Source organism: Pseudomonas anguilliseptica, from assembly GCF_900105355.1.
Classification (GTDB): domain Bacteria; phylum Pseudomonadota; class Gammaproteobacteria; order Pseudomonadales; family Pseudomonadaceae; genus Aquipseudomonas; species Aquipseudomonas anguilliseptica.
Map to the genome: position 1 here is coordinate 1,481,134 of NZ_FNSC01000001.1, position 57,066 is coordinate 1,538,199.

Consider the following 57,066-nt stretch of genomic DNA (forward strand, 5'->3'; position numbering starts at 1 on the left):
GAGCGTCTGCGGTACTGCCAACTACGGTCTGAGCATCAAGCTGAACTGCCGCGCGGTCGGCGGCCAGGGCGTGGTTGAAGCTGCAGGCAGCGGCAATAGCCACTGCCAGGCGGGTCTTTCTGGACAACATAGGACTCTCCCCAATGCGAGTATCGAATGCCCTGCAGGGTCGTCCTTGGGTGCAGGAAGCGTTTAGCAGCACACGCAAATCGGCAAACCGAACGGCCAATCCAAATGCTAATGCTAATAATTATCGATGGTAGTTTCGCAGCAGTTTCCATCGCTGTCAACGCAAATGATCTTTATTACCATTTGAAGCGTCAGCGAGCGATTGCGACAGAATCCAGGAGCCTGCTTACCGAACCAGTACCCGCGTTAAGGGCGCTGTAACGCTCCGCAATCCGCCGCCACCCAGCGCGCATGGCTTTGCATACTGCTGCTCTGGCCGTCGAAGGTGCCGTTGACCGTTGAAGTGAACTCTTTGTCGCTGACAAAGCGCGTCTCGCCTTCGCCCTGGCCGTTGGGGCAGTTGAAGCGGAACTTCCATAACTCGGCGCTACGCTCAGTCACTTCATTGTTGCAGCCGGAATCAGGGTCTTGCATGGGGATTTGCTGGGCCTTGATCTGCGCTTCGCTCATGCAGATGCGCACGCCCTTGTCGCCCAACTGCACACCTTGCTGGGCCATCATCTGCTCCATCATCTGGCGCTGCTCGGGCGGCAGGTTTTTCATCTGCTCGAACATCTGCTCCATCCCCGGCACCGCCTGGCTGCCGACCTGCATAGTGTGCGAGCTGATTTCCCAGAGGCCGGGCTGGATATCCACCGCGCTGGCCAGAGCAGGCAGCATGCAAAGACTGAGTAGCATGGGATTACGGAGGGCGCGGCGCATAAGCGGCTCCTGAAATAAGTGGGCGACCCTGCAAGCGTAGACCCTGTTACGAAGCGTCCGCCTCGACCTCTTCACGATAGATACGCAGGCCGCGCGCCTGGTAGTTGGCCAGTGCGCTGGGGTGATCCAGGCTGCAGGTATGCACCCAGACCTTAGTGGTGCCGGGCCAGGCCCAGGCGGACTGCAGCGCGTGAGCGAGCAGCGGGCCGCCAAAGCCCTGACCGAAGAACGCCTCGGCCAGACCGAAATAGAGAATCTCCACCGCGCCGGCGGCATCGCGCAGCAGCTCGTAATAGCCAGCGATGGCGCCCTGGTGATAGGCCACCCAGGTGCGGTGATTGGGCTGCTCGATCAGCTCGCGCCACTGCGCGTCCGTCCAGCTCAGCTTGTCGGTCCACTGCCAGGGCTCGCCGACCAGCTGGTAAAGAAAGCGGTTGAGCTGAAACTGTTTGAACTGGCATTCCACCACGCTCAGGTCGGCCGGCAACGGCTTGGCGCGGATCTGCTCAGGGTGCTGCATGTCCAGGTAATAGGTGATGGTGCTCATAACATCCTGCTTGTCAGTCAATTTGCTGAAGCTAACCGTTACTGCAAACGAACAAAACCCCCACCGGCATCGCCAAATGGGGGTTCTCCTCTTTTTACGCCAGGGCTTGTGGCCCGGGAGCAGACGCCGCCTTAGCGGTCGTCCTGGCCTGCCGCCGAAGCGGCCGGGGAGCTTTGCTCACAGCTCCAGAGTTCCAACGCCGGCTGGGTCGCTTGTAACGGGCCGAGCCATTCACTCATCGAGTGGCAACGCTGGTTGAAACACAGTTGATAATCCCCTGCCTCGGGGGTTCGCCCCAAACGCAGTGGTTGCAAGGGGGGTAGCTGACGCTGGTAATGCCAGCTGCCCTCGCGCAGTTCGGCGCCGTCTGGAATCTCCATACCAGCCCCGGAACCCTTGACCCGCGCTTCGCCGAGGAGCAATCCCTCAGGCGTCACACGGTAATCCTCTTCCCAGCGAATCTTCTCGATGGTGTGTGTCCAGGCCAGGGTAAAACTCGGCGTGGGTACTTCTGCCCATACCGCGCCCGCCAGACCCAGGCACAAACCAATCACGCCGCCGCTACCTGGGCGCGATGCGCACGCCAGAAGTGCTGAGCGATAAACAGCGCCGCCAGGGCAAAGCCGATTTCGTCACTCATCGGCGTGGCCAGAATCAGGCTGGCGCCGGCAGCAAAGCCCAGCGCGCGCTCCCACCAGCTCAGTTTGGCCTGCAGGTAACCGGTAAACACCACACCCCAGATGCCGATGGCCAGCAGTGCCTTGAGCACCACATAGAGCGTGGCCAACAGGCTGTCGCCCTGCAGCATCAGCGCCGGCTCGTACACCGCCATAAACGGCACCACGAAGCCGGCTACGGCAATGCGAATCGCCCACAGGCTGATCTTCAGGCCGCTTTCCTTGGCAATCGGTGCGGCTGCAAAACAGGCCAGCGCCACCGGCGGGGTAAGGTCGGCCATGATGCCGAAATAGAACACGAACATGTGTGACACGATCAGCGGCACGCCCAGCTCCAGCAGCGCCGGCACGGCAATCGAACTGGTGATGATGTAGTTGGGAATGGTCGGGATGCCCATGCCCAGCACCAGGCAGGTGAGCATGGTCAGCACCAGCGAGAGGAACAGGTTGTCCTGACCGATGGCGAGGATATAGCCGGCGAAGGTCGAAGCCACCCCCGTCAGCGAAACCACACCGATAATCACCCCGACCAGGGCGCAGGCGATGCCCACCGGCACTGCATGACGCGCCCCTTCCACCAACGCGTGCAAGCATATGGTCAGGGTGTCGCGGCCACCTTTGATAAACCAGCACACCGCCACCAATAGCGCGACCACACCGAACACCACGCCGATGCCAAGCTGGAAGAAGCCGGCGCAGAGCACGCCCAGGGCAATCCAGAAGGCAAAGCGCATGACCTTGGACGACACCCGCAAAATGATCGCCGAGCCGAGAATCACGATGGCGGTCAGCGCCAGGCCGACCATCCCGGAGAACAGCGGCGTGCGCCCGGAGAACAGCAGGTAGATCAGGATGAACAGCGGAATCAGCAGGTACCAACGCTCTTTGATCGCGGTCCAGGGATTCGGGCACTGGTCTTTTGGCAGGCCCTGCAGGTTGGCGCGTTTGGCTTCCAGGTGAACCATCCAGAACACCGAGCCGAAGTACAGCATGGCCGGAATCAGCGCGGCCTTGGCCACCTCGAAGAACGGCACGTTGATCGTCTCGGCCATGATAAAGGCCACCGCGCCCATGATCGGCGGCATGATCTGGCTGCCCATCGACGAGGTCGCTTCCACGCCGCCGGCAAACGCCGGCTTGTAGCCGAAGCGCTTCATCAGCGGGATGGTGAACTGGCCGGTGGTGACCACGTTGGCCACACCCGAACCGGTGATGGTGCCCATCAGCGCCGACGACACCACCGAGACCTTGGCCGGGCCGCCGAGCTTGTGGCCGAACAGGCCCATGGCGAAGTCGGTGAACAGCTTGATCATCCCGGCCTGTTCGAGGAACGCACCGAACAGGATAAACAGGAAAATATAGGTGGCCGATACGTAGGTCGGCGTGCCATACAGACCCTCGGTGCCGAAGGCCAGCTGGTTGACGATCTGGTCGATGGCATAGCCACGATGCATCAGGTCGCCCGGCAGGTACTGACCGAACAGGCCGTAGGCGAGAAACAGTGCGCAGATAAATGGCAGGGCGATGCCCATCACCCGTCGCGCGGCTTCAAACACCAGCACGATCAGCACCAGGCCGACGACCATGTCGCTCTGGGTCAGATCACCGGAGCGTTGAATCAGATCGGCTTCGAAATACCACTGGTAGAACGCCGTGGCCATGCCGGCCAGGCCGAGTAGCCAGGCCATCGGTTGCCAAGGCTGCTCCTTGCCACGGGCGGGAAAGCAGAGAAACACCACCAGCAGCAGGAAGCCAACATGCACAGCACGCAGAATCTGGCTGGATACCGGGTGGAAAGCCGCGGTGATGATCTGAAAGATGGAAAACAGCAGCGCAACATAAAACAGCGCTTTCGGCCAATCGCTGGGGTTGGCGGCGAGGCCTTGGTTTTGCTCACTCATGAAGGTCACACCCTCGTTACAACGTCGATAGCGCAAGAGTCGCCAACAAAACCTGCCGTGGCCTGCACGCCGGTTTTATTCGCAGCTCTAGCTCGTGTCCGGAGAGATTGGCGCTGCGCACAGCGCCAACCTACACCTGCAACCCTTCAGCAGCCTTACAGTGCGCCAGCTTCCTTGTAGAAGCGCTCGGCACCTGGGTGCAACGGAATCGGCAGGCCCTTGGCAGCGCCTTCCAGCTTGATGTCCTTGGCCGCCGAGTGGGCGTTGCCCAGGCGCTCAAGGTTGTCGAACATCAGTTTGGTCATCTGGTAGGCCACTTCCTCGGACACACCGTCATGGCTGACCAGGATGTTCTGGATGGCCACAGTCGGTACATCGGCATCCTGACCGTCGTAGGTGCCGGCCGGGATCGCGGCAGCCTGGTAGGCGGCGTTGTCGATCTTCGCGGTGATCTCCGCCGGGATGGCAACGAAAGTGATCGGCAGGGTCGCGGCCAGGTCGCGAATCGCCGCCATGCCCAGGCCCGAGGACTGCAGGGTGGCATCCAGCTGACGGTTCTTGATCAGCTCGACCGACTCGGCGTACGGCAGAAACTCCACCTTGCCCATGTCTTCATAGCTCAGGCCAGCGGCCTTGAAGATGGCGCGGGCATTCAGCTCGGTGCCGGATTTCGGCGCGCCAACGGAGATGCGCTTGCCCTTCAGGTCAGCCAGGGTGGCAATGCCGGATTCCTTGCTGGCGACGATCTGGATGTAGTTCGGGTAGGTGCCGGCAATCGCCCGCAGCTTTTTCAGCGGCGCCTTGAAACCGGCGTCTTCCACGCCATTCCAGGCATCGGCCACCGAATCACCCAGCGCCAGCGCCAGCTCACCACGACCGGCTTGCAGCAGGTTGAGGTTTTCCACCGAGGCTTTGGTCGCTTGTACCGAGGTCTTCGAGCCTTCGATGCCGTTGCTATACAGCTGCGACAGGCCCACACCAATCGGGTAATACACACCGCTGGTGCCGCCGGTCAGGATATTGATAAAGGTCGGGGCGGCGAGAACGGCCGTGCTCGCGGTCAAGGCGGCAGCTGCCGCAAACAGGCTGAAACGTTTGGTCATTCGCATGGAAGAAACTCCGTCGTTGTTATGGCTTTATGCAAAGGTTGACGCCACGCAATGCGCTGACAGGGCGCGGTGCGCATGGCTAACGGGCAAGCAGAAAGGAGCCGGAGCTCACGCACGGGCAAGCGGTGCGCACAAGAGAGGGATGGCGCGACGAACGCGCGGATGGGGCTGGGCAGTGCATAGGGATAACCTCTTGTCTTTCTTATTGGCTGCCGGGCAATCGAGTGCCTGGCTGACAAGGGCTATAGCAGATGCCGTGCCAGCAAGAGAAAAGCCCGTGCTAGAGCCTTTACGCTGAGTGTGATCAACCCCCTGCAGGGTTTAATCAGCGGAAATCCGCTGCTGGAAAAATCCAGACAAGCGAAATTCCGCCGATAGAAACAGCGTAGCCCGGATGCAATCCGGGACGGCGGTTCTCAATCTTCGTCGCTGCTGCCGGCTGGCCGATAGCGGCTGCGCAGCAGGCCGTGGCGCTGCATCTTTTCGTTGAGGGTGCGGCGGGGTAGCTGTAGCAGCGCCATCACCTCGGTGAGGTTGCCCTGGCAGTGTTGCAGCGCACGGTGCAGGCACTGCGCTTCGAAGGCTTCCATCTGCTCGGCCAGGGATTGCACGGGCAACCCCTCGCCCGGCTGCATGTCGCCACTCAAGCCCAATGCATGGCGTTCAGCGGCGTTAATCAGCTCACGCACGTTGCCCGGCCAGTCGTGCCCCAGCAGTTGAGTCAGCTGCGTCGGCGTCAGCGCGGGCATCTCGCGCGCGTGGCGTTGCGCCGCCTGCTGGGCGAAGTGCTCGAACAGCAGGGCAATGTCTTCGCGGCGTTCGCGCAGCGGCGGAATGCGCAAGGTGGCGACGTTCAGCCGGTAGTACAGATCTTCACGGAAACGTCCAGCTTTGACCTCATCGAGCAGGTCCGGCTTGACCGCACTGATCACCCGCAGATCGACCTGAATGCTGCGGTTGGAACCGAGCCGCTCCAGGGTTTTCTCCTGCAGCACGCGCAGCAGTTTGACCTGCTGGGCCAGCGGCAGGCTTTCCACCTCATCGAGAAACAGCGTGCCGCCGTCGGCGTGTTCGATACGGCCGATACGCTTGCCCTGTGCACCGGTAAAGGCGCCGCTTTCATGGCCGAACAATTCGCTCTCGAACAGGTGCTCAGGAATCGCCGCGCAGTTGAGCGCGACAAACGGCTTACCGGCGCGGTTGCTGAAATCATGCAGGCAACGGGCAACCCGCTCCTTGCCGCTGCCGGTGTCACCGCGCAGGAGAATATTCACCGAGGTGCCGGCCAGTTCGAGGATCTGCCGGCGCAGGGTTTCCATCGGTTTGGACACACCCAGCAACTGCAACTCGATGTGGTCCTTGAGAGCGAACTGTTGGCGCAGCTGACGGTTCTCACAGACCAGACGGCGCTTGTCCAACGCACGGCGCACGCTGTCGAGCACGCGTTCAGGGGTAAAGGGCTTTTCGATAAAGTCATACGCGCCCTGACGCAGCGCCTGCACCGCCATCGGCACATCGCCGTGCCCGGTGATCAGAATCACCGGCAGGTCGCGGTCGCGCTCCAGCACGCTGTCGAGCAGCTGCAAGCCATCGGTGTCAGGCATGCGCACATCGCTGATGATGATGCCGGGGTAATCACGCTCGACCAGCGCCAGCGCGGCCTGCGCCGTGGCGCAGCTGTGCACGCTGAAGCCGGAGAGCTCCAGCCACTGCTGCACCGCCTCGCGGATTGCCACTTCATCATCGACGACTATTACGTGCCCGGTCATATCACCTCCTGATCAATCGGCGGCAGTGTAATGCCACGGTGCATCTGTAGGGTGGATGTCGCTCTTTACATCCACCAGCGGTGGCAGCCTTGGTGGATGGATACAGCGCCATCCACCCTACGCATCCGGTACAGCGGGCAGGCGCAGGGTAAAGATTGCACCCTGCTCAGCATTGGCCGCCTCCAGGCTGCCGCCCAGTTCGCGGACGATGCCGTAGGACACCGCCAAGCCGAGGCCCAATCCGGCACCCACCGGCTTGGTGGTAAAGAACGGCTCGAACACATGCTCCAGCGCCTCGCTGGCGATGCCGCCGCCGCTGTCAGTGATGCTCAGCAGGCACTGTTCGGCCTGGCGCTCGATGCGGATCTGCAACTGCCGCACGGTGCTGTCCGCCATGGCATCCAGGGCGTTGTTCAGCAAATTGAGCAGCACCTGTTCCAGGCGAATGGCATCGCTCAGCACCCGCGCCTCCGTGTCGATCTCGCTGTGCAACTGCACCTGTTCACTGCGCAAGCGCGGCGCCAGCAGTTGCAGGGCCTGCTCCAGCACATCACTCAAACGCAGCCGCTCGCTCAGCCCCGCCGGGCTTTTGCGGGCGAAGGTTTTCAGGTGGCCGGTGAGCCCGGCGATGCGTTGCAGCAGCGCATCGATACGCTGCAGTCCCTCGCGCACATCGTCCTGGCGACCGCTATCGAGCAACAGGCGCAGGCTGGCCAGTTGCATCTGCATGGCGGTCAGCGGTTGGTTGATTTCATGGGCCATGGCCGCCGACATCTGCCCCAACGCGGCCATCTTCGCCGCGTGCACCAGACCTTCCTGAGCCTCGCGCAACTCGGCGGTACGCAGCGCCACTTCACGCTCCAGGCGTTCACGAATGCCGGCCTGCAGACGCTGGTTCTTGCGCCGCTGGGCCAGGTAAAGCAGCAGAAACGCCAGGGTCATCCACACCCCGGCGGCAGCCAGGCGGTAGCTGCGCACGCTGTCGACCAGGGTTTTCGGCTCGTGCAGCAGGTGCAGGGTCCAGCCTTCATCGCCCAGGGCCTGACGCTGCCAGAGGTAGTCACGTGGACCATCCGGGCCTTGCACCCAGCGCCACTGGCTGTCGCTGTCGATCTGCCGGCGCAAGGTACTGGCCAGCGGTTGCAGGGCTTGTTCGGCGTACTTGCGCTCGTTGACCAGCTCGTCACGCTGCTGATCGCTCAAGGCCTCAAGGGCGAGAAAGCGCCAGGCCGGGCGGTTACTGAGGATCACCACCGAATGGCTGTCCGCCACCAGCAACACCCCCGATTGCCCCACCCATTCGCGCTGCAACTCTTCCCGCTCCAGCTTGACCACCAACACGCCCAGTACCACACCGCTGTCGTCGCGCACGGCATGGGAAAGGAAATAACCGGGAATGCCGGTGGTCACCCCCACGGCAAAATAGCGCCCGGAGGACTGACGTACGGCATCCTGAAAATACGGGCGAAAGGCGTAGTTGTTGCCGACGAAGCTGCTCCAGTCACCCCAGTTGCTGGCCACCAGGGTTTCGCCCCGTGCATCCAGCAGGTAGAGCACATTGGAACCCGCCGCTGCGTTGAGTTGCTCCAGACGCTGGTTAAGTTTGCGCCGCAACAGACGGTCATCCGGCGCACGCAGCAAGGCGCGAATATCGCTGTCCAGCGCCAGCACTTCCGGCACCGAACGAAAACGCTCGACCAGGGTATGAATCGACTGCGCATACAACTGCAACTGACCCCGCGCCTCGACACTGCGCACTTGCCAGGCACGCTGCTCGGCATAACGCCCGGCCAGCCAGATACTCGCCAACAACCCGAGCAGAATCAGCAGGACGATCAAGGCAACGCGGTAACGCAACAAAATGGCAGGCATGTGCGGCTCGTAACGAGGCGAAGCCGGCATGGTAAGGCAAAGCACTGTACCGCTCGACTGTTTGAACAACCCTCCCCGGCCGCTATAGTCAGCGCTTGGTCAAGGCGACTACGCCAGGGATGCATGATGAGCACTGAGCAACAGGTCACCCCCCCCACGCTTCTGGCGCGACCCCGCGCTGCCCTTTGTCGAAACGCGCGAAGCCCTCGATGGCCGTCTGCTGTGCTACGCCAAGCATTCCCATGAGTGTTTTTCGATCGGCACCATCACCCAGGGCCGCAGCACCTACCTCAATGAAAAGGCGCGCGAGCAGGTCGCCGCCGGCACGCTGGTGCTGATGAACCCCGGTGACGTGCATACCTGCAACCCCGTGGATGGGCAGCCCTGGTCGTATCGCATGTTCTACATCGACAGCACCTGGTTGGGCGAGCTGCAACACCAGCTGGGCTTCAGCCACAACCAGCCCCTGCAGCCCTTCTCCGCCATCCTCAGCCGCGACCCCAAGCTGTTCAACGGCCTCAATCAGCTGTACGACCTGCTCAACGATGCATCGGTCGATCACCTGCGCAAAGAATGCGCTCTGCTCGACTATTTCAGCACCCTGCAACAGCGCCTGGCCCCCGCGCCGGCTCCGATCCGCGAGGACAACCCGCGCATTCGTCTGGCCGCAGAATTTATCCGTGCGCACTGCACCCAGACGCTCAAGCTGGAAGACATCTGCAGCGCCGCCGAGCTGTCGCCCTCCTACCTGACTCGCAGTTTCCGCCAGCACTACGGTATGACCCCGCATGCCTACCTGCTCAACTGCCGCGTGCAAGTGGCCCAGGCCGGGCTGAAGCGTGGCGAGTCGATTGCCGAGGTGGCGCTGGACGCCGGCTTTGCCGATCAGGCGCACTTGCAGCGCACCTTCAAACAGCTGCTCGCCGCCACCCCTGGGCAATACCGCCGCGCCTGATCAGACCAGCAGATAAACCGCTGACAGCACCAGCAGCAAGGCCAGGCCGCGATTGAACCGGCGCAGGTACAGCGGATTCTCCAGATACTGGCGCAGGTAAACCCCAGCCAGCGCCCAGCAACTGATCGACAGATAACAGATCACGAAATACAGCGCCGCGAACTGCCCCACCCGCCACAGATCACCATCCGCCGCATAGGCACCCATCCCTGCCATCGAGGCCAGCCAGGCCTTGGGGTTGAGCCACTGCATCAGCGCGCCCTTGAACAGCGACGGGCGCTGCTGCGCGTCGTTGCCACTCAGCTGCCCGTCAGCCCGGGCCAGGCCGTAGGCCATGTACAGCAGAAAGGCGACACCAAAATAAGCCACCCAGTGCGTCAGCGCCGGCCATTGCTGCAACAGCTGCTGCAAACCCAGGCCCATGGCCAGTAACAACGCGGTAAAGCCGAATGTCGCCCCGGTGACATGGCGCATGCTGCTGCGCAGCCCATGGCGCGCGCCGGCGCTGAGGGCGAGCAGGTTGACCGGGCCGGGAGAGATCGAAGCAGCGAGGGCAAAACCCGCCATGGAATAAACCAGCGTATTCATCACACACCTGTCAGCACAACCAAAGGAGATGCCAGGCTGACAGGCGCGCGCTGCAGGGTATTGAAGGAAAATGCCCTGCCGGAGTTTTCCCGACAGGGCAGAACAATCAGCGCGAGAGGTGATCGGCCCGCTGCAGCAGGCCGTCCGCCAACCACTGACGCAACCAGCTCACCGCCTGCACCGGCGCCTGTTCGCCCAGGTGCGCCAGCTCGCCACACAGCTCGGCGAAGCCCCAGCCCTGCACGGCCATGCCCTGAAGTGCCACTGCTTCATCGGCCGCCAGGCTGCGGTAGCGGGTAATCAACTGATCACGCCAGACCACACAGGTCTCTGTCGCAACCAGTGGCTGGCTGCCAGGGAAGTCACCCTGCTCCTTGCCCGCGCGCCAGATCGCCAGGCTGTTATGCCGGCACGCCAGCCACTGCACGCTCGGTAACAAACGCACCTGCAGGGTCGGCCAGGCTTCGGCCGGCAGTTCGGCCATCTGCATCAGGCTCAGGGGCTGGCCTTCCGGTGCATCAAAGGCCAGGGTAAAGGCCCATTCCAGCCGTGCCAGCTCACTGAGTGGCGCGGCCTGGGCGGGAATCAGGTAGCCGTCGATAAAGTCAGCCAGCTTTGCGCCTAACCAGCGCAGGCTGAAATGCTGCGAGTGATGCGCATCGAGATAGGCCAGGGCCAGGGCATCGAATTCCTCGTCACCGAGCCAGCCATGCACCGCCGGATAATCACCACGCAAGGCTTCCAGCAGGCGCGCGCGGTAGGCGTTGTGGTAAATCGCCAAGCCCTGCTCGGCACTCAGCGCCGCGCTGCCCAGCAGACTGGCCTGCAGCGCCGAATTGGGCTGGGCATCGGGATTGAGCAGGTAGGCCTGCACCTGCGCCTGCCAGTCGCTCAGGCGCATTGCGGTGTGCCTTGCAGCGCTTGGGCTGCAAACCGGCGCGCAGTGTTCAGCTCGTCGAGCAGCACATCCAGGTCGGGGAAATGATCGTCACGCTCCAGCAACGTAGAGACCGGCCCGAGGTGCTGCAGGGTTCGTTGATAAAGCTGCCAGACCGGGTCGCTGACCGGTTGATCATGGGTATCGATCAGGTAGCTGCCGTAATCGCTGTGGCCGGCCAGGTGCAGCTGACGGATGCGCTGCTTGGGCAGGCTGCTGATAAAGGTCCAGGCATCGAAGCCGTGGTTGCGTGCGCTGACGTAGACGTTATTGACGTCCAGCAACAGCTCACAGCCGCTCAACTCGCTGAGTGCAGCGAGAAACTGCCATTCGCTGAACTGATCATCGGCGCAGCGCAGGTAACTGGAAACGTTCTCCAGCACCAGCGGCCGTTCGATCACGTCCTGCACCTGGCGCACCCGCGCGACCACATGCTGCAGGCTCTCCTCGGTATAAGGCAGCGGCAGCAGGTCGTGCAGCTGGTGGGCATTGCCCCGGCTCCAGCACAGGTGATCGGAGATCCACGCCGGCTGCACGCGCGCGGCGAGGTGTTTGAGCTGACGCAGGTAGTCGCGGTCCAGCTCATGCGGGCCGCCAATCGACAACGACACGCCATGCATCACCAGCGGGTACTGCTCGCCGATGGCATCGAGAAAGTAGAGGGCCTTGCCGCCCGCTACCAGGTAATTTTCCGAGACGATCTCGAACCAGTCGATCGCCGGCCGTTGTTCGAGAATGGCTTGGTAATAGGTGCTGCGCAGGCCCAGGCCAAAGCCCAGATTACCGCGTTGAGCATTCATTGCTGGCTCCTTGCAGGGTGATGCGGGGCAACCGCGCGGCGGCCGCCCCGGCTCACTTACTCGCCGACAGTACCTTTGGCGGCATTGCACTCAGCGAGGGTCATCGACTTGAAGCCGTGACCTTTGCAAGCACCCTGACCTTTGCAGCTGTTTTCGGCGGTTTTGCAATCATTCTGGCCTTTGCAGGACGTGACGCCGTAACAATGTACTTTGGCTTCTTCAGCCACTGCTACGGTGCTTGAGAGACCAGCAAACAGGCTGGCAGCAGCGAAGGCGATAGCAGCACCAGTAGCAGCGGTAGATTTCATGTTCATGTCATATCCTCGGGTGATCTGGGTTGGCCGGACGAAAAGGGTTTTGTGTGCCGGCATTCAACTAGAGCGACGAGACGAACAGGCGTTACAGCAGCGCTGAAAAAAACTTTAGCGATTCAGCGCCGACGCAGCAAAAACACGAAAAACACCCCGCCAATTGCTGCCGTGGCGATGCCGATGGGCAGGTCCTGCGGCGCCAGCAGGGTGCGCGCGGCAACATCCACCCAGACCAGAAACAGCGCGCCAAGCAGCGCACTGACCGGCAGCAGGCGACGGTGTTCGGCGCCCACCAGAAAGCGCGCCACGTGCGGCAGGATCAGCCCGACAAAGCCGATGGCACCGCTCAGCGACACCAGCACCCCGGTCAGCAGCGAAGCGCAGACAAACACCAACAAACGCACCCGACGTGGCTCCAGCCCCAGACTCACTGCGCTGTGTTCACCGGCCATCAGCGCATTCAGCGCCCGCGCCAGACCGAGTAACAGCAGCAGGGCCAGCATCAAGCACAGCGCCGGCAACCAGAGCAGTTCCCAACGCGCCAGCCCGAGGCCGCCGAGCATCCAGAAGATCACCGAACTGGCGGCATGGTGATCACCGAGAAACAGCAGCAGGTTGCTTGCCGCCATCATCACAAACGACACCGCCACCCCGGCCAGCAACAGGCGGCCACTCTCCAGCCGGCCGCCGCGACTGGCAATCGCCAGCACCAGCAGCATGCTCACCAGCGCGCCGACAAAGGCTGCCAGCGGCAGGCTGAGCAGGCCGATAAATTCCCCCAGGTACAGCACCACAATCACCGCACCGAGCGCCGCACCGGAACTGACACCCAGCAGATGCGGATCAGCCAGCGGATTGCGGGTAACCGCCTGCAACGCCGTGCCGACCAGCGCCAGCCCGGCCCCCACCAGCGCACCGAGCACCACCCGTGGCGCACGGATCAGCCAGACGATGCTGTCCTGGGCGCTGCTCACCGCCTGCGCCGGCTGCAGGTCAAACAGGCGCTGGCCGAGAATCTCCAGCACGCGCGGCAAGGGCACCGGCGCGGCGCCAAAGCCCAATGACGCGGCGCAGGACAAGGCCAGCGCCAAGGCCAGCACCAGCAGCAACAGGCGGTAGGCGCGCGGGCTGCGAATCATTGGCCGAACGCCTGCGGGTGCAGCGCGGCGGCCAGGGTTTCGATGGCGGCGGCATTTTCCAGGCTCGGCGTCACCGCCAGGTACGGCAGCACCACAAAGCGCTGTTCACGAATCGCCGTCAGCCCCTGCAACGCTGGATGTTGCAGCAGAAAATCACGCTTCTGCGCCGCGCTACGCTCGCCGTAATCGACGATCAGAATCACCTCGGGGTCGCTGCTGATCACCGCTTCCCAACCAACGCGCACCCAGCTCGCGGCCAGCTCATCCATCACATTGCGCCCGCCAGCGGCCTCGATCAGCGCCTGTGGCATGGCCAGGCGGCCGGCGGTAAACGGGCTTTCCTCGCCGCTGTCGTAGAGAAATACCCGTGGCGCCGGGCCACTGTCGGCCAGGCGGGCGCGTACCGCCGCCACCCGTTGCTGCATGCCCTGCACCAGCGCTTCGGCGCGCGGCTCCACGGCGAAGATGCGGCCGAGGTTGTGCAGGTCGTTGTAGACATCCTCCAGGCTGGCCACCCGACGTGGCATGACGTGGGCGCAGGACTCGCTCAGCTCGTACACCGGGATGCCGAATCGCGCCAGGCTGGCCGGGGTGACTTCACCGCCGACGCGCATGCCGTAGTTCCAGCCGGCAAAGAAGAAATCCGCCTCGGCGTTGAGCAGGTTCTCCAGCGACGGGTGCCGCGCCGCCAGCTCGGGCAAATCGGCCAGCTGCGCCATCAGCTCGGGGTTGGGGGTTTTCCAGGCGCTGATACCACTGTAACCGACCATTCGTGATTTCAGCCCGAGGGCCAGCAGCATGCCGGTCAGGTTGATGTCCTGACTGACGGCGCGCTGCGGCGGTTGCGCGATGCTCAGCTGACGGTCGCAGCTGGTGACCGTGACGGCCAGCGCCGGGGTGGCTGCAAACACCAGTCCCAGCAGCAGTAAATATGGGAGGGGCCGGGCGGCGTTTTGCTTCGGCAGCGACCAGTGTTGACACATCGCGGCTAAAGCCCCTCCCACAACGGCAACACACATTTGTGGGAGGGGCTTTAACCGCGACTCATAGACGCTAAACCGCTCAAGTTGCTCTAGGGTAGAGCCAGTGTATTCGCCAGTATTCATCAAACTATCCAGGTAATACGCGGGTGCCCCGCGAGAGGATGACGGTCGACCAGCGCCTGCACGCCATACACCTCGGCCAGCAGCGCTTCCGTCAGCACCTCATTCGGGGTGCCGCTGGCCACCACGCGGCCGTGGTCGAGCACATACAGGCGGTCGCAGAAGGCCGCTGCCAGGTTGAGATCGTGGAAGCTGGCCAGGGTCGCCAGGCCAAGGGTCTTGATCAGCCGCAGCAGCTCCAGCTGGTAGCGTGGGTCGAGGTGATTGGTCGGCTCATCAAGGATCAGCAGCGTCGGTTGCTGCACCAGCGCGCGAGCCAGCAGCACGCGCTGCTTCTCGCCGCCGGAGAGATGGGCGAAGGCCTGGCGCTTGTGCTCAGTCAAACCCACCCGCGCCAGCGCCTGCTCGACCAGGGCAACATCGGCCTGATCATCACCATCGAACAGGCCCTTGTGTGGCGTGCGCCCCATGGCGGCGACTTCGGCCACGGTCAGGCCGAAGTCCTGGGGAAACTCCTGCAGCACCACTGCCACCCGCTGCGCGCACCAGCGCGGCGAACGGCTCCACAGCGCTTCGCCGTCCAGCTCGACACGGCCCTGATCAGGCCGCTGAAAGCGGTAGGCGCAGCGCAGCAGGCTGGTCTTGCCGCTGCCATTGGGACCGAGCAGACCGACCAGCTGACCATCGCCCACCGCAAGCTCGATGCCGTCGAGCAAGGCCTGCTCGCCGTTGGGCGACCAGGCCAGCTCGCTGATCTGCAAGCGCGGCATCAGAAACGGTAATCGGCAGTGACGAACAACGAACGCGGCGCGCCCAGGTACCACTGCTGGCCATCGCTGCTGCCGGTGGTGGCGTACTGGCGGTCGAACAGGTTGTTCAGCTCCAGGCCCAGGCGCACGTCCGCCTGCACCTGCCAGCCGATATTGGCATCGACCACGGTGTAGCTCGGCAACGTCACAGTGTTCGCCGTGTCGGCGTAGCGCGCATCGACATAACGCGCGCCGATACCGGCCTGCACCTGCTCGCTCAGCGCCTTGCTCAACCACAGGTTGGCGGTGCGCCGTGGCACGTTGGTCGGCCGATTGCCGCTGCGGTCACCACCGGCCTCGCGGAAGTCGTCGTACTCGGCACGCACCAACGCGGCGTTGGCCGACACCTGCCAACCCTGCCCCAGCGCCAGTTCCAGAGTAGCTTCCAGACCGTCGGATGACTGCTGGCCGATCTGCTCGGTCGGCGCGGTCGGGGTGGCACGGCTGAGCAGCTTCTCCTTGACGATATGGTAAGCGGCCAGCGTCCATTCGCCCTGGCCATTCCAGAACGCCTGCTTGAGGCCGATCTCGGTCTGCTTGGCCTCGCTCAGGTCGAACTGCTGCTGCGTCGGATTGAGCGTCAGCAGGTTGCTCACGCCCTCGGTGCTGGTGGCGTACTGGCCGTACAGCGACAGCTCTGGCGTAACCTCGAAGACCAACCCGGCGCGCCAGTTATCGCCCGTCAGGCTGCGGTCGGCACTGCTGTCGGCCAGCAGGTTGTCGCGCTGGATATGCACCTGATCGCGGCGCACACCGCTGACCAGCGACAGGCGGTCGGTCAGCTGGGTGCGGTTCTCTGCGAACAGCGAGAACTGCCGCGCCAGGTTGCGCTCGCGCGGGCCATAACCCAGCGGATCGGTGCTCTGATACTGGCCGCCACCGCTGCCGGCAAGCGGCACCGTGTCAGTGAAGCTGCTGGAAAAATCGTGCTGACGGGCGAAGTGGATGCGGTTGTAATCCACGCCCACCACGGTGCGACTATCCAGGCCGAACAGGGCGTGTTCCAGGGTGAAGGTCTGGCGATCGCCGACCTGCTCCTGGGTGTGCTTGATCTCGTAGAAGTCGCTGCGCTTGACCTGATCGCCCGGCTGCCAGCGGTAGGACTCGGCATTGCGCCAGTAGCGCTGGGTCTTGATGTAGTAGAGCTGGTTACTGGCGGTCAGGGCGTCATTGATCCGCCAGTCGCTGACCAGTCGGGTGATCTGATCGTTGTAGCGAACCTCGGCGTTATCGACGTTGTAATTGCGCTCGCGCAGGCTCTCGCGATACTTGCCCGCGACCAGCGGCGTGCCCAGGTAGCGCTGCGGGTCCTGATCGCCCTGATCATGGGACAGGGTAAAACTCAGCGCATCGCTGGCATCCCAGCGCAGGGCGGCGCTGAGCGCCTGGCTCTGCGACTCGCCGTCATCGACCCAGCCATTGCTGGCCTGCTGATTGAGGTTGAGGCGGTAGCTCAACGCATCGCTGAGCGAGCCACCGCTGTCCAGCGCGGCCTGGCGACGGTCGTCGCTGCCGTAGCCGATACGCAGCTGGTTGCTGATGGCGCCGCTAAACGGCTTTTTCGGCACCACGTTGATCACCGCGCCGGTCGCGCCTTCACCGTAGAGCACCGAGGCAGGGCCGCGCAGCACGTCAACGCGCTCCACCGACCAGGTGTCGACCGGGAAGGTCACGGTGCCGGCCCCGACATACTGGCGGGTGCCGTCGTACAGCTGCATGGTCGCGCTGTGCCCGGTAAAGCCGCGCGCCGACAGTGCGGTGCCGCCATTGCCGGGGCTGCCGATGCTGCTGATGCCAGGGGTGCGGGTGACCGCGTCCTGTACGCTGAGGTTGTTGCGCCCGCGCACCTGCGCGCCGCTCAGGCTGCTGGTGCTGGCCGGGGTTTGCAGAGCCGTCAGGCCCAGGCGCGAACCGCTGCTGGTGGGCGTATGCAGATCGCTTTCGCCCTCCGCAGCAACCTTGACCTGCACGGTCGTGGCCGGCAGATTGACCGGGGACTCGCCCGCCACAGCCGTACCGACCAGGCACAGGGCAAGGGAAACAGAGAGTTGAGACAGGGGATAGCGCGCCATGATGCTTCCATCGCAAAAGGGATAGGCACGGCAATCCCGATGGAAACGCGCAACAGCAAAACACGGGCGCACAGGCACCCACGATCGGCGTCAACGCCCGCCCACCGCGGGTTGCCAAACAGTTGGGAGTTGCCGCTGCGTGCTAAACGCAGCGGCTAGATAACCCTAAGAACCTGTTTACGATCTCGCGAGCTAGAGCCAGACAAGGCAGAAATGACCAAGGGCGCGGAGTTTACTGGTTGTAAATGAGCAGCCCGAGGTCATTTCTAACGCCGGATGGCCGACGCGCAGCAGATCGTAAACAGGTTCTAAGAATCAGGCCGGTCTCCGGGCTTACGAGGGTCATGACGTCATCGCCTTCCCATGCAGAAACTGCACAGTGGCATCGTGATGACGTCGCTCGCTTACCGTTGCGGGGGCAGCGTCGGACTGGCCCAAAGGGCGCACCGACTTCCCGTTTAACCTCACGCACGGCGGCGTGAGACACCTGAAACGGCGCGGATATGACCATCCGCGCCGGCACAAGTCAAGGCATCAGCTCGACAAGGCCAGCCGCTCAAGGGCGAGGGTTACATCTGTGGGAGGCGCTGGGCGGCATTCCGCTTTAGCGGCGACTTCTGATAAGTGATCGAGCGGCTGTAGTCGCGGCTAAAGCCCCTCCCACACTCAGCCCTTATCAATCCGCAGCTCAGGCACGGCGCGGCCGGCCACCAGACGCTCATCGACCAGGCGGATCAGCTCGGCTTCATCGCGCACGCGGAACCACTCGCCGGCCGGGTAGAGGCTAGCGGTCGGGCCCAGATCACAGGGGAACTGGCACTGTGTACGGGTGATATGCACCCCGCCCTCGCACTCCAGTTTGCCGGCGGCCTTGAGGCGCTGACGCAGAGTTTTCCACAGGTCCAACGCACCGCGCCGGGTGCAGCGCGGGCCGTTGCACAGCAGCAGGCGCTGGGCGTGAGGCGGAATCTGCGACCAGGCGTGATGCCCCGGCACGGCGGCCACACCGACACAGGGCAGGTGCAGCTCGGGGCGTTCGATCAGTGCGCAGGCGACCTCCACCGGCAAGCCGTCGGCCTGGCCGATGGCACTGACGACAAACAGCTGCTCAGGATTGGCCTGCCGGCTTAGTTCACTGCGCAGCCAATCGAGGTGCGGGCTGCTGCTCGCAGGCTCCAGATCGATCACCAGCAGCGGCCGCTCGCCCTCGGCCACGCGCTGCCAGAGCGGCGCATAGCTTTCACTGGTGTCGACTATATCGGCCAGCGCCGCTTCCCCGCGCAGCTCAGCCAGACGGCGGCGCAGCAGCTCGGTAAACGAGCCCTCGGCAAGCTCAGGGCCGACAAACAGAATGCGGGCGTAGGGGGAAACGGACGTGGTCATGGCGGCCTCCAAAGCGGGGCGGCAGTCTAGGGATGGTCTGAAAAAGACTTCCTGATTTTGGCAAAATATCCGCACTCCACCCGCCGAGTTTTCCGATGAAGCAGATGACCTTCGCCGACGCCGAGTACGCCGGCAAGCGCAAGCAGACCCGCAAAGAATTGTTCCTGATCGAGATGGATCGGGTAGTGCCATGGAAAGGGTTGATCGCTTTGATCGAGCCGCATTATCCAAAGGGTGAAGGCGGCCGACCGTCCTATCCGCTGATGGCGATGCTGCGAGTGCATCTGATGCAAAACTGGTTCGGTTACAGCGATCCGGCGATGGAAGAGGCGCTGTACGAGACCACCATCCTACGCCAGTTTGCCGGGCTGACTCTGGAGCGCATTCCTGACGAAACCACCATCCTCAACTTCCGCCGCTTGCTGGAAAAACACGAACTGGCTGCCGGCATCCTGGCCGTGATCAATGGCTACCTGGGTGACCGTGGTTTGTCGCTGCGCCAAGGCACCATCGTCGATGCCACGCTGATCAACGCGCCGAGTTCAACCAAGAACAAGAACGGTAAGCGTGACCCTGAGATGCACTCAACCAAGAAAGGCAATCAGTATTACTTCGGCATGAAGGCGCACATCGGGGTGGATGACGAGTCTGGCTTGGTGCACAGCGTGGTGGGTACTGCCGCCAACGTGGCGGATGTCACCCAGGTCGATAAGCTGCTGCACGGCGAGGAAAACATGGTGGGGGCCGATGCCGGATATACCGGTGTCGAGAAGCGCCCCGAGCATGAGGGCCGTCAAGTGATCTGGCAGGTTGCAGCACGGCGTAGCACTTACAAGAAACTCGGTAAGCGCAGCGCGCTGTACAAAGCCAAGCGCAAAATCGAGAAGGCCAAGGCCCAAGTGCGAGCCAAGGTCGAGCATCCGTTTCGGGTGATCAAGCGTCAGTTCGGTTATGTGAAGACGCGCTTCCGTGGCCTGGTCAAAAACACGGCGCAACTGGTGACTTTATTCGCGCTGTCAAATCTGTGGATGGCGCGCCGACATTTACTGACGAATGCAGGAGAGGTGCGCCCGTAATGCTGGAAATGGCTGCCGCGAGGTGCTCGCGGCGGCTAAAAACACAGAAATGAGCCGGTAATCTGATCGTTTTTGATCGATTTATCACTTTCGAAATCAGCAGAGGCTGACGTCAGCCAGAAATGCATGGCTACTTCAGAGGATCCCTAGCAGGGGATTTTTTGCATTTGGCACGTAGGGTGGATAACGCCGTTTTTATCCACCATGCAGTTGGTGGATGGGTGAAGCGTCATCCACCCTACCTGGATCGCTCTACAGCTGCAGCGCCTCAGCCAGCGCTTCGAGGCTGACAAACTCGCGCTCCACATTCGGCAAGAGCGGCCGACGCAGCAGCAGCACCAGCAGGCCCAGCTCCCGCGCCACCTGCAGTTTCGGCTCGGTGGACTGGCTACCGCTGTTCTTGCTGATCAATACATCGGTGCCCAGGCGGGCGAATAGCGCGCGTTCCTCGTCCAGCGCGAACGGCCCGCGCGCACCGATAATCTCGGCACGCGGCACGCCTTGCTGCGCCGTCAGGCAGCGCACGGTCCAGTGCTGATGCGGGGGAATCTCGTGCAGGTGTTCCAGCGGTTCGCGGCCGAGGGTAAATAGCGGACGACGGAACGGCACCAGCGCTTCGATCAGCCCGGCCCAGTCGTCCACTTCACGCCAGTCATCGCCCTCGCCGGCCTGCCAGCCGGGACGACGCAGCGCCCAGCAGGCGATCCCGCTCAGCTCGGCGGCGCGGGCGGCATTGGTGCTGATCTGCGCGGCATAGGGGTGGGTCAAATCCAGCAGCAGCTCGACGCCCTGTTCGCGGATAAACGTCGCCAAGCCTTCAGCTCCGCCAAAGCCGCCGACGCGCACCTGACAAGGCAAGTCATCCGGCACCCGGCCCAACCCGGCCAGGCTGTAGATAGCATCTGGACTTAAACGGCGCGCTAGGCGCAACGCCTCGGTGGTGCCGCCGAGCAGCAGGATGCGCGGGCTCACGGCTTGCGCACCTCCAGCAGGGTGATCGGCAAGGCGCTGCGCCAGGTGTCGAAACCGCCCAGCGGCTGCGCCTGAGCCACGCTAATGCGGGTCAGCTCGCCGCCCACCTGCTCGCGCCAGGCCAGCAGCGCCGCTTCGCTTTGCAGGGTTACGGCATTGGCCACCAGCCGCCCGCCTGGTTTCAGGCTGGCCCAGCACTGCTCCAGCACGCCAGGGATGGTCACCCCGCCGCCGATAAAGATCGCATCCGGCGCAGCCAGTCCGCTCAGTGCTTCGGGCGCACGGCCGGCGACCAGTTGCAGGCCGGGCACGCCGAGGGCATCGCGGTTGTGCTGAATATGCGCCTGACGGCCGGCATCGGCCTCGATGGCCAGCGCCCGACAACTAGGGTACGCGCGCATCCACTCGATACCGATGGAGCCGCAGCCGGCGCCGACATCCCAGAGCAGCTCACCGGGTTGCGGCGCCAGGCGCGCCAGGGTGATGGCGCGCACGTCGCGCTTGGTCAGCTGGCCGTCGTGCCGATAGGCGTCGTCCAGCAAACCTGGAGTGAGCGGCAGCAAGCGCGCCTCGACACCCGCCACGCACTCGACCGCCAGCAGATTAAGATCGGCAGCACGCGGCACTGCCCAATCGCTGGCCAGGCCATCGATGCGTCGTTCCTGAGCGCCGCCCAGATGCTCCAGCAGGGTCAAACGGCTAGGGCCAAAACCGCGCGCCCGCAGCAACTCGGCCACCGCCGCCGGGCTGTCGCCGTCATTGCTCAATAACAGCAGCCGCGCTCCGGGGAAAAGCTGCGCCTGCAACGCCGCCAACGGCCGCGCCACCAGCGACAGCACCCTCACCTCCTGCAACGGCCAACCCATACGGGCGGCGGCCAGTGACACCGACGAGGGCGCAGAAAACACCCGCAACTCCTCAGCCGGCAGCTGCCGCGCCAGGCTTGCGCCAACCCCATAGAACAGCGGGTCACCGCTGGCCAGTACGCATACCGGCATCCCGCGCCGCGCCAATACCGACTCCAGGCTAAAGGGGCTCGGCCAGAGTTCGTGCTGCCCCGGCAGATCGCTGGGCAACAGCGCCAGCTGCCGTGGGCTGCCGACTATCCACTGCGCCTCGCCCAGCGCCCGCCGCGCCGCCTCACCCAGGCCGGCATAGCCGTCTTCACCAATGCCTACCAGGGTTAACCAGGCCGTCATGCGCTTTCCTCAAACCGACATTAGCGCGTCGCCCGACCAGCTGGCTGTCGTGCCTGCGCGCAAAGCGGGCATAATACAGCCTTCGTCGGTGCCCACCGCCACTGTGCATAGGGCCTAAGAGGGAATCCGGAGCGATCCGCTGATCGTGACCGAACTGCCCCCGCAACTGTAAACAGCGAGTCTGCCGCAACTGCGCCACTGGGAAACCGGGAAGGCCGCAGCAGATGATGACCTGTCAGCCAGGAGACCTGCCGACGACGCTGGTCGCGAGTGCCAACATCGGGCGGGGTGTACCGATGCCATGAAATCCCCCCGTGGGTGGATTTCGCTGGTTCGGTCGCCGCGTCGTAGAACCTGTTTTCGATCTAGCGAGCTAGAGCCCTACAAGGCAAAAACAGGCGAGGAAGCGGAGTGTACGAGCTGTACATGAGCATTCCGAGCCTGGTTTTAACGCAGTAGGGCCGACGCGCAGCAGATCGTAGACAGGTTCGTTGTTGCTGGTGAACTTGTTGCGCGACCGTCCAAGCATCGTCGACTCGCCCCTCTCACGCCCCAGCGCGTGCCCCGGCCTGCTGCGTATCGTTCAGGCGCTGGACGGTGGCATCTGTCGGGTCAAGCTGGCCGGTGGCGTGCTGAGCAGCGACCAGGCACGGGCCATCGCCGAGGCCACCGAGCGCTGCGCCAGTGGCGTGCTGGAGCTGACCAACCGCAGCAATCTGCAGATTCGTGGTGTATTGGCCGGCCAGCAGGCCGAGCTGATTGAACACCTACTGGCCGCCGGCCTCGGCCCGAGCAACCCGGCTGCCGACGATGTGCGCAACCTGCTGCTGAGCCCCGCCGCCGGCATCGATCCGCACGCCCTGTTCGATACCCGCCCGCTGGCCACCGCGCTGCTCGACCTGCTGCAAAACACCCCGGAACTGCATCGGCTGTCAGCCAAGTTCGCCCTGCAGCTGGACGGCGGCGAAGCCCTGGCCATGCACGAACATCCCCACGATATCTGGCTTAGTGCCCTGCCCGGCACGCCGGCGCGACTGGCCTTTGGCCTGGCCGGTTGCCCGGATGAGCAGCCGCTGGGCGTAATCGACGCGAAGCAAGCCGTGCAGCTGGTGGAACAACTGCTGATGCTGTTTCTCCAGCTGGCCGGCAACGCACATAGCCGGATGCGCCAGCTGCTAAACGTGATTCCCGCCAGCGAGCTGCTGCAACAGCTGCAAAGGTGCCTGCCCTTTGCCGTGCAAGCGCCGCCGACCGACTGGCAACGCAAACCAGTCAGCCAACGCGCACCCATTGGCATTTATCCACAGCAGCAGGCCGGCCTGTGCATGGTCGCCGCCGCCGCGCGTCTGGGCCGGATCGACGCCGCGCAACTCAAAGCCCTGGCCGAACTGGCCGAGCACCGTGGCGATGCCAGCCTGCGCCTGACGCCCTGGCAGGGCCTGTTGCTGCCGAATATCCCCAAGCCATCGGCAGACAAGCTGCTGCACAAGCTGGGCGCACTGGGCCTGCTGATCGATGCGCAGGAACCGCTTAGCAATCTGATCGCCTGCACCGGCTCAGCCGCCTGCGGCAAGGGCCTGGCCGACAGCAAGGCCGATGCCCTACGCCTGGCCGAACGCCTGCGCACCAGCACGGCGCGGCCACAGGTGCATCTCAGCGCCTGCCCGCGTTCCTGCGCCGCCGCGCATACCGCGCCCTTTACCCTGCTGGCCAGCAGCGCCGGGCATTACCAGCTTTATCAACGCACGCCCGAGGCGGCCGGTTTCGGCCAACTGCTGGCCAGCGCCATAACAATCGACGAGGCCGGCGACTGGTTCGCCGCCCACTGCGCAACGGGAAACAGCGATGCTTGAGTACATCCGCGACGGCCAGGAAATCTACCGTCAGTCCTTCGCCACCATCCGTGCCGAGGCCGATCTCAGCAGCATTCCGGCCGATCTGGAAAAGCTCGCCGTGCGGGTTATCCACGCCTGCGGCATGGTCGATGTGGTGCAGGATCTGCGCTTCTCCCCCGGGGCCGGTGCTGCCGGCCGCGCCGCCCTGGCCAAGGGCGCGGCAATTCTCTGCGATGCACGGATGGTCGCCGAAGGCATCACCCGCCCGCGCCTGGCCGCCAACAACCCGGTGATCTGCACCCTGCATAACGACGGCGTGATCGAGCAGGCCCGCGCACTGGGTAATACCCGTTCGGCAGTCGCATTGGAACATTGGCGCGAGCACCTGGAAGGCAGCGTGGTGGTGATCGGCAACGCCCCCACCGCGCTGTTCTACCTGCTGGAAATGCTCGATGCCGGCGCGCCGAAACCGGCGCTGATTATCGGCATGCCAGTGGGCTTTATCGGCGCGGCGGAATCCAAGGACGCCCTCGCCGCCGACAGCCGTGGCGTGCCCTATGTAATAGTGCGCGGCCGTCGCGGCGGCAGCGCCATGGCGGTGGCGGCGGTCAACGCCCTGGCCACGGAGGTGGAGTGATGACTGTGCAAAGAGGCCGTCTGCTCGGCATCGGCGTCGGCCCCGGCGACCCGGAGCTGATCACCCTCAAGGCCCTGCGCCTGCTGCAATCGGCCGATGTAGTCGGCTACTTTGTGGCCAAGGCCAAAGCCAACAAGGGCCAGGGCGGCAACGCCTTCGGCATTATCGAACAGCACCTGACCGACACGCAGCAGCGCCTGCCGCTGGTCTACCCGGTGACCACAGAAAAGCTCGCCGCGCCGCTGAGCTATGAAGATGTGATCAGCGACTTCTACGACACCTGCGCGGTGCAGATCGCCGCCCGGCTCGACGCCGGCCAGGACGTAGCGGTGATCTGCGAAGGCGACCCGTTCTTCTACGGCTCCTATATGTACCTGCACGACCGCCTGGCCGCGCAGTACCAGGTGGAAGTGGTGCCCGGCGTGTGCTCCATGCTCGGCTGCGCCTCGGTGCTCGGCACCCCGCTGGTGTACCGCAACCAGAGCTTGAGCGTGCTCTCCGGCGTACTGCCCGAAGATGAACTTAAGCAGCGCTTGAAAGATGCAGAGGCCGCCGTGGTGATGAAGCTCGGGCGCAACTTCGAGAAAGTCCGCCGTGTGCTGCAGGAGCTGGGCATCGACCACCGCGCCCATTACGTCGAACGCGCGACCATGGGCAACCAGCGCATCGTGCCGCTGGACGAGGTGGAACCGATGTCCTCGCCGTACTTCTCGATGATCGTCATTCCCGGCGAGAAATGGCGCGGTTGAAACGGTCGTAGGGTGGATGACGCTTCACCCATCCACCAACCGCGATTGGTGGATGAAAAAAGCGTCATCCACCCTACCCACACACCCAAGAATCGCGGTACCCCGGATTACATCCGGGCTACGGGACTGATCGCGGCCAAGGCCGCTCCTACGCCAATCACGGAACAACTTATGACCGCCGCCATCATCATCCTCGGCCCCTCCGCCTTGCCTTGCGCACGACGTATCCAGGCGCTGTATCCCCAGGCCGAAATTCACGGTCTGCACAGCCGGGTGGCGGACGTTGAGCGCACTTATGCAGACTTCGGCGACACCCTGCGCGCGCTCTATCGCGCCGGTACGCCGCTGATCGTGCTGTGCGCCGCCGGCATCGTGATTCGCAGCCTGGCCGCCGTACTCGGCGAGAAAGACCGCGAACCGCCGGTGCTGGCCGTGGCCGAAGACGGCAGCGCCGTGGTGCCGCTGCTCGGTGGGCTGGGTGGGGTTAACCGTATGGCACGGGAGCTTGCCGCACACCTTGAGGTCAACGCGGCGATCACCACCAGCGGCGAGCTGCGCTTCGGCACCTGCCTGCTGGAGCCGCCGGCCGGCTATGTGCTGGCCGATCTTGAGCAAGGCAAAGGCTTTGTCAGCGATCTGCTCGGCGGCCAGGCCGTGCGCATCGAAGGCGACGCGCCCTGGCTGGCCCAGGCCAAGCTGCCGGTGGATAGCAGCGCCGAGCGGGTGATCCGGATCAGCCCGCACCTCAGTGAAGCCAGCGCCGATAAACTGCTGATTCATCCGCAACAGGTGGCCGTATGGGTCGAACACGCCAGCCCTGAATTGCTGAGCGAACTGCAGCAGGCGCTACAGAGCAGCAGCCTGGCTCCGCAGAGCCTGGCCTGCCTGCTGGCCGCGCCAGAGCTGATGGCCAACGCGGAACTGCACAGCGCCGCCGCACAGCTCAACCTGCCACTGCGCTTTATCGACGACGCAACGCAATTACCGCCGCTGCATAGCCAGCACACCAATCTGCGCCTGCTGCTGGCCGCAGCGCCCATCGACGCGACGCAACTCGGCCGCCCCCGTGGCCGCCTGACCGTAATCGGCCTCGGCCCCGGTGCCGCCGAATTTATGGTGCCCGCCGCGCGTCAGGCGCTGGATGAAGCCCAGGACCTGCTCGGCTACGAAACCTATATCAATATGGCCGGCCCGCTGCGCCCGGAGCAGGTGCGCCACTGCACCGATAACCGCGAGGAAATGCAGCGCGCCCGCCATGCCTTTGCGCTGGCCGCCAGCGGTCGGCGCGTAGTGGTGGTGTCCTCCGGCGACCCCGGCGTGTTTGCCATGGCCGCCGCCGTGCTGGAAGCCCTGCACGAATCCACCAACGCCGAATGGCAGCGCGTCGACTTGCAGGTATTCCCCGGCGTTTCCGCTGCGCTGGCCACCGCCGCCAAGGCCGGCGCGCCGCTGGGCCACGACTTCTGCCTGATCTCCCTGTCGGACAACCTCAAGCCCTGGGCGATTATCGAAAAGCGCCTGGCCCACGCCGCCGCCGCCGACCTGGTGATGGCCTTCTACAACCCCATATCCAAAGCCCGCCCCTGGCAGCTCGGCGCTGCCCTGGAAATCATCCGCCAGCAACGCACCCCGGACACCCTGGTGGTACTCGGCCGCGATATCGGCCGCCCCGGCGAAACCCTGCGTACTCTCACCCTCGGCGAGCTGACGCCAGAGATGGTCGATATGCGCACTCTGGTCATCATCGGCTCCAGCCAAACCTGCCGCTTCCCGCGTACCGAGGGTGGCGAGTGGGTGTATACGCCGAGAAGTTATCCACAGATATAGGCCGGTACCACTGCCTCGGCAGTCCTGCAAAAAGACGATTAATCGACAGCCCGGCCAGGCATAACTTGTCTTGTTTGACGATGAGTCACTAAGGTAACCATCACTGTTTATCTGCCCCGGACGCATCAGGCTCGGGTTACCTCATCAAGGATGATTGGCATGCTACCCACCCTCAGGCTCACCGCCACGCTGTTCGCCAACGCTCTGTTGCTCTGCACACTCACCAGTCAGGCGGCGATCAAGCACTGCCCGGTGACAATTGATCAGTCGGACGATGACAACATACTGGATCACCTGCAGCGGGCTAATGACGGCGATGCCTGCGCCCAGTTCAATATGGGCTACCAGTTTTACACCCAGCAGGATTACTCCGAGAGTGAACGCTGGTACGCCAAAGCCGCTGGGCAAGGGGTTACCCGCGCGGCATTTGAAATTGCCATGCTCTACCGCGACAAACTCCTGCCGGGCGACGACTCCGAGCGCAAACGCTGGCTAAATCAGGCAGCCGAACAAGGGTTGGTGCTGGCTCAGGTTGAACTGGGCATCGACTATCTGGACAACCCCGGTGATCAGGATGAGCGCTACCAAGCCATGCACTGGTTTGAACAAGCGGCCAACCAGGGTGACATCCAAAGCCAATACCTGCTGGGTGAGCTGTACTGGAGCCGTGACAGCGGTGTGGAGTTTGCCGCCGAGGGCGATGAGCGCGCCGTGCACTTCAGCAGCGACGACAGCAAAGCGCTTTACTGGATCTGCAAAGCCGCACAGAACAACCATGCCCCCGCACAATTCAGCCTGAGCGAGGCCTACAGCACCGGCACTGGCGTAGACGTCAATCGCGACCAGCAGCAACTGTGGCTGGAACTGGCCGCCAGCAACGGCAGTGAAGAGGCCAAGGAGCGACTGGATGACAGCGGTTTACCTTGGTACACCCGCCTGGAAAATTGGGGCAAGCGACAAATGATCGATGAAACCGCCCAATGTCCGGACGTAGAACTGGAAGCCACAGAACAGCAGGCAAGCTACTAACGAAAGGAATCAGCATGCGCCCCTTCCTTATTGCTCCTCTGCTCGCACTGGGCCTGGCCACATTCCACGCCAGCGCGCGCGACACCAATGAAGTGGTCACCGCTGACCGCCAGGACCCTGCCGTCTCAGCTGCCGTGCGCCAGGCCCAGGCAGGCCTGACCGAGTTCCTGGCACTGGCCGCCAAACCGCCGGCCAATACCCGTGACTTTAAGGTTCAGGTCATGGCCGAAGACAGCAACGGCATAGAAACCTTCTGGATCACGCCCTTCCGCGCACTTGAGCAGGGTTTTATCGGCACCGTGGCCAACGAGCCACGCGTCGTCAAAAGCGTGACCTGGGGCCAGCAACTGCGCTTTACCCGCGAGCAGATCACCGACTGGGGCTACCTGAAAAACGGCCGCCAGGTAGGCAGCTTCACCGTTTGCGCACTGTTTGAAGAAATGCCGCCTGAGCAAGTGGAGTACTACCGCAACCAGCACGGTTTTGACTGCCAATAACCACAAAAGCCAAAGCCTGCGCGGCTTCGGCTCTCTCGCTTAACCCATCCTACGAGCTGCGAATCGTAAGCGGCCGTTTACTGCGCATCCAGGTAATTGATCTGCGTGGCACGACCGCTTTGCAGGATCAGCCCAGCACGCACCTGCGGCAGTAGGACGGCGCGTGGGTGGCTGGTATTGGCCTTGTAGCGCCACGCGATGCCCGTCTGTAAATTCACCAGCTCGATCTTCCCGCGGCTGGATTCAAGCCCGGCCAGAATCAACCAAGGCTCATCAGGCACCGCTGCGGCCCAATTGACGGTTTGCAGGGAGAATGGATAAGTGCGTTGACGCTTTAAGGTACCGGTCTCCCATTCACTTATTTCGGCTTGCGAGTCCTTACGCAGCTCCTCGGGCAACCAGCCAACCGACACTAGACGCCGACCCTCATCAAGAAACTTCAAGGCCAACACATCCAAGCGTACTTGCTTTTCATAAGGGGCAATCTGGCGCACCAGCTTTAGGCGAGGTTGATCACCAGCGGCGTCCAGCGTCAGTAACAGCAGCTCTCCGTTGGAACTTCCCACCGCAATCAAGCCAGACTCCGCATCACTAGTGACAGCCGTGACCTGAGCGCTGTTTTCCAGCTTGTAGATATCGCCCACCAGCTTGCGTTGGCGATGGTCGTAGAGCCGCAGCGAATCGCTATCGCCAATCACATAAAGGCTTTTAACCGGGCTGGCGACCATCGGGCCAGGCGCCCACATTCCCGTGAGCGTAACCAGCAACTTGCCGGTGGCGGCGTCCCAAACGCGTGAACCGCTGTCAGGTTGAACGTGTGAGCTATCAAACCCTGAGCCGGTCAGCACGATGCCGTCTTCTCGGCCAAAGGCAATAAACTCGGCACGTGCAGCGTGGGCGTCGTGCACAAAGCGAGTGTCGGGGTTGTGGGTATTCCACAACTCCACCCGACCGCTTTCCCGGCCGACCACCAGCAACTGCAATTCAGGGTCGAATGCTGCGCTAGCGGCGCTATCATCGCCGCTGCGGTTGATGTCTTGGAAACGTTTGATAAAGCTCGCATCGACTGGATCATGCAGCCAATTCGTCGTTTGAGATATAACCAACACAACAGTAAAGGCCGCGATAACCCCGTATTGAATGGCCAGGTAGAAAACCTTAAAACGTCGAATATCGACGCCTCTGATTTTAATAATTTCCGGCGTCGCAAGCACAACCGCCATCAGTAGGGTGAGTGCCGATAACAGCAACGCGGCATCTCCGCCCATGACATCGACACTATTTTTTGACGGAATGAAATAGCGCCCGGAGATCAGCCCGTACATACCAACCAGCAGAAACGGCAGCGTGGTCGCTAGGATGCCCAGGCTGAGCATCTTTTGTTTGTGGGTCATGGTTCTTCCTTGAAAACTGACGATGGCGGGACTACAAAACCTGGGCGAAAAAACCTCTCACCCTTTATGCCGATAGCGTTCCCTGCAAATGCGTGCGCCTTGGATGAAAAAGACAACACAGCACGAATGAATGCGGCGCAGATTACTTAGTCGCTTGCAGGGTGTCTATGTACGGTTTATGGAGAAGAAATAGAGATTTGGTGAAGGGAAAAATGAATGAATTTATTTTTTGCGCTAATCGTTCGCTCTAGGGATGGTCTGAAGTAGCCCTGTATTTCCGGTCAACTTCAGCCTCCGCTGATTTTGAAAGCGGAAAACTGATCAAAAACGATCAAGTCATCCGCTCATTTCGGTGTTTCTGGCCGCCGCGAGCACCTCGCAGCGGTCATTTCCCACATTACAGGCGCACCTCTCCTGCATTCGTCAGCAAATGTCGACGGGCCATCCACAGGTTCGACAGGGCGAACAGCGTTACCAGTTGTGCGGTGTTTTTGGCCAGGCCACGGAAACGCGTCTTCACATAACCGAACTGACGCTTGATCACCCGGAACGGGTGCTCGACCTTGGCGCGAACTTGCGCCTTGGCCTTCTCGATCTTGCGCTTGGCTTTGTACAGCGCGCTGCGCTTACTCAACGTGTTGTACGTACTGCGGCGGGCTGCGATCTGCCAGATCACTTCACGGCCTTCATGTTCTGGCCGCTTCTCTACGCCGGTGTAACCCGCGTCGGCACCCACCATGTTTTCTTTGCCGTGTAGCAGCTTGTCGACCTGAGTAACGTCTGCAACATTGGCTGCCGTGCCGACCACGCTATGCACTAAACCCGACTCGTCATCGACGCCGATGTGCGCCTTCATGCCGAAGTAATACTGGTTTCCCTTCTTGGTCTGGTGCATTTCCGGGTCACGCTTACCGTCCTTGTTCTTGGTCGAACTCGGCGCATTGATCAGCGTGGCATCGACGATGGTGCCTTGGCGCAATGACAAACCGCGGTCACCCAAATAGCCATTGATGACGGCCAAGATGCCCGCAGCCAGTTCGTGTTTCTCCAGCAATCGGCGGAAGTTGAGGATGGTGGTTTCGTCGGGAATGCGCTCCAGGCTCAGACCCGCAAACTGGCGCAGGATGGTGGTCTCGTACAGAGACTCCTCCATCGCCGGGTCGCTGTAGCCGAACCAGTTCTGCATCAAATGAACCCGTAACATCGCCATCAGCGGATAGGCTGGACGTCCGCCTTCACCCTTGGGGTAATGCGGTTCGATCAAGGCAATCAAACCCTTCCACGGCACAACCTGATCCATCTCGATCAGGAACAGCTCTTTGCGGGTTTGCTTGCGCTTGCCGGCGTACTCGGCGTCGGCGAAGGTCATCTGCTTCATCGGAAAACTCGGCGGGTGGAGTTCAGGTATTTTGCCAAATTCAGGAAGTCTTCTTCAGGGTTTCCCTAGCTATTGTGGACAATGCTTTGTTTGTCCACCTTAGGTCATGCCGACCGATGGTGGATGGATAAAGCGTCATCCACCCTACGAAGCGTTCTTGCGCAGTAAATAACTATCCATAATCCACCCATGCTGTTCGCGCAGCTCAGCGCGGCGGGTGCGGATAGTCTCCGCGACTTCACTAAGCGGCCCAGCGATCAGCACTTCGTCCGGGGTGCCGATATAAGCGCCCCAGTAGATGTACATGGGCTGGCCGACAAAGCGTTGGTAGGTGTCCTGGGCGTCGAGCATCACCAGCACGCTGTCCACGCCCTCGGGAAAGCCGCCTTCGGCCAGGCGCCGTGCCGGGGTGATTTGGAAGGCTTGGCCGATGCTGTTAAAGCAAACCTTATGCTTGGCTGCCAATGCTTGCAGGCTGGTAATACCGGGGATGACTTCGTACTCGATCTGCTCGCTGCTGTTGGCCACAATCTGTTCGACGATGCGCAGGGTGCTGTCGTACAGCGCCGGGTCGCCCCAGACCAGAAAGGCACCGGTTTCGCCGTCGCGCAGTTGCTCGCGAATCATGCCCTCGAACACCTGCTGCTTGTCCTGATTCAGATCGACCACGCTGCCGCGATAGTCCGGCACATCGCGCACCCGCTCCGGGCAGTCGGCGCTGACAAAGCGGTAGTCGCGGCCCTGGATAAAGCGCTCGCAGATGGTCTTGCGCAGGCCGATCAGGCTGTCTTTGGCGCTGCCCTTGTCCATCAGAAAGAACAGGTCCGTGCGATTGAGCGCGTTGATCGCCTGCACGGTCAGGTAGTCCGGGTCGCCGGCGCCGATGCCGATTATCAACAGGGTTTTCATAAGCTTGTCTCCAGGCTGCCGGCTAACAGCGGCAGTGAATCGATATGTCGGTAGTCGGCACCCAGCTCGGTGGCCAATTGGCGCGCGCGGCCGAGGCGGATCGGCGCGCTTTCGATATCCATCAGCAGCGCCGGGCAGGCGCTCGGGCTTAACGCCGGCCAGTCGCGCAGGCGGCCATCGGTGATGATCAGTAAACGCTGACGCTCGGCCGGGTGCAGCCGTTGCCGCCGCGCCTGCCAGTCGGCAGCCTGCTGCAGCGCATCGAGCAACGGCGTGCCGCCGCCTGCGCCCAGCTCGGCGAGCCAATCTTGCAAGGCCCGGGAGGCTTTCTGCCCCTGCCACAACCATTGCGCCTGACGGCCGGTGGCATGCAGCAAGGCCAGGCGCGCGCGCTGGCGGCGTGCCTGCTCGAACACTTCACTAAGCAGCCCCTTGGCCTTGCTCAACGCGCCATGGCGGCGGGTCGAAGCCGAAGCATCGACTATCACCAGCCAGAGTTCCGCCGGCTTGGCGCTGCGCGGACGCAACAGCAAATCCTGTCGAGTACGCGGGCGGCCTTTAAGCAGGCTCGCCGGCCAGTCGATACGGCCCGCAGCGCCACTGCGAATGGCGCCGTTGCGACCATTGCCGAGTGGGCCGGGAGCGGCCCGGGCATCCGCGCCAGGGGCTGTGCGCGGGCGGATGCCTAGGGCTTTTTTGCCCAGCGCGGCGGTTCACGCCGTACGCCTGCGCTCTGTGCCTGGGCGGGTAATTCGCCCCATTGACCTTCGCCTTGCGGCTGCTCGCTGGGCTTATCGTGGCTGGGCTGAACGTACGACTGGGGTTGTGGCGGCTGCGCGGCAGGCGGCGGGGTATGCCGGCGACGATGACGTAGGACGAAGTCTGCCACCGCGTCGATATCCTCCGCTTCAATCCGCTCGACGCCGCGCCAGGCGGCATGCGCACGGGCGGCGCGCAGCCAGACCAGATCGGCACGCAGGCCATCGACGGCGGCGGCGAAGCAACGCTGGCTAATCTGCTCCAGGGCGGCGTCATCCAGGGGAATCGCCGCTAGTCGCGCACGGGCGCTCTGGCAGCGTTCACGCAGTTCATCCTGCTGCGCTTGCCAGCGCTCAAGAAAGGCCTGCGGATCGGCATCGAAGGCCAGCCGGCGGCGAACGATCTCGGCGCGCTGCGCCGGTTGCGGCTGGGCATTCAGCGCCAGGTTAAGACCGAAGCGATCCAGCAGCTGCGGGCGCAGCTCGCCTTCCTCGCCATTCATGGTGCCGATCAGCACAAAGCGCGCGGCATGCCGATGGGAGATGCCGTCGCGCTCGATATGGTTGACTCCACTGGCGGCGGCATCCAGCAGCAGATCGACCAGATGATCGGGGAGCAGATTGACCTCATCGACATACAGCACGCCGCCATTGGCCTTGGCCAGCAAGCCGGGGCTGAACTGCGCGCGGCTCTCGCCCAGGGCGGCGTCCAGATCGAGGGTGCCGACGATGCGCTCCTCGCTGGCGCCCAGCGGCAGGGTGACAAAGGTGCCGCTGGCCAGCAGGTCGGCCAGGCCACGGGCCAGGGTCGACTTGGCCATACCGCGCGGCCCTTCGATCAGCACGCCGCCAATCGCCGGATCGATGGCCGCCAGGCATAGCGCCAGTTTCAGGTCATCGGCGGCGACCACGGCAGCGAGGGGGAAGTGGTGTTCGGTCATGGTTGCAGTCCATCTGGTTTGCGTAGGGTGGACGACACTTTTCTCGCCCACCATGGCGGTGTTTTGGTGGATGGATAAAGCGCCATCCACCCTACGACTCTTCGCTATCAATCAGCAGATTTTCCAGAACGTAGCCCGGATGGCATCCGGGCTACGGGCTCATGCATTTGCCGTGGGAGGCGCTCAGCGGCGACAAGCTCGCTGCTACAACTGCATGGATGCAGGAGGTAGAGCGAAGCAGGACGCCAGAGCCGAAAGCCCCTCCCACAGCCGATCCGTTGTTCACCATGTTCAGTTGTCGATACCAAATATGCTCAGTGGAAACAGGACGATCCCGAGAACCCGGGGAAACAAGGCAGCCAACCCGGCGCAGTTTATTGCACCAAACAAAACCCAGATGCCCAGCTCTGTAAGGTTCGCCGGCCCACCGTCAAACAGAATGAACGCCAGCAAACCGATCCATATGCCAGCCATGACACCGATGCAGGCCGAACGAACCCGATCACGTCGGGTAATCGGACGTCGTCACCAGACTCGTATTCGGGCCAGTGTTTCTTTCACACACCCTCCTCGCTATCAATCAGCAGATTTTCCAGGGCTTCGCGGTACTCGCCAGGGTTCTGCCAGAGGCCGCGTTGCTGGGCTTCGAGCAGGCGTTCGAGGATATCCTGCAGGGCGCCGGGGTTGTGCTGCTGGATAAAGTCGCGGGTGCTTTTGTCGAGCAGATAGGCATCGGTGAGCAGCGCATACTGGTGGTCGTCGACCAGCTCACTGGTGGCGTCAAAGGCGAACAGGTAGTCGATAGTTGCCGCCAGCTCGAACGCACCCTTGTAGCCGTGGCGCTTCATGCCCTCGATCCACTTGGGGTTGGCCGCGCGAGCGCGCACCACCCGATTGAGTTCTTCCTTGAGGGTGCGGATACGCGGGGTATCCGGCTGGCTGTTGTCGCCGTGATAACTCGCCACCTTGGCCCCGCGCAGGCATTCCACCGCCGCGAGCATGCCGCCCTGGAACTGGTAGTAGTCGTTGGAGTCGAGGATGTCGTGTTCGTGGTTGTCCTGGTTGTGCAGCACCGCCTGCATCTGCTCCAGGCGCTCGGCGAACTGCGCGCGCGCCGGAGTGCCTTCGCTGTGGCTGCCGTAGGCGTAGCCGCCCCAGTTGAGATAGACCTCGGCCAGGTCCTCGCGGGTTTGCCACAGGCGTTCTTCGATGGCGTTCTGCACGCCCGCGCCATAGGCGCCGGGTTTAGAGCCAAATACTCGCCAACCGGCCTGTTTGCGTGCCTCCTGTTCATCCAGGCCGCTGTCCTGCAAAGTCAGCGACTCACGCCAGACCCGCGCCGACAGTGGATTCATCTCTTCCGGCTCATCGAGATCAACCACCGCCTGCACCGCGTCGTCGAACAGGCGGATCAGGTTGCTAAAGGCATCGCGGAAGAAGCCGGACACGCGCAGGGTCACGTCCACGCGCGGGCGGCCGAGTTGCGCCAGTGGCAGCACCTCGAAACGCTCGACGCGCTGACTGCCGGCCTGCCACACCGGGCGCACGCCCATCAGCGCCAGGGCCTGGGTCATATCGTCGCCGCCGGTGCGCATGGTCGCCGTGCCCCACATCGACAGGCCAAGCTGACGCAGGTGGTCGCCGTGGTCCTGCAGATGCCGCTCCAGCAGCCGATCCGCCGCCTGCACGCCGATGCGCCAGGCGGTCGGCGTGGGCAGGTTGCGCACATCGACGCTGTAGAAATTGCGCCCGGTGGGCAGCACATCCAGCCGCCCGCGACTCGGCGCGCCACTCGGCCCGGCAGGCACGAAGCGCCCGCTTAGCGCCGCGAGCAAACCGTGCATTTCTGCATCGCCGCAGGCATCCAGCAGCGGCGCGATCTGCTCACGCAAACGCTGCAGCACCTGGCTACTTTCCACACCAACGGATTCAAAATCCGCCGCGCTAATCAGCTGCAAGGCCAGTAGTTCCAAGCGTTCACGGGTATCACCGGCGCTGCGCCAAGGCTCGATGCTCAGGCGCTGCAACAGCGCCGGGCGCGGTCCCTGCCAGGGTGCAGCCATGTCGCAGTCGAGCGGATCGAAACCCAGCTGCAGATCGCGAGCCAGGGCGCGCAGCAGGCTGGCGTTGCCGCCCTGGCCGTCGCCACGGGGAATGCGCAGCAGCGCCAGTAGGGTGTCGCGGCGCAGAGTGCCGGCCGGTGATTCGCCGAATACGTGCAGGCCATCGCGGATCTGCGATTCCTTCAAGTCACACAAGTAGGCATCCAGCTGCGGCAGCCAACTGTTGGGGTCTTCATTGAGTTGCAGGCCCAGCTCGCGGTCGAGGCTGGCCTCGCGCACCTTGAGCAGAATCTCGCCACGCAGCTCGGCGGCGCGGCGCAGGTCGAGCTGGCTGGCTTCGTAGTATTCGTCGGCCAGGCGCTCCAGATCGCGCAGCGGGCCGTAGATTTCGGCACGGGTCAGCGGCGGCATCAGGTGGTCGATAATCACCGCCTGAGTACGGCGCTTGGCCTGCGCGCCCTCGCCCGGATCATTGACGATAAAGGGGTAAATATTCGGCAACGGGCCGAGAATCGCGCTCGGCCAGCACTGCGCGGACAGGCCGACGCTCTTGCCCGGCAGCCATTCCAGATTGCCGTGTTTGCCCACGTGAATGACGGCGTTCACCGCAAATGCCCTACGAATCCAGCAATAAAACGCCAGATAGCCGTGCGGTGGCACCAGATCGGGGTCGTGATACACCGCCGCCGCGTCCAGCTGATAACCGCGTGCCGGCTGGATGCCGACAAAGGTAAAACCAAAGCGCAGGCCGGCGATCATCAGCCGACCGCCGCGGAACATCGGGTCGCTTTGCGGTTCGCCCCAGCGTTCGCGCACCGCCTGCTGGTTGGCTGCCGGCAGGCTGTGAAAGAACGCCAGGTACTCGTCCAGCGCCAGGCTCTGGGCGCAGGGACGTGCGTCGAGGCTGTCCAGATCATTGGTCACGCCGCCAAGCAGCTGGTGGATCAGCGCGGTGCCGCTATCGGGCAAGCCTTCAACCGGATAGCCCTGCTGTTGCAGCGCCTTGAGAATATTTAGCGCCGCCGCCGGGGTGTCCAGACCGACGCCATTGCCGATACGGCCGTCGCGGGTCGGGTAGTTGGCGAGGATCAGGGCGATACGCTTATCGGCGTTGGCTTTGTGCGCCAGGGCCATCCAGTTGCGCGCCAGCTCGGCGACAAGATCCATGCCCGGCAGGTGCGGCTGGTAACAGACCACATCGCTCTGGCTGCGCTCGCTGCGCCAGGCCAGGCCCTTGAAGCTGATCGGCTGGGTAATCAGCCGGCCATCCAGCTCGGGCAGCACGATATGCATGGCCAGGTCACGCGAACCCAGGCCCTGGGCATTGGCTTGCCACTGCTCGTGGTTATCCAGCGCGCAGATGGCCTGCAGTACCGGGATATCGCGGCGGAATGGTCGCGCGCTTGGCGCTTCCGGGTTAGACAGGGCAAAGGCGGTGGTATTGATAATCAGGCGGGCATCGGCTTGCTCCAGCCAGTCCTCGACCTGGGTCAGACAGGCCGCCTCCTTGAGGCTGGCCACGGCAATCGGCAGTGGATTAAGCCCCTGGGCCTGCAGCCGCTGGCAAAACTGATCGATAAACCCGGTATTCGCCGCCTGCACCTGGGTGCGGTAGAACAGCAGCGCCGCCACCGGCGCATCGGCCTGCCAGCTGGCTTGCCAATCGGCCAGGCTTGGATTGGCCAACTGCGGGTGATACAGGCCCACGCGCGGCAGCGGCTGTGGTTCTACCCAAGAATACTCGCGCTGTAGCCACTCGCTGGCGATGCAGTTAAATAGCTGCAACGCATTGCCCGCGCCGCCCTGCCGCAGAAACTGCCAGAGCCTGTGGGCGCTCTCGCTATCGACATTGCTGAGGCCCATCAGCTCGGGATCAGGGCTGTCGTCGCCCGGCACCATAATCACCCGCGCGCCGCGCTCGGCCAGTTCGACCACGCGCTCGATGCCGTAGCGCCAGTAGCTGACGCCGCCGTGCACCGAGATCAAAATCACCTTGGCGTGCTGCAGCACCTGCTCGACGTAGAAGTCCACCGAGGCGTGATTGCTCAGCTGCGCCGGGCTGGCCAGGCGCAGGCTGGGGTAATCCGCCGGCAACTGGCGCGCCGCTTCGGCCAGCAGCGACAGGTGCGAATCTCCGGTGCAGAGAATCACCAGCTCGGCCGGGGTCTGGCCGAGATCGGCAATGCTATCGACCGGCAGCTGGCTGCCGGGCTGGGTGCGCAATAGATGCATGGCAATTCACCGTGGGAGGGGCTTTAGCCGCGACAGGCCTTATAAGGCTCGCGGCTAAAGCCCCTCCCACATATTTAGGCCAGCGCGGCTTGCAGTTCGGCTTCGATAGCGGCCTGATCCAGGGTCTGGCCAATCACCACCAGGCGGGTGATGCGCGGCTCATCGGCCTGCCAGGTGCGGTCGAAGTGTTTGTCGAAACGTTGACCAACGCCCTGCAGCAGCAGGCGCATCGGTTTGCCGGGAATCGCCGCAAAGCCCTTAATGCGCAGGATGCCGTGTTTGCTGACGGCCTCCTTCAGCGCTTGCAGCAGACGGGCCTCCTCGGCCTCAGGCAGTTCCACGTGGAACGAGGCGAATTCGTCGTGATCGTGGTCTTCATGGCCTTCCAGGTCATGGTGGGTCTTGCGGCCCTCGATATGCAGCTCGGTCTCGCAGTTCAGGCCCAGCAGCACGTCCAGCGGCAGCTCGCCGCCATGGGCTTCGATGATTTTCACCGCCGGCGGCAGCTCTTCCGCCACTTCAGTGCGCACCGCAGCCAGGGCGGCGGCATCGAGCAGGTCGGCCTTGTTGAGAATCACCAGGTCGGCGCTGGCCAGCTGGTCGGCGAACAGCTCGTGCAGCGGCGATTCGTGATCCAGATTAGGGTCGAGCTTGCGCTGCGCATCGACCTGATCGGGGAAGGCGGCGAAGGTGCCGGCGGCCACGGCAGGGCTGTCGACCACGGTGATCACCGCATCGACGGTGCAGGCGTTGCGGATTTCCGGCCAGTTAAAGGCTTGCACCAGCGGCTTGGGCAACGCCAATCCCGACGTTTCGATAAGGATATGGTCGAGTTCGCCACGCCGCGCCACCAGCTCGCGCATCACTGGGAAGAACTCTTCCTGCACGGTGCAGCACAGGCAACCGTTGGCCAGTTCGAAGATGCGCCCGTTGGCTTCTTCTTCGCTGCAGCCGATGGAGCACTGCTTGAGGATTTCGCCGTCGATGCCCAGCTCGCCGAACTCGTTGACGATCACCGCGATACGCCGCCCGTCGGCGTGGCCGAGCATATGCCGCAACAGGGTGGTTTTTCCGGCGCCGAGGAAGCCGGTAACGATGGTGACGGGAAGTTTGGCGAGGGTTTGCATGGCGAGTCCTGCGTGACGTCGATAGAAAGACGAGCAGGAGGCGGCACAGACATGACAGCCACGGGGCTGTCAGCCAACACCACCGGATCACCCCGCCCGGTTGTCGAAAACGCGACGAGGCAGGTCTCCTGGCTCACGGTCTGCGCGTTGCGCCACCCTTCTACCTTCCCGCCGTACGGCAGTGGTGTATCGAAGGGCTTTGGACCGTTCACAGTTGCGGGGGCAGCCAGGGCATTCACCCTGTTCCCTCTTAGCTTCATGGGCATGCCCACGAAGAACCTCGAACGCGACAAGGCTACGCAGGCCATGGCGGCCGGTCAATCGCGGTTGACCACTGCCGGCCGCCATGGTGAGCTACGCCGCCGCACACACCGAGCGCTATTAGATGATGCCCAGCCCTGCCGATACTCGTCCCGCGGCCATCATTCAAGTGGTCGCCGGGCTTGGCTGCCGCAGCGGCTGCAGCGTTGAAGATTTATCCACATTGCTGATTCACAGCCTGCAGGCGTATGGCCTGACTGTGGATAACCTGGCCGGATTGGCCAGCATCGCGCATAAACGCGACGAGCCGAGCCTGCTGGCACTGGCTCAGCGCCTGGGTCTGCAGCTGAACTGCTTCAGCGCAGAAGAACTGCAGCCCTATCAACACCTCGTGCAAGGCTCGCCGCTCACCCTGGCCGCCACCGGCAGCCCCGCCGTCGCCGAACCCTGCGCCCTGACCCTGGCTGAACGGCTGGGCGGCCAACCGGCGCGTCTGCTCGGCGAAAAAACCCGCAACGCCAGCGCCACCTGTGCGCTGGCGTCGATTGCGCCCAAGGATTTGTCATGACCGTCTACTTTATCGGCGCCGGCCCCGGCGACCCCGAGCTGATCACCGTCAAGGGCCAGCGCCTGCTGCGCAGCTGCCCGGTGATTCTCTATGCCGGCTCGCTGGTGCCCGAGGCCGTACTACAAGGCCATAGCGCTGAGCAGGTGATCAACACCGCCGAGCTGCACCTGGATGAAATCATCGAACTGATCCGCCAGGCCCACGGCAAAGGCCAGGATGTGGCCCGCGTGCACTCCGGCGACCCCTCGCTGTATGGCGCGATTGGCGAGCAGATCCGCCACCTGCGCCGGCTGGGCATTGCCTTCGAGATCATCCCCGGGGTGACGGCCACCGCGGCCTGCGCTGCCTTGCTGGAAAGCGAACTAACCCTGCCCGAGGTATCACAAACGCTGATTCTCACCCGCTATGCGAGCAAGTCGGAGATGCCGGCGGGTGAGCATCTGCACGATCTGGCCCGCCATGGCGCGACCATGGCTATCCACCTGGGCGTGGTGCACCTGAGCAAAATCGTCACTGAGCTGCTGCCGCATTATGGCGCGGATTGCCCGATTGCCGTCGTGCACCGCGCCAGCTGGCCTGATCAAGATTGGGTCAGCGGCACCCTCGCCACCATTGAGGAACAGGTACGCGCGAAGGGCTTTCGCCGCACCGCGCTGATTCTCGTCGGCCGCGTGCTGCACGCCGAACAGTTCGCCGACTCGGCGCTGTACAACGCCGAGCATCGGCACCTGTTCAGACCGGCAGAAGACTGAGCCGCGGGGAGCCGGCCAAGCTTATCGACGCAATACGCGCCGCGTGAGCAGCAGCAGATCATCCAGCGCCGGCACACTGGCCAATAACACCAGCAGCAAGGCCAGCGGCACGGTGGCGATATAACCCAGGTGGTTGAAACCCAATGCGCCGAGCACCCCACCGAGGAAGAAGTACAGCGCCAACAGGCTGAGCACCCGCAGGCGTTGGCGGTCGGCCATCACCCGAGCGATATCAGGGCCACGCGTGCGATTCCAATAGAACAGCTTGCCTAGCTCGATACCGATGTCAGTGATGATTCCGGTGATATGGGTGGTACGGATTTCCGCCCTGGAGAGCTTAGTAATCAGCGCGTTCTGCAGGCCCATGATGAAACACAGCAGCATCACCGTCAGCGGTACGAACAGGCCGGTAATCTGCGCCAGCGACGCGCCAAGAAAGCCAACAACATAGAAAGGAGAGATAAACGGGTTCGAGCCATTTCTGGCTCGAACAGACTTTATTCATTTCGAACAGACTTTATTCCTTAAGATCACGCCGCATAGGCTGGCTCCTGCTTACTCAACCGTTACGCTCTTGGCCAGATTGCGCGGCTGGTCGACGTCGGTGCCTTTGAGCAAGGCGACGTAGTACGACAACAGTTGCAGCGGAATGGTGTACAGGATCGGGGCAAGGGCATCGTGGATATGCGGCATGTTCACCACGTGGGTGCCTTCACCATCGCGCATGCCGGCCTGCTCGTCGGCAAACACCAGCAGCTCGCCGCCACGGGCGCGCACTTCCTGCAGGTTGGATTTGAGCTTTTCCAGCAGTTCGTTGTTGGGTGCCACGGTGACCACCGGCATATTGCTGTCCACCAGTGCTAAAGGCCCGTGCTTTAGCTCACCGGCTGGGTAGGCCTCGGCGTGGATGTAGGAAATTTCCTTGAGCTTGAGTGCACCCTCCATCGCTACCGGGTACTGCGTGCCACGACCGAGGAACAGGCTGTGGTGCTTGTCTGCGAATAGCTCGGAGACTTTCTCCACCACACTGTCCATGGCCAATGCTTCAACCAAACGCGCCGGCAAGCGACGCAGTTCATCGACCAACTCTGCTTCAAGGGCTTTATCCAAGGTGCCGCGCACCTGGCCGAGAGACAGGGTCAGCAGCATCAGTGCCACCAGCTGAGTGGTAAAGGCTTTGGTTGAAGCCACGCCAATTTCCGGGCCTGCCTGGGTCAGCAGGGTCAGGTCAGATTCGCGCACCAACGAGCTGATGCCGACGTTGCAGATGGCCAAACTAGCCAGATAGCCGCCCTTCTCCGGTGCATTTTCCTTGGCGTTACGCAGGGCAGCCAAGGTGTCAGCGGTTTCACCGGATTGGGAGATGCTGACAAACAGGGTGTCCGGTTGTACCACCACCTTGCGGTAGCGGAACTCGCTGGCTACTTCGATCTGGCAGGGGATACCCGCCAGGCCTTCCAGCCAATAACGGGCCACCATACCGGCGTGGTAACTGGTGCCGCAGGCGACGATCTGTACATTGCGCACCTTGGCGAAAAGCTCAGCGGCCTGTGGGCCAAAAGCCTGAATCAGAACGTGGTCCGACCCCAGGCGACCTTCGAGGGTGCGCTGCACGACTTTGGGCTGCTCGAAGATTTCCTTGAGCATAAAGTGGCGGTACTCGCCTTTTTCGGCGGCCTCGGCACCTTCGTGGTACTGCACGCTTTCACGCACGACCGACTGGCCGGTGACATCCCAGACCTGCACGCTGTCGCGCTGGATCTCGGCGATATCGCCTTCTTCCAGGTACATAAAACGGTCGGTGACCTGACGCAGGGCCAACTGGTCAGACGCCAGGAAGTTCTCACCCAAGCCCAAGCCAATCACCAGCGGGCTGCCGCTGCGCGCAGCAAGCAGGCGATCTGGCTGTTTGGCGCTGATCACGGCCAGGCCATAAGCACCGTGCAGTTGCTTGACGGCCGCTTTCAGTGCCACCGTCAAATCGCCCTCTGTTTTAAGGATGTGATCGAGCAAATGCACGATCACTTCGGTGTCGGTATCGGAGCTGAACACGTAGCCCAGGCCCTTGAGCTCGGCGCGCAGTTCTTCGTGGTTTTCGATAATGCCGTTGTGCACCACAGCCAGCTCGTGACCGGAGAAATGCGGGTGGGCATTGCGCTCGCTTGGCGCGCCATGGGTGGCCCAGCGGGTATGGGCAATACCCAGGCGACCGGCCAGCGGTTCGGCACTCAGCGCCTGCTCCAGTTCACTGACCTTACCCACTCGGCGGCGGCGGTCGAGACCTTTGTGATCAGTCAGCAGCGCTACACCAGCGCTGTCATAGCCGCGGTATTCCAGGCGCTTAAGGCCTTCAACCAGCACAGCGGTGATGTTGCGTTCAGCGATTGCGCCTACGATCCCACACATACTCTTCTCCTTAAGCGTCCACAGTGGCGCAGATCAGCTTGATCCCGCGTGCGGTCAATTGTTCACGGGCCTCGGGACTGAGGCGCTCATCGGTTATTAAAGTATGGATACTGCTCCAGGGCAGCTCCAGGTTAGGAATCTTACGGCCGATTTTGTCACTCTCGACCATGACCACAACTTCGCGCGCCACCTCAGCCATAACCCGGCTGAGCCCAAGCAATTCATTGAAGGTGGTAGTGCCGCGCGCGAGGTCGATGCCATCGGCACCGATAAACAATTGGTCGAAATCGTAGGAACGCAGCACCTGCTCAGCGACTTGGCCCTGAAACGACTCGGAATGCGGGTCCCAGGTGCCACCGGTCATCAGCAATACCGGCTCATGCTCCAATTCGCCAATGGCACGGGCGACGTTGATGGAGTTGGTCATCACCACCAGACCAGGCTTGTGCCCGAGTTGCGGGATCATCGCCGCGGTGGTGGTGCCGCTGTCGATGATGATCCGCGCATGTTCGCGAATGCACGCCACACCGGCACGGGCGATGGCCTGCTTGTACTGCGAGACGGGCTGGCTGTCGCTGATCAGCTCCTGCGGCATGGGTACCGCACCGCCGTAGCGACGCAGTAACAGGCCGCTCTTTTCTAGCGCGGCGAGGTCTTTGCGAATGGTCACTTCAGAAGTAGCAAACGCCTTTGACAGCTCATCCACACTCACCTCGCCTTGCTCGGCGAGCAGGGCAAGAATGGTGTGGCGACGTTGCGGCGTGTTGCGTTTCGACATGCTAAGTTTCGATTCGAAAGATAATTGCGCGAATCAAAACCTAACCGAAGGATTACGTCAAGCGGAAATCGACGTAGGCCGAGTATGCGCAGGCCAATTCAGCGCGTTTGCAGGAGCTGGTTGGGGTCCAGATAAAACATCTTCTTCCAGCCTTGGGTCGATTCGTCCGCCCGCCAAGGCAGCGGTAACAGGCTGACAATCGAGTAATGCAGATGCGCCGGTTTGCCTCGGGCGTTACCCGTATCGCCCACCGAGCCCAGCTGACTGCCCGCCAGCAACAGCTGGCCTGGGTAGGCGTCGATGGTGTCTAGATGAGCGTAGTAATGCATGCGCCATTTCGGCCCGAGGGCGACCACCACTTTGCCGCCCTGCGCGAGCTCACCACGAAACAGCACCACGCCATAGCTGGCAGAAAGCACTGGCGTGCCCTGTTTGGCGAAGATATCGATGCCCTTGTGTACGCCGGAGCGGCCCCAGGGTTCAAACCAGAAGGTGCGCGGATGCCAGTCGCGGCTACTGGCGCCCTGCACCGGGATCTGCGGCCATTCCGGCAGCACGGCCCAGGCAAGAAACAGCGCCGGAATTATCCAGCGTTTGCGTAACGGCATCCTTGCCAACTCCATCAGCTCTTCTTGGTTGGGCGTTTCCAGCCCTCGATATTGCGCTGTTTGGCGCGGCCAACGGCCAGGGTGTTATCCGGCACATCGCCGGTAATCACCGAACCGGCGCCGGTGGTGGCGCGATCACCCAGCGTCACCGGGGCAACCAGGGCGCTGTTGGAGCCGATAAACACGTCCTCACCGAGTACGGTCTTGAACTTGTTGGCACCGTCGTAATTGCAGGTGATAGTGCCGGCGCCGATATTGGTCCGTGCGCCGATTTCGGCGTCGCCCAGATAAGACAGGTGCCCGGCCTTGGCGCCCTCGCCCATTTTGGCGTTCTTCAGTTCGACGAAGTTACCCACATGCGCTTTGGCGCCCAGCACGGAACCCGGACGCAGGCGGGCGAACGGGCCGCAATCGGCACCCTCGCCCACTTCAGCCCCTTCCAGATGGCTGTTGGCTTTGACGATGGCGCCTTTGCGCAGGACCGAGTTCTTGATCACGCAGTTCGGCCCGATCTGCACACCATCTTCGATCACCACCTGGCCTTCGAGGATCACGTTGATATCGATCGACACATCGCGGCCTACCGTGACTTCGCCGCGCAGATCGAAACGCGCCGGATCGATCAGGGTCACGCCCTGCACCATCAAACGGCGCGCGGCGCGGTACTGATAGTGGCGCTCCAGTTGCGCAAGCTGGATGCGGTCATTGGCGCCCAGCACTTCCATTTCGTCAGCCGCCTGCTCAGTAGCGACGACCAGACCATCGGCCACCGCCATGGCGATCACGTCGGTGAGGTAGTACTCGCCCTGGGCGTTGCTGTTGGACAGACGACCCAGCCAGTCGCCCAGTTTCTTCCCCGGTACGGCGAGGATGCCGGTGTTGCCTTCACGGATCAGGCGCTGCTCGGCGCTGGCGTCCTTGTGCTCGACGATAGCTTTCACCACGCCCTGCTCATCGCGGACGATGCGGCCGTAACCGGTTGGATCGTTCAGGTTAACGGTCAACAGACCAAGCTGTTGCTCGCTGACTTGTTGCAGCAGGCGCTGCAGGGTGTCCACTTCGATCAGCGGCACATCGCCGTAAAGAATCAGCACACGCTCGGCGCTCAATGCCGGCAATGCTTGGGCAACCGCATGGCCGGTGCCCAGTTGCTCACTCTGCAGCACGAAATTCAGGTCATCCGCTACCAGTTGCTCACGCACCCGCTCCGCGCCATGACCGATCACCACGTGAATGCCTTGTGGTTTAAGCAGGCGGGCAGTGTCGATCACATGACCAAGCATGGACTTGCCGGCAACCGGGTGCAGGACTTTCGGCAAGGCGGAACGCATGCGGGTGCCTTGGCCGGCGGCGAGGATAACGATATCGAGCGACATAAGAGCAGATTCCAGGCAGACGAAGGCGGGCTAAATCCCTAGCCCGACCCACTGAAAAGGTAAAAACAGCAGGCAAAGAAAAAGGGTAGCCAAGGCTACCCTTTTACTCGTTTGCGATGAAGCGCCGGAATTAACCGCCGAACTTCTTGCGCAACTGCTGAACGGTACGCAGCTGAGCCGCGACCTCGGCCAGGTGAGCAGCAGCGGAACCGTAGTCGAACTCCGCGCCTTTCTCATTCAAGGCTTTCTCGGCAGCCCGGAGGGCCTCCTGAGCAGCAGCTTCATCGATATCGGCAGCACGCTGCACGGTATCGGCGAGAACTTTCACCACACTCGGCTGAACTTCGAGGAAGCCGCCGGAGATGTAGAACACCTCGGTTTCGCCACCCAGCTTGACCAGACGAATCGGACCCGGTTTGAGGTCGGTGATCAGCGGCGCGTGGCCTGGAGCGATACCGAGATCACCCAGGTTACCGTGCGCAATCACCATCTCGACCAGACCGGAGAAGATCTCGCCTTCTGCGCTGACGATGTCGCAATGGACTGTCATAGCCATGTCTAACCTCACGTATCGATCTGCCTACACACTACTACGCGTATCGGCAGATCGTAAGCGCCCGTTGCCGGGCGCACGGGTGATTACAGTTTCTTCGCTTTCTCGACAGCTTCTTCGATGCTGCCAACCATGTAGAACGCCTGCTCTGGCAGGTGATCGTAGTCACCTTTCAGAATGCCGCTGAAGCCGGCAATGGTGTCCTTCAGGGAAACGTACTTGCCTGGCGAACCGGTGAAGACTTCGGCCACGAAGAACGGCTGGGACAGGAAGCGCTGGATCTTACGAGCACGGGATACCAGTTGCTTGTCTGCTTCGGACAGTTCGTCCATACCCAGAATCGCGATGATGTCCTTCAGCTCTTTGTAGCGCTGCAGTACGTACTGCACGCCGCGAGCGGTGTCGTAGTGCTCCTGGCCGATAACCATCGGGTCCAGCTGGCGCGACGTAGAGTCGAGTGGATCGACCGCTGGGTAGATACCCAGGGAAGCGATGTCACGGGACAGTACAACGGTGGCGTCCAAGTGGGCGAAGGTGGTCGCCGGGCTTGGGTCGGTCAGGTCGTCCGCAGGTACGTATACGGCCTGGATCGAGGTGATCGAACCGGTCTTGGTCGAAGTAATACGTTCTTGCAGAACGCCCATTTCTTCGGCCAGGGTCGGCTGATAACCCACTGCCGACGGCATACGGCCGAGCAGTGCGGATACTTCAGTACCGGCCAGGGTGTAGCGGTAGATGTTGTCCACGAAGAACAGAACATCACGACCTTCGTCACGGAACTTCTCGGCCATGGTCAGGCCGGTCAGTGCTACGCGCAGACGGTTGCCTGGTGGCTCGTTCATCTGACCGTAAACCAGGGCTACCTTGTCGAGAACGTTGGAGTCCTTCATCTCGTGGTAGAAGTCGTTACCCTCACGAGTACGCTCACCCACACCGGCGAACACGGAATAACCGCTGTGCTCGATGGCGATGTTACGGATCAGTTCCATCATGTTTACGGTTTTGCCTACACCGGCACCACCGAACAGACCGACTTTACCGCCCTTGGCGAACGGGCAAACCAGGTCGATAACCTTGATGCCGGTTTCCAGCAGCTCGTTGGAGCCAGCTTGTTCAGCGTAGGAAGGCGCGGCACGGTGAATACCCCAACGCTCTTCTTCGCCAATCGGGCCAGCTTCGTCGATTGGGTTGCCCAGCACGTCCATGATACGGCCCAGGGTTTTCACCCCAACCGGTACCTGGATACCTGCGCCAGTGCTGCCGACACTCAGGCCACGCTTGAGGCCCTCGGTCGAACCCATCGCAATGGTACGTACCACGCCGTCGCCCAGCTGCTGCTGAACTTCCAGGGTGGTTTCGGCGCCGACTACTTTCAGCGCTTCATAAACACTCGGCACTTGATCACGCGGGAATTCCACGTCGATAACGGCGCCGATGATTTGAACGATACGTCCGCTACTCATCTTTGGTTCCTCTGAATATTTGAACCGTGCTTAAACCGCGGCAGCGCCGCCGACGATTTCCGAAATTTCCTGGGTGATCGCTGCCTGACGTGCCTTGTTGTAAACCAACTGCAGGTCTTTGATGATATCGCCAGCGTTGTCGGTGGCGTTCTTCATCGCGATCATCCGGGCCGCTTGTTCAGCCGCGTTGTTCTCAACCACTGCCTGGTACACCTGCGACTCCACGTAACGCACCATCAAGCCGTCCAGCAGCTCTTTGGCGTCGGGTTCGTACAGGTAATCCCAGTGGTGCTTGAGTTCTTTATCCGGATCGGCCACCAGCGGAATCAACTGCTCCACTGTCGGCTTTTGAGTCATGGTATTGATGAACTTGTTCGAGACCACGGACAAACGATCGATGCGACCATCGAGGTAGGCATCGAGCATTACCTTGACGCTACCGATCAGATCATTGATCGACGGTTCTTCGCCCAGGTGGCTGATCGCAGCAACGATGTTGCCACCAAAGTTGCGGAAGAATGCCGCACCCTTGCTGCCAACTACGCAGAGATCAATCTCTACGCCTTGCTCGCGATTGCTCGCCATGTCTTTGACCAGAGCCTTGAACAGGTTGGTGTTCAGACCACCACACAGACCACGGTCCGAGCTCACCACGACATAACCTACGCGCTTTACTTCGCGCTCGATCATGAACGGGTGACGGTATTCCGGGTTGGCGTTGGCCAGATGACCAATCACCTGGCGGATACGCTCCGCGTAGGGACGGCTAGCAGCCATGCGCATTTGTGCTCTGCGCATTTTGCTGACCGCCACCTTTTCCATGGCGCTGGTGATCTTCTGCGTGCTTTTGATGCTCGCAATCTTGCTGCGAATCTCTTTTGCGCCTGCCATTTGACACCTATCGGGTTAGCAAGCGGGGACCTCACGGCCCCCGCTGCGGCTTACCAGGTTTGGGTGGCCTTGAACTTCTCGATACCGGCTTTCAGCTGGCCATCGATGTCGTCATTGAAGTCACCCTTCTCGTTGATCTTCGCCAGCAGTGCGGCGTGATCCCGGTTGAAGTAAGCAATCAGGGCCTGCTCGAATGCACCAATCTTGGCGACTTCGATATCGACCAGGAAACCACGCTCGGCGGCATACAGCGACAGCGACATGTCAGCGATCGACATTGGCGCATATTGCTTCTGCTTCATCAGCTCAGTAACGCGCTGACCGTGCTCAAGTTGCTTACGGGTGGCTTCGTCCAGGTCAGACGCAAACTGGGCGAATGCCGCCAGTTCACGGTACTGAGCCAGAGCGGTACGGATACCACCGGAGAGCTTCTTGATGATCTTGGTCTGTGCAGCACCACCCACGCGGGATACCGAAATACCGGCGTTGACCGCAGGACGGATACCCGAGTTGAACATGGCCGATTCCAGGAAGATCTGACCGTCGGTGATCGAGATCACGTTGGTCGGAACGAACGCGGAAACGTCGCCAGCCTGGGTTTCGATGATCGGCAGAGCGGTCAGGGAACCGGTCTTGCCAGTCACGGCGCCATTGGTGAACTTCTCAACATACTCTTCGGAAACGCGGGAAGCGCGCTCCAGCAGACGGCTGTGGAGATAGAACACGTCGCCTGGGTAGGCTTCACGGCCTGGTGGACGGCGCAGCAGCAGGGAAATCTGGCGGTAAGCCACTGCTTGCTTGGACAGATCGTCATAAACGATCAGCGCATCTTCACCGCGGTCGCGGAAGAACTCACCCATGGTGCAACCGGCGTACGGTGCAATGAACTGCAGTGCAGCGGATTCGGAAGCAGAAGCCGCGACCACGATGGTGTTAGCCAGCGCGCCGTTTTCTTCCAGCTTGCGCACCACGTTAGCGATGGTCGATTGCTTCTGACCGATAGCTACGTAGACGCACTTAATGCCGCTGTTTTTCTGGTTGATGATGGCGTCGATGGCCAGAGCGGTTTTACCGATCTGACGGTCACCGATGATCAGCTCACGCTGGCCACGGCCAACCGGGATCATGGCATCGACCGACTTGTAACCGGTCTGTACCGGCTGGTCGACCGACTTACGCCAGATCACGCCCGGCGCAACCTTTTCAACAGCGTCGGTAGCGACGTTGTTCAGCGGGCCTTTGCCGTCAATTGGGTTACCCAGTGCATCAACGACGCGACCCAGCAGTTCCGGACCAACCGGAACTTCGAGGATACGACCGGTGCACTTGGCGCTCATGCCTTCGGCCAGGGTGGTATAGGCACCCAGGACAACTGCACCGACGGAGTCTTGCTCCAGGTTCAGTGCCATACCGTAGACACCGCCCGGGAACTCGATCATTTCGCCGTACATCACATCGGCGAGACCGTGAATGCGCACGATACCGTCGGAGACGGACACGATGGTGCCTTCGTTACGGGCTTGAGAGGCGACATCGAGTTTCTCGATACGCCCCTTGATGATTTCACTAATTTCGGAAGGATTGAGTTGCTGCATAGCTCTGCTGCCCCTTCAAACTCAAGATTTCAATGCTTCGGCCAGCTTCGCGAGTTTGCCACGAACTGAGCCATCGATAACCAGGTCGCCGGCGCGGATCACGACACCACCGATCAGGGTGGCATCCTCCGCGGCGTGCAGACGCACTTCTCGGCCGAGCCGTGCACTGAGAACCTTGGCGAGTTTGTCTTGCTGTTCATCGCTCAATGCGAAGGCACTGGTAACGTCCACGTCGATCGACTTTTCCTGCTCGGCCTTGTACAGCTCGAACAGCTCAACGATCTGTGGCAACAGGGCCAGGCGATCGTTTTCAGCGACGATGTGAATGAAATTGCGTACCTGGGCGTCGAACTTGTCACCACACACGTCAATGAACGTGGTGGCCTTGTCTGTACTCGTCAAACGCGGAGCCTTGAGCATGCTCTGCATGGTGCCGTCTTGCGACACCGCTGCAGCCAGGCCGAGCATGGCTGACCAATTGGCCAGCTGCTGGTGGGCCTGGGCATACTCAAAGGCAGCCTTAGCGTAAGGTCGGGCCAGCGTGGTCAGTTCTGCCATGATCGCGCCCCTCGCTTAAATTTCGGCTGCCAGTTTGGAAACCAGCTCCGCATGCGCGTTTTGGTCGATAGATGCGCCCAGGATCTTCTCGGCACCGCTAACGGCCAGGGTACCCAGTTGGGCACGCAGCGCGTCTTTGACACCATTCAGTTCCTGCTCGATCTCGGCCAGAGCCTGGGCCTTCACACGATCAGCTTCGACACGGGCCTGTTCACGGGCTTCGTCGACGATCTGCGTACCGCGTTTCTTGGCTTGCTCAATGATTTCGGCTGCTTGGCCTTTGGCTTCGCGCAGTTGCTGACCCGCTTTCTCTTGGGCCAACTCCAGGTCACGAGCCGCACGGCTAGCAGCGTCCAGGCCGTCTGCGATCTTCTTCTGACGTTCTTGCAAAGCCGTAATGACCGGAGGCCACACGTACTTCATGCAGAACAGCACGAAGATGAAGAAGGCAACGGACTGGCCAATCAGGGTTGCATTAATGTTCACGCCAACACCTCGCTCGTTCGTTGTCCGTTCATAACCTCAAGAAATTTGAGGATTACTGAACTTGGGCCAGGAACGGGTTAGCGAAGGTGAAGAACAGTGCGATACCAACACCGATCATGGTCACGGCGTCGAGCAGACCAGCGACGATGAACATTTTCACTTGCAGCATCGGAACCATTTCCGGCTGACGCGCAGCGCCTTCCAGGAACTTGCCGCCCAGCAGGCCGAAACCAATGGCGGTACCCAGGGCACCCAGGCCAATCAGCAGTGCTACAGCGATAGCGGTCAGACCAACTACAGTTTCCATCTTTCCTCCCGACTTTTTATGTCGTATTGGTTAAGGTTTTCTAAGGTAAAGCAGTAAAGCAAATCGGTACTTCTGGTTGCCCTTGCGGGCGTCCACTGCGAGCGCCGGGGCGCTCTTAGTGGTTGTCTTCGTGCGCCATCGACAGGTAGACGATGGTCAGCATCATGAAGATGAACGCCTGCAGCACGATGATCAGGATGTGGAACACCGCCCACGCCCACTGCAGGGCAACACCCAGCGCGCCCAGCAGCAGACCTCCGCCGAACATGATCGCGATGAGGATAAAGATCAGCTCGCCGGCATACAGGTTGCCGAACAGTCGCAGTGCCAGGGAAATCGGCTTGGCGATCAGGGTGACGAACTCAAGCAGGAAGTTGACCGGAATCAACAGGGCCTGAACCACGATGTTCTTGCTGCCGAACGGGTGCAGGGTCAGCTCACCGATGAAACCGCCGATGCCTTTGACCTTGATGCTGTAGTACAGGATCAGGGCGAATACCGACAGCGCCAGGCCCAGAGTAGCGTTTGGATCGGTGGTCGGCACAACGCGGAAGTACAGGTGCGGGTCGCCAGAGATTTTTGCCGCCAGCATTGGCAACCAATCTACCGGGATCAGGTCCATGAAGTTCATCAGGAAGACCCAGACAAAGATGGTCAGACCCAGCGGCGCGATCAGAGCGTTGCGGCCATGGAAGGTGTCCTTGACGCTGCCGTCAACGAACTCGACCAGGACTTCAACGAAGTTCTGCAGCTTGCCCGGTTGTCCGGAAGTGGCGCGTTTAGCAGCGGCACGGAACAGCAGGATAAAGAACAGGCCCAACACGACAGACACCGCCAGGGTATCAACGTGAAATGCCCAGAAGCCCATTTCCTGAGCTTCTTTTGCGTTGTGGGCGAAACTCCAGCCGTTGACCGGGTGCTGACCGTAGGTCAGGTTGGTCAAGTGATGCTGGATATAACCCGAAGCGGTTTCTGCTGCTGCCATATATCCCTCGAGCGCTAAGGTCTTAAAAGTCTTGTTTTCATCAGCAGGGGCGAAAACCAATTGACCAACTGGGTCAGGAAGAACACACCAAATACTGCTAGCGGTTCCAGAGGTTTAACACCTGCAAAGGTCAGTGCAAACAGCACTGCCGTTAAAACCAGTTTGCCCGCCTCACCGGCATAAAAAGACCGGACGATGGCTTGAGCAGCCCGCGCTCCACTGAAACGGAACGCTTTGTGGGCAAAGTACAGATTCGGCAGCCAGGCAATCAGGCCACCACACAACCCGGAGTAGCCTGCTACTGAGCCTTGCCACTGCCACAACACCAGTGCCAGCAACAGCAGTACCAGTAGTTGCACCAGCAGTACCGGGAAAACAGCTAGACGATGGAAGGGCAGGCGATTCGGCGTGCGAACGTCCATCTTGTTTTCCTGAAAGCTGAACTCGGGCGTCGGCACCTGAAATCAATAACTTGGCATACTTTGTGCCGACGAAATGCGCGCAGAGTATAGGGGGGCTTCCCCCCCCATTCAACTGTCGGGTAGTGATTTCCGACTAGTCGCTACACGCTCAATTGTTTCAACGAATGTGGGCAAGCACACCCTGCAGTTCGTCCAGCGAACTGTAGCTGATCACCAACTGACCTTTGCCTTTCTGCCCATGCTTGATCTGCACTGGCGAGCCCAGGCGCTCAGCCAGGCGCTGTTCCAGACGGGTGATGTCCGGATCGGCTTTAACCACTGCCGCCGGCTTCTCTTTGCTGTTCAACCACTGGCGCACCAGTGCTTCGGTTTGGCGCACGGTAAGACCGCGTGCGACAACATGTCGCGCACCTTCGGTCTGCTGTTCGGCCGGCAAACCGAGCAAGGCGCGGGCATGACCCATTTCCAGATCGCCATGGGACAGCAGGGTTTTGATCTCTTCCGGCAGGGCAATCAGACGCAGCAGGTTGCTGATAGTGACCCGCGACTTACCCACTGCATCGGCGACCTGCTGCTGAGTCAGCTGAAACTCCTGCTGCAGCCGCTGCAAGGCCATGGCTTCTTCGATGGGGTTGAGATCTTCGCGCTGAATGTTCTCGATCAGCGCCATGGCGATGGCGGCTTCATCTGGCAGCTCGCGAACCATGGCCGGGATCTTGTCCAGACCAGCCTGCTGACTGGCACGCCAGCGGCGTTCACCGGCGACGATCTCGAAACGTCCTTCGCCAATCGGCCGCACCACAATCGGCTGCATCACGCCGTGGGCCTTGATCGACTGCGCCAGTTCTTCCAGGGCGGTGGCGTCCATGTCACGGCGCGGCTGGTATTTACCGCGCTGGATCAGGTCCAGGGGCACGTATTGCAGTTCACGGCTGTCGACCTGCGCGGCCTCTTCCTGCAAGGCGCTGACACTGGTGCCGCCCAACAGGGCATCCAGACCGCGTCCCAGTCCTCGTTTTTTCACAGCCATGGGTATTTCCTTATGCGGTTGCGGTGTGGGCACTTGCGCGCTGGCGGCGTACCAATTCGCCGGCCAGCGCCAGATAGGCAATGGCACCACGGGATTGCTTGTCATACACCAGCGCCGGCATGCCAAAGCTTGGCGCCTCTGCCAGGCGCACGTTACGCGGAATGACCACGTCGTAGAGCTGGTCTGGGAAGTGCTGCTTGAGCTGCGCCGACACATCGTTGGTCAGGCTGATGCGCGGGTCGTACATGGTGCGTAGCAGGCCTTCGATCTTCAGCTTGGGGTTCAACAGTTCGGCAATGCGCTGAATGCTGTTGACCAGGTCGCTCAAGCCTTCAAGCGCGTAGTACTCACACTGCATGGGGATGATCACCCCATCGGCAGCGACTAGGGCGTTGATCGTCAGCATCGACAGCGCCGGCGGGCAGTCGATGAGGATGTAATCGTAATTCTCGCGGATTGGCGCCAGTGCATAACGCAGGCGGCTTTCCTTCATTTTCATTTCCAGCAGCGAGACTTCGGCGGCGGTCAGATCGCGGTTGGCCGGCAGTAGCTGGTAGCCGCCGTGCTCGGAAAACTGCATGGCCTCAACCAGGTTGCACTCGCCGATCAGCACGTCGTAGATCGAATGCTCCAGGCCGTGTTTATCCACACCGCTGCCCATGGTCGCATTGCCCTGGGGGTCGAGGTCGATCAGCAGCACACGGCGCTTGGTCGCCACCAGCGAGGCAGCCAGATTGATGCAGGTGGTGGTTTTGCCCACGCCGCCTTTCTGGTTAGCGATTGCGAATACCTTAGCCATGCTGCGTTCCCCCTAAACCGAGCGACGCAGTATCAACAGATGGCGCTGACCTTGGCAACCGGGAACCTTGAGTACATGCGTGGCGGTGAGACGAAAGTCCGCTGGCAGCGCCTGCAACTCGTCATCCGGATGTACACCCTTCATCGCCAGCCACTGGGTATTGCCATCGCCCAAATGGCGGGTCCAGTTGCTGAAATCTTCCAGTGAGCTGAACGCCCGCGAGCAGATGCCGGCAAACGGCACGTCTGGTCGGAACTCTTCGACGCGGCTGTGGATAACTTGCAGGTTGGCCAGTTTCAACTCCAGCTTCACCTGAGTCAGGAAGCGAGTCTTCTTGCCGTTGGAATCAAGCAGGGTGAACTGCCGCTCGGGAAACAGGATGGCCAGGGGAATCCCCGGCATGCCGCCGCCACTGCCCACATCCAGCCAGTTATCCCCAGCATCAAAGACGAAAGGCACCACGGACAGGCTGTCGAGCAGATGGCGCGAAACCATTTCATTCGGATCGCGCACTGCGGTGAGGTTGTAGGCCTTGTTCCACTTGATCAGCAGGGCCAGGTAAGCCAGCAACTGTTCGTGCTGCTGCGCGCTGAGTTCGACCCCCAGCTCAAGCGCGCCCTGGCTCAGTTCTTCGGCGTGAAGTGCAGTAACCAACGACATCAGGCGCTGTGCTCCAACTGCTGACCGGCAGTGCGCTTTTTCAAATGGATCAGCAGCAGGGAAATCGCCGCCGGGGTAACGCCGGGAATGCGCGAGGCCTGGCCTAGAGTTTCCGGACGACTGTTGCCGAGTTTGTGCTGGATCTCCTTGGACAGCCCGGAAATCCCCGCGTAATCGATATCGAGTGGCAGCTTGGTGTCTTCACTGGCGCGCAGACGGGCGATTTCGTCCTGCTGGCGATCGATATAACCGGCGTACTTGGTCTTGATCTCGACCTGTTCGGCCACCTGAGGATCCTGCGCCCCACCACCGGTGATGGTGATCAATCCGGCGTAATCGATCTCCGGGCGAGCCAGCAGGTTGAGCAGGTTGTATTCGTGGGTCAACGGCGTACCGAAGTGGGCGGCAATCGCATCACCCTGAGTCGTTCCCGGGCGTACCCAGGTGCTTTTCAGGCGCTGTTCTTCCTGCGCGATGGCTTCGCGCTTGGCTTCGAACGCGGCCCAACGCACATCATCGACCAGTCCCAACTCGCGGCCTTTCTCGGTCAAGCGCAGATCGGCGTTGTCTTCGCGCAGGATCAGCCGGTATTCGGCGCGCGAGGTGAACATGCGGTACGGCTCCTGGGTACCCAGAGTAATCAGGTCGTCGACCAGTACGCCGATATAGGCCTCATCGCGACGCGGACACCAGCTGTCCTTGCCCTGCGCGCGCAGCGCGGCGTTGCAGCCGGCGAGCAACCCTTGTGCACCGGCTTCTTCGTAACCGGTGGTACCGTTGATCTGCCCGGCGAAGAACAACCCGGCAATCACCTTGGTTTCCAGGCTGTACTTGAGGTCACGCGGATCGAAGTAGTCGTACTCGATGGCGTAACCGGGACGTACGATATGCGCGTTCTCCATCCCTTGGATGCTGCGTACGATCTGCAATTGCACATCGAACGGCAGCGAGGTGGAAATGCCATTGGGGTACAGCTCATGGGTATTCAGGCCTTCGGGCTCGATAAATACCTGATGGCTGTCCTTGTCGGCAAAGCGGTGGATCTTGTCTTCGATTGACGGGCAATAACGCGGGCCGACCCC

General features: G+C 62.0%; 53 protein-coding genes, 1 pseudogene and 3 riboswitches (2 of these 57 cut by a window edge). Of the genes and pseudogenes, 10 read left to right on the forward strand and 44 right to left on the reverse strand.

Annotated features, from left to right (window positions below):
* The 8 genes from BLW24_RS07250 to BLW24_RS07285 form a co-directional block, all read right to left on the reverse strand.
* On the reverse strand, positions 1–130 hold the beginning of the coding sequence (locus BLW24_RS07250; RefSeq protein ID WP_090378540.1) for a TonB-dependent siderophore receptor. The gene continues 1,988 nt to the left of window position 1, outside the view; only the first 130 of its 2,118 coding nucleotides appear in the window; it begins with the start codon at positions 128–130; its stop codon lies off the left edge, out of view.
* A gap of 245 nt (positions 131–375) precedes the next feature.
* Entirely contained in the window at positions 376–891 is a 516-nt protein-coding gene (locus tag BLW24_RS07255) for a DUF3617 domain-containing protein (protein WP_090378543.1), read from the reverse strand.
* Positions 892–937: 46 nt separating this feature from the next.
* A complete protein-coding gene (locus BLW24_RS07260) occupies positions 938–1,438 on the reverse strand; it encodes a GNAT family N-acetyltransferase (protein ID WP_090378545.1) in 501 nt (166 codons plus the stop codon).
* Positions 1,439–1,569: 131 nt separating this feature from the next.
* A complete protein-coding gene (locus BLW24_RS07265; RefSeq protein ID WP_090378547.1) occupies positions 1,570–1,992 on the reverse strand; it encodes a DUF1850 domain-containing protein in 423 nt (140 codons plus the stop codon).
* Complete coding sequence (locus BLW24_RS07270; protein ID WP_090387652.1) at positions 1,989–4,016, reverse strand: TRAP transporter permease; 2,028 nt, start codon at positions 4,014–4,016, stop codon at positions 1,989–1,991. Before BLW24_RS07270 ends, BLW24_RS07265 begins: the two co-directional genes overlap by 4 nt.
* Positions 4,017–4,171: 155 nt before the next feature.
* Positions 4,172–5,125, reverse strand: coding sequence for a TAXI family TRAP transporter solute-binding subunit (locus tag BLW24_RS07275; RefSeq protein WP_090378550.1), 954 nt, complete (start codon positions 5,123–5,125; stop codon positions 4,172–4,174).
* Positions 5,126–5,541: 416 nt separating this feature from the next.
* Positions 5,542–6,894 carry a sigma-54-dependent transcriptional regulator gene (locus BLW24_RS07280; RefSeq protein ID WP_090378554.1) on the reverse strand — a complete coding sequence of 451 codons (1,353 nt, stop codon included), beginning with the start codon at positions 6,892–6,894 and terminating at the stop codon, positions 5,542–5,544.
* 117 nt (positions 6,895–7,011) lie between these two features.
* Positions 7,012–8,766, reverse strand: a complete 1,755-nt coding sequence (locus tag BLW24_RS07285) for a sensor histidine kinase (protein ID WP_090387653.1) — start codon at positions 8,764–8,766, stop codon at positions 7,012–7,014.
* 133 nt (positions 8,767–8,899) lie between these two features.
* On the opposite strand from BLW24_RS07285, the gene BLW24_RS07290 reads away from it, so the two are divergent.
* A complete protein-coding gene (locus BLW24_RS07290; protein WP_090378557.1) occupies positions 8,900–9,721 on the forward strand; it encodes an AraC family transcriptional regulator in 822 nt (273 codons plus the stop codon).
* On the opposite strand, the gene BLW24_RS07295 is transcribed toward BLW24_RS07290, so the two are convergent.
* From BLW24_RS07295 to BLW24_RS07335, 9 genes are all read right to left on the reverse strand, one after another.
* Entirely contained in the window at positions 9,722–10,309 is a 588-nt protein-coding gene (locus BLW24_RS07295) for a LysE family translocator (RefSeq protein WP_090378560.1), read from the reverse strand.
* A gap of 106 nt (positions 10,310–10,415) precedes the next feature.
* A complete protein-coding gene (locus tag BLW24_RS07300; protein WP_090378563.1) occupies positions 10,416–11,210 on the reverse strand; it encodes an HvfC/BufC N-terminal domain-containing protein in 795 nt (264 codons plus the stop codon).
* The gene (gene bufB / locus BLW24_RS07305) at positions 11,201–12,046 is read right to left on the reverse strand and encodes an MNIO family bufferin maturase (RefSeq protein ID WP_090378566.1); all 846 of its coding nucleotides are present in this window, start codon (positions 12,044–12,046) and stop codon (positions 11,201–11,203) included. The genes BLW24_RS07300 and bufB overlap by 10 nt, the downstream gene beginning before the upstream one ends.
* Before the next feature lie 56 nt (positions 12,047–12,102).
* On the reverse strand, positions 12,103–12,360 hold the full coding sequence (gene bufA2 / locus BLW24_RS07310; protein WP_090378569.1) for a BufA2 family periplasmic bufferin-type metallophore: 258 nt from the start codon (positions 12,358–12,360) through the stop codon (positions 12,103–12,105).
* 116 nt (positions 12,361–12,476) lie between these two features.
* Positions 12,477–13,496 (reverse strand): FecCD family ABC transporter permease, encoded by a 1,020-nt coding sequence (locus BLW24_RS07315; protein WP_090378572.1) that lies wholly within the window; start codon positions 13,494–13,496, stop codon positions 12,477–12,479.
* The gene (locus BLW24_RS07320) at positions 13,493–14,479 is read right to left on the reverse strand and encodes an ABC transporter substrate-binding protein (protein ID WP_167360340.1); all 987 of its coding nucleotides are present in this window, start codon (positions 14,477–14,479) and stop codon (positions 13,493–13,495) included. Before BLW24_RS07320 ends, BLW24_RS07315 begins: the two co-directional genes overlap by 4 nt.
* A gap of 122 nt (positions 14,480–14,601) precedes the next feature.
* Positions 14,602–15,369 (reverse strand): ABC transporter ATP-binding protein, encoded by a 768-nt coding sequence (locus BLW24_RS07325; RefSeq protein ID WP_090378578.1) that lies wholly within the window; start codon positions 15,367–15,369, stop codon positions 14,602–14,604.
* On the reverse strand, positions 15,369–17,480 hold the full coding sequence (locus BLW24_RS07330; RefSeq protein WP_090378582.1) for a TonB-dependent receptor: 2,112 nt from the start codon (positions 17,478–17,480) through the stop codon (positions 15,369–15,371). Before BLW24_RS07330 ends, BLW24_RS07325 begins: the two co-directional genes overlap by 1 nt.
* 301 nt (positions 17,481–17,781) lie before the next feature.
* A riboswitch (cobalamin riboswitch) is annotated at positions 17,782–17,986 on the reverse strand.
* A 160-nt stretch (positions 17,987–18,146) separates the two neighbouring features.
* A complete protein-coding gene (locus tag BLW24_RS07335; RefSeq protein WP_090378585.1) occupies positions 18,147–18,863 on the reverse strand; it encodes a (2Fe-2S) ferredoxin domain-containing protein in 717 nt (238 codons plus the stop codon).
* A gap of 95 nt (positions 18,864–18,958) precedes the next feature.
* Between BLW24_RS07335 and BLW24_RS07340 the strand changes: the two genes are divergently transcribed.
* Positions 18,959–19,939 (forward strand): IS5 family transposase, encoded by a 981-nt coding sequence (locus BLW24_RS07340; RefSeq protein ID WP_090375326.1) that lies wholly within the window; start codon positions 18,959–18,961, stop codon positions 19,937–19,939.
* A 252-nt stretch (positions 19,940–20,191) separates the two neighbouring features.
* Here BLW24_RS07340 and BLW24_RS07345 read toward each other — a convergent pair whose 3' ends face one another.
* Positions 20,192–20,911, reverse strand: a complete 720-nt coding sequence (locus BLW24_RS07345; RefSeq protein WP_090378588.1) for a cobalt-precorrin-6A reductase — start codon at positions 20,909–20,911, stop codon at positions 20,192–20,194.
* A complete protein-coding gene (gene cbiE / locus BLW24_RS07350) occupies positions 20,908–22,110 on the reverse strand; it encodes a precorrin-6y C5,15-methyltransferase (decarboxylating) subunit CbiE (RefSeq protein WP_090378590.1) in 1,203 nt (400 codons plus the stop codon). The genes BLW24_RS07345 and cbiE overlap by 4 nt, the downstream gene beginning before the upstream one ends.
* Before the next feature lie 69 nt (positions 22,111–22,179).
* Positions 22,180–22,380: riboswitch (cobalamin riboswitch) on the forward strand.
* Between the two features lie 239 nt (positions 22,381–22,619).
* On the opposite strand from cbiE, the gene cobG reads away from it, so the two are divergent.
* The 6 genes from cobG (at position 22,620) to BLW24_RS07380 (ending at position 28,684) form a co-directional block, all read left to right on the forward strand.
* A complete protein-coding gene (gene cobG / locus BLW24_RS07355) occupies positions 22,620–23,963 on the forward strand; it encodes a precorrin-3B synthase (RefSeq protein WP_420875033.1) in 1,344 nt (447 codons plus the stop codon).
* A complete protein-coding gene (locus BLW24_RS07360; protein ID WP_090378592.1) occupies positions 23,956–24,582 on the forward strand; it encodes a precorrin-8X methylmutase in 627 nt (208 codons plus the stop codon). The genes cobG and BLW24_RS07360 overlap by 8 nt, the downstream gene beginning before the upstream one ends.
* The gene (locus BLW24_RS07365) at positions 24,579–25,331 is read left to right on the forward strand and encodes a precorrin-2 C(20)-methyltransferase (protein WP_090378595.1); all 753 of its coding nucleotides are present in this window, start codon (positions 24,579–24,581) and stop codon (positions 25,329–25,331) included. The genes BLW24_RS07360 and BLW24_RS07365 overlap by 4 nt, the downstream gene beginning before the upstream one ends.
* Before the next feature lie 171 nt (positions 25,332–25,502).
* Positions 25,503–27,158, forward strand: coding sequence for a precorrin-3B C(17)-methyltransferase (gene cobJ, locus BLW24_RS07370; protein WP_090378597.1), 1,656 nt, complete (start codon positions 25,503–25,505; stop codon positions 27,156–27,158).
* Between the two features lie 159 nt (positions 27,159–27,317).
* On the forward strand, positions 27,318–28,187 hold the full coding sequence (locus BLW24_RS07375; protein WP_167360341.1) for a tetratricopeptide repeat protein: 870 nt from the start codon (positions 27,318–27,320) through the stop codon (positions 28,185–28,187).
* A gap of 14 nt (positions 28,188–28,201) precedes the next feature.
* Positions 28,202–28,684: a YegJ family protein gene (locus tag BLW24_RS07380; protein ID WP_167360342.1), complete on the forward strand. Its 483-nt coding sequence runs from the start codon at positions 28,202–28,204 to the stop codon at positions 28,682–28,684.
* A gap of 77 nt (positions 28,685–28,761) precedes the next feature.
* Here BLW24_RS07380 and BLW24_RS07385 read toward each other — a convergent pair whose 3' ends face one another.
* From BLW24_RS07385 to cobW, 7 genes are all read right to left on the reverse strand, one after another.
* Positions 28,762–30,078, reverse strand: a complete 1,317-nt coding sequence (locus BLW24_RS07385) for a WD40 repeat domain-containing protein (RefSeq protein ID WP_090378607.1) — start codon at positions 30,076–30,078, stop codon at positions 28,762–28,764.
* A 397-nt stretch (positions 30,079–30,475) separates the two neighbouring features.
* Positions 30,476–31,456 (reverse strand): IS5 family transposase, encoded by a 981-nt coding sequence (locus BLW24_RS07390; protein ID WP_090378610.1) that lies wholly within the window; start codon positions 31,454–31,456, stop codon positions 30,476–30,478.
* A gap of 144 nt (positions 31,457–31,600) precedes the next feature.
* On the reverse strand, positions 31,601–32,365 hold the full coding sequence (gene cobF / locus BLW24_RS07395; RefSeq protein ID WP_090378613.1) for a precorrin-6A synthase (deacetylating): 765 nt from the start codon (positions 32,363–32,365) through the stop codon (positions 31,601–31,603).
* Positions 32,362–33,069, reverse strand: coding sequence for a vWA domain-containing protein (locus tag BLW24_RS07400; protein ID WP_420875034.1), 708 nt, complete (start codon positions 33,067–33,069; stop codon positions 32,362–32,364). Before BLW24_RS07400 ends, cobF begins: the two co-directional genes overlap by 4 nt.
* A complete protein-coding gene (locus BLW24_RS07405) occupies positions 33,051–34,064 on the reverse strand; it encodes a magnesium chelatase ATPase subunit I (protein ID WP_090378620.1) in 1,014 nt (337 codons plus the stop codon). Before BLW24_RS07405 ends, BLW24_RS07400 begins: the two co-directional genes overlap by 19 nt.
* A 557-nt stretch (positions 34,065–34,621) precedes the next feature.
* Positions 34,622–38,359, reverse strand: coding sequence for a cobaltochelatase subunit CobN (gene cobN, locus BLW24_RS07415; protein ID WP_090378626.1), 3,738 nt, complete (start codon positions 38,357–38,359; stop codon positions 34,622–34,624).
* Positions 38,360–38,433: 74 nt separating this feature from the next.
* Positions 38,434–39,486 carry a cobalamin biosynthesis protein CobW gene (cobW, locus tag BLW24_RS07420; RefSeq protein WP_090378629.1) on the reverse strand — a complete coding sequence of 351 codons (1,053 nt, stop codon included), beginning with the start codon at positions 39,484–39,486 and terminating at the stop codon, positions 38,434–38,436.
* A gap of 102 nt (positions 39,487–39,588) precedes the next feature.
* Positions 39,589–39,784, reverse strand: a riboswitch (cobalamin riboswitch).
* 90 nt (positions 39,785–39,874) lie between these two features.
* Here cobW and BLW24_RS07425 point away from each other — a divergent pair.
* Both BLW24_RS07425 and cobM read left to right on the forward strand, forming a co-directional pair.
* Complete coding sequence (locus tag BLW24_RS07425) at positions 39,875–40,315, forward strand: cobalamin biosynthesis protein (protein WP_338062053.1); 441 nt, start codon at positions 39,875–39,877, stop codon at positions 40,313–40,315.
* On the forward strand, positions 40,312–41,067 hold the full coding sequence (cobM, locus tag BLW24_RS07430) for a precorrin-4 C(11)-methyltransferase (RefSeq protein ID WP_090378633.1): 756 nt from the start codon (positions 40,312–40,314) through the stop codon (positions 41,065–41,067). The genes BLW24_RS07425 and cobM overlap by 4 nt, the downstream gene beginning before the upstream one ends.
* Before the next feature lie 48 nt (positions 41,068–41,115).
* Here cobM and BLW24_RS07435 read toward each other — a convergent pair.
* The 18 genes and pseudogenes from BLW24_RS07435 to mnmG all read right to left on the reverse strand — a co-directional run.
* A pseudogene (locus BLW24_RS07435) lies at positions 41,116–41,508 on the reverse strand (DUF1275 family protein); the annotation flags it as partial.
* A gap of 114 nt (positions 41,509–41,622) precedes the next feature.
* Positions 41,623–43,473, reverse strand: coding sequence for a glutamine--fructose-6-phosphate transaminase (isomerizing) (gene glmS / locus BLW24_RS07440; protein WP_090378639.1), 1,851 nt, complete (start codon positions 43,471–43,473; stop codon positions 41,623–41,625).
* A gap of 10 nt (positions 43,474–43,483) precedes the next feature.
* Positions 43,484–44,251 (reverse strand): DeoR/GlpR family DNA-binding transcription regulator, encoded by a 768-nt coding sequence (locus tag BLW24_RS07445; protein WP_090378642.1) that lies wholly within the window; start codon positions 44,249–44,251, stop codon positions 43,484–43,486.
* 98 nt (positions 44,252–44,349) lie between these two features.
* The gene (locus tag BLW24_RS07450) at positions 44,350–44,859 is read right to left on the reverse strand and encodes a M23 family metallopeptidase (RefSeq protein WP_090378646.1); all 510 of its coding nucleotides are present in this window, start codon (positions 44,857–44,859) and stop codon (positions 44,350–44,352) included.
* 14 nt (positions 44,860–44,873) lie between these two features.
* Positions 44,874–46,235 (reverse strand): bifunctional UDP-N-acetylglucosamine diphosphorylase/glucosamine-1-phosphate N-acetyltransferase GlmU, encoded by a 1,362-nt coding sequence (glmU, locus tag BLW24_RS07455; RefSeq protein WP_090378649.1) that lies wholly within the window; start codon positions 46,233–46,235, stop codon positions 44,874–44,876.
* A 130-nt stretch (positions 46,236–46,365) separates the two neighbouring features.
* Positions 46,366–46,791, reverse strand: coding sequence for a F0F1 ATP synthase subunit epsilon (locus tag BLW24_RS07460; protein ID WP_090378652.1), 426 nt, complete (start codon positions 46,789–46,791; stop codon positions 46,366–46,368).
* A gap of 83 nt (positions 46,792–46,874) precedes the next feature.
* Complete coding sequence (gene atpD / locus BLW24_RS07465; protein ID WP_090378655.1) at positions 46,875–48,251, reverse strand: F0F1 ATP synthase subunit beta; 1,377 nt, start codon at positions 48,249–48,251, stop codon at positions 46,875–46,877.
* A gap of 30 nt (positions 48,252–48,281) precedes the next feature.
* Positions 48,282–49,142, reverse strand: coding sequence for a F0F1 ATP synthase subunit gamma (gene atpG / locus BLW24_RS07470; RefSeq protein WP_090378658.1), 861 nt, complete (start codon positions 49,140–49,142; stop codon positions 48,282–48,284).
* 50 nt (positions 49,143–49,192) lie between these two features.
* Positions 49,193–50,737 (reverse strand): F0F1 ATP synthase subunit alpha, encoded by a 1,545-nt coding sequence (gene atpA, locus BLW24_RS07475; protein WP_090378661.1) that lies wholly within the window; start codon positions 50,735–50,737, stop codon positions 49,193–49,195.
* A gap of 21 nt (positions 50,738–50,758) precedes the next feature.
* On the reverse strand, positions 50,759–51,295 hold the full coding sequence (locus BLW24_RS07480) for a F0F1 ATP synthase subunit delta (RefSeq protein ID WP_090378664.1): 537 nt from the start codon (positions 51,293–51,295) through the stop codon (positions 50,759–50,761).
* A 15-nt stretch (positions 51,296–51,310) separates the two neighbouring features.
* On the reverse strand, positions 51,311–51,781 hold the full coding sequence (locus BLW24_RS07485; protein WP_090378667.1) for a F0F1 ATP synthase subunit B: 471 nt from the start codon (positions 51,779–51,781) through the stop codon (positions 51,311–51,313).
* Positions 51,782–51,833: 52 nt separating this feature from the next.
* Positions 51,834–52,088 (reverse strand): F0F1 ATP synthase subunit C, encoded by a 255-nt coding sequence (gene atpE, locus BLW24_RS07490; protein ID WP_090378669.1) that lies wholly within the window; start codon positions 52,086–52,088, stop codon positions 51,834–51,836.
* A gap of 115 nt (positions 52,089–52,203) precedes the next feature.
* Positions 52,204–53,073: a F0F1 ATP synthase subunit A gene (gene atpB, locus BLW24_RS07495; protein ID WP_090378672.1), complete on the reverse strand. Its 870-nt coding sequence runs from the start codon at positions 53,071–53,073 to the stop codon at positions 52,204–52,206.
* A 14-nt stretch (positions 53,074–53,087) separates the two neighbouring features.
* Positions 53,088–53,495: a F0F1 ATP synthase subunit I gene (locus tag BLW24_RS07500; protein WP_090378675.1), complete on the reverse strand. Its 408-nt coding sequence runs from the start codon at positions 53,493–53,495 to the stop codon at positions 53,088–53,090.
* A 157-nt stretch (positions 53,496–53,652) separates the two neighbouring features.
* A complete protein-coding gene (locus BLW24_RS07505) occupies positions 53,653–54,525 on the reverse strand; it encodes a ParB/RepB/Spo0J family partition protein (RefSeq protein ID WP_090378678.1) in 873 nt (290 codons plus the stop codon).
* A gap of 10 nt (positions 54,526–54,535) precedes the next feature.
* The gene (locus BLW24_RS07510) at positions 54,536–55,324 is read right to left on the reverse strand and encodes a ParA family protein (RefSeq protein ID WP_090378681.1); all 789 of its coding nucleotides are present in this window, start codon (positions 55,322–55,324) and stop codon (positions 54,536–54,538) included.
* Positions 55,325–55,336: 12 nt separating this feature from the next.
* On the reverse strand, positions 55,337–55,984 hold the full coding sequence (rsmG, locus tag BLW24_RS07515) for a 16S rRNA (guanine(527)-N(7))-methyltransferase RsmG (RefSeq protein ID WP_090378683.1): 648 nt from the start codon (positions 55,982–55,984) through the stop codon (positions 55,337–55,339).
* Positions 55,984–57,066, reverse strand: partial view of a tRNA uridine-5-carboxymethylaminomethyl(34) synthesis enzyme MnmG gene (mnmG, locus tag BLW24_RS07520; protein ID WP_090387655.1) — the 3' portion only. 810 nt of this gene lie beyond the right edge of the window; 1,083 of the gene's 1,893 nt are visible here — the last part of the coding sequence; its start codon lies beyond the right edge, outside the window; it ends in the stop codon at positions 55,984–55,986. The genes rsmG and mnmG overlap by 1 nt, the downstream gene beginning before the upstream one ends.

What these genes read in the sequence shown, in the direction of transcription:
- glmU (WP_090378649.1), bottom strand. Translation starts at nt 46,235, where the DNA reads ATGTCGCTCGATATCGTTATCCTCGCCGCCGGCCAAGGCACCCGCATG.
- BLW24_RS07425 (WP_338062053.1), top strand. Translation starts at nt 39,875, where the DNA reads ATGCCCAGCCCTGCCGATACTCGTCCCGCGGCCATCATTCAAGTGGTC.
- BLW24_RS07360 (WP_090378592.1), top strand. Translation starts at nt 23,956, where the DNA reads ATGCTTGAGTACATCCGCGACGGCCAGGAAATCTACCGTCAGTCCTTC.
- atpB (WP_090378672.1), bottom strand. Translation starts at nt 53,073, where the DNA reads ATGGCAGCAGCAGAAACCGCTTCGGGTTATATCCAGCATCACTTGACC.
- cobF (WP_090378613.1), bottom strand. Translation starts at nt 32,365, where the DNA reads ATGAAAACCCTGTTGATAATCGGCATCGGCGCCGGCGACCCGGACTAC.
- BLW24_RS07330 (WP_090378582.1), bottom strand. Translation starts at nt 17,480, where the DNA reads ATGGCGCGCTATCCCCTGTCTCAACTCTCTGTTTCCCTTGCCCTGTGC.
- BLW24_RS07275 (WP_090378550.1), bottom strand. Translation starts at nt 5,125, where the DNA reads ATGCGAATGACCAAACGTTTCAGCCTGTTTGCGGCAGCTGCCGCCTTG.
- BLW24_RS07385 (WP_090378607.1), bottom strand. Translation starts at nt 30,078, where the DNA reads ATGACCCACAAACAAAAGATGCTCAGCCTGGGCATCCTAGCGACCACG.
- BLW24_RS07295 (WP_090378560.1), bottom strand. Translation starts at nt 10,309, where the DNA reads ATGAATACGCTGGTTTATTCCATGGCGGGTTTTGCCCTCGCTGCTTCG.
- cbiE (WP_090378590.1), bottom strand. Translation starts at nt 22,110, where the DNA reads ATGACGGCCTGGTTAACCCTGGTAGGCATTGGTGAAGACGGCTATGCC.
- BLW24_RS07450 (WP_090378646.1), bottom strand. Translation starts at nt 44,859, where the DNA reads ATGCCGTTACGCAAACGCTGGATAATTCCGGCGCTGTTTCTTGCCTGG.
- BLW24_RS07340 (WP_090375326.1), top strand. Translation starts at nt 18,959, where the DNA reads ATGAAGCAGATGACCTTCGCCGACGCCGAGTACGCCGGCAAGCGCAAG.
- BLW24_RS07270 (WP_090387652.1), bottom strand. Translation starts at nt 4,016, where the DNA reads ATGAGTGAGCAAAACCAAGGCCTCGCCGCCAACCCCAGCGATTGGCCG.
- atpD (WP_090378655.1), bottom strand. Translation starts at nt 48,251, where the DNA reads ATGAGTAGCGGACGTATCGTTCAAATCATCGGCGCCGTTATCGACGTG.
- cobM (WP_090378633.1), top strand. Translation starts at nt 40,312, where the DNA reads ATGACCGTCTACTTTATCGGCGCCGGCCCCGGCGACCCCGAGCTGATC.
- cobJ (WP_090378597.1), top strand. Translation starts at nt 25,503, where the DNA reads ATGACCGCCGCCATCATCATCCTCGGCCCCTCCGCCTTGCCTTGCGCA.
- BLW24_RS07505 (WP_090378678.1), bottom strand. Translation starts at nt 54,525, where the DNA reads ATGGCTGTGAAAAAACGAGGACTGGGACGCGGTCTGGATGCCCTGTTG.
- BLW24_RS07255 (WP_090378543.1), bottom strand. Translation starts at nt 891, where the DNA reads ATGCGCCGCGCCCTCCGTAATCCCATGCTACTCAGTCTTTGCATGCTG.
- BLW24_RS07325 (WP_090378578.1), bottom strand. Translation starts at nt 15,369, where the DNA reads ATGCCGCGCTTGCAGATCAGCGAGCTGGCCTGGTCGCCCAACGGCGAG.
- BLW24_RS07390 (WP_090378610.1), bottom strand. Translation starts at nt 31,456, where the DNA reads ATGAAGCAGATGACCTTCGCCGACGCCGAGTACGCCGGCAAGCGCAAG.
- BLW24_RS07285 (WP_090387653.1), bottom strand. Translation starts at nt 8,766, where the DNA reads ATGCCTGCCATTTTGTTGCGTTACCGCGTTGCCTTGATCGTCCTGCTG.
- BLW24_RS07335 (WP_090378585.1), bottom strand. Translation starts at nt 18,863, where the DNA reads ATGACCACGTCCGTTTCCCCCTACGCCCGCATTCTGTTTGTCGGCCCT.
- BLW24_RS07460 (WP_090378652.1), bottom strand. Translation starts at nt 46,791, where the DNA reads ATGGCTATGACAGTCCATTGCGACATCGTCAGCGCAGAAGGCGAGATC.
- bufB (WP_090378566.1), bottom strand. Translation starts at nt 12,046, where the DNA reads ATGAATGCTCAACGCGGTAATCTGGGCTTTGGCCTGGGCCTGCGCAGC.
- BLW24_RS07280 (WP_090378554.1), bottom strand. Translation starts at nt 6,894, where the DNA reads ATGACCGGGCACGTAATAGTCGTCGATGATGAAGTGGCAATCCGCGAG.
- BLW24_RS07315 (WP_090378572.1), bottom strand. Translation starts at nt 13,496, where the DNA reads ATGATTCGCAGCCCGCGCGCCTACCGCCTGTTGCTGCTGGTGCTGGCC.
- BLW24_RS07260 (WP_090378545.1), bottom strand. Translation starts at nt 1,438, where the DNA reads ATGAGCACCATCACCTATTACCTGGACATGCAGCACCCTGAGCAGATC.
- atpA (WP_090378661.1), bottom strand. Translation starts at nt 50,737, where the DNA reads ATGCAGCAACTCAATCCTTCCGAAATTAGTGAAATCATCAAGGGGCGT.
- BLW24_RS07480 (WP_090378664.1), bottom strand. Translation starts at nt 51,295, where the DNA reads ATGGCAGAACTGACCACGCTGGCCCGACCTTACGCTAAGGCTGCCTTT.
- BLW24_RS07445 (WP_090378642.1), bottom strand. Translation starts at nt 44,251, where the DNA reads ATGTCGAAACGCAACACGCCGCAACGTCGCCACACCATTCTTGCCCTG.
- atpG (WP_090378658.1), bottom strand. Translation starts at nt 49,142, where the DNA reads ATGGCAGGCGCAAAAGAGATTCGCAGCAAGATTGCGAGCATCAAAAGC.
- BLW24_RS07500 (WP_090378675.1), bottom strand. Translation starts at nt 53,495, where the DNA reads ATGGACGTTCGCACGCCGAATCGCCTGCCCTTCCATCGTCTAGCTGTT.
- cobW (WP_090378629.1), bottom strand. Translation starts at nt 39,486, where the DNA reads ATGCAAACCCTCGCCAAACTTCCCGTCACCATCGTTACCGGCTTCCTC.
- BLW24_RS07300 (WP_090378563.1), bottom strand. Translation starts at nt 11,210, where the DNA reads ATGCGCCTGAGCGACTGGCAGGCGCAGGTGCAGGCCTACCTGCTCAAT.
- BLW24_RS07380 (WP_167360342.1), top strand. Translation starts at nt 28,202, where the DNA reads ATGCGCCCCTTCCTTATTGCTCCTCTGCTCGCACTGGGCCTGGCCACA.
- bufA2 (WP_090378569.1), bottom strand. Translation starts at nt 12,360, where the DNA reads ATGAACATGAAATCTACCGCTGCTACTGGTGCTGCTATCGCCTTCGCT.
- cobN (WP_090378626.1), bottom strand. Translation starts at nt 38,359, where the DNA reads ATGCATCTATTGCGCACCCAGCCCGGCAGCCAGCTGCCGGTCGATAGC.
- BLW24_RS07510 (WP_090378681.1), bottom strand. Translation starts at nt 55,324, where the DNA reads ATGGCTAAGGTATTCGCAATCGCTAACCAGAAAGGCGGCGTGGGCAAA.
- BLW24_RS07375 (WP_167360341.1), top strand. Translation starts at nt 27,318, where the DNA reads ATGCTACCCACCCTCAGGCTCACCGCCACGCTGTTCGCCAACGCTCTG.
- atpE (WP_090378669.1), bottom strand. Translation starts at nt 52,088, where the DNA reads ATGGAAACTGTAGTTGGTCTGACCGCTATCGCTGTAGCACTGCTGATT.
- BLW24_RS07405 (WP_090378620.1), bottom strand. Translation starts at nt 34,064, where the DNA reads ATGACCGAACACCACTTCCCCCTCGCTGCCGTGGTCGCCGCCGATGAC.
- BLW24_RS07320 (WP_167360340.1), bottom strand. Translation starts at nt 14,479, where the DNA reads ATGTGTCAACACTGGTCGCTGCCGAAGCAAAACGCCGCCCGGCCCCTC.
- rsmG (WP_090378683.1), bottom strand. Translation starts at nt 55,984, where the DNA reads ATGTCGTTGGTTACTGCACTTCACGCCGAAGAACTGAGCCAGGGCGCG.
- glmS (WP_090378639.1), bottom strand. Translation starts at nt 43,473, where the DNA reads ATGTGTGGGATCGTAGGCGCAATCGCTGAACGCAACATCACCGCTGTG.